General features: G+C 70.6%; 30 protein-coding genes (2 of these 30 running past the window's edge). 18 read left to right on the top strand and 12 right to left on the bottom strand.

What is annotated here, in order from left to right; all coding sequences use genetic code 11:
- The 3 genes from WMF36_RS36800 to WMF36_RS36810 all read right to left on the bottom strand — a co-directional run.
- Nucleotides 1–1304, bottom strand: partial view of an RHS repeat domain-containing protein gene (locus WMF36_RS36800; protein WP_437575486.1) — the start only. The gene continues 1681 nt to the left of window position 1, outside the view; only the first 1304 of its 2985 coding nucleotides appear in the window; its start codon is at nucleotides 1302–1304; its stop codon lies beyond the left edge, outside the window.
- 341 nt (nucleotides 1305–1645) lie between these two features.
- Complete coding sequence (locus WMF36_RS36805) at nucleotides 1646–2044, bottom strand: DUF4279 domain-containing protein (RefSeq protein ID WP_437575487.1); 399 nt, start codon at nucleotides 2042–2044, stop codon at nucleotides 1646–1648.
- A 15-nt stretch (nucleotides 2045–2059) separates the two neighbouring features.
- Nucleotides 2060–12262 (bottom strand): SpvB/TcaC N-terminal domain-containing protein, encoded by a 10203-nt coding sequence (locus WMF36_RS36810; protein ID WP_437582003.1) that lies wholly within the window; start codon nucleotides 12260–12262, stop codon nucleotides 2060–2062.
- 353 nt (nucleotides 12263–12615) lie between these two features.
- On the opposite strand from WMF36_RS36810, the gene WMF36_RS36815 reads away from it, so the two are divergent.
- From WMF36_RS36815 to drmC, 8 genes are all read left to right on the top strand, one after another.
- Complete coding sequence (locus WMF36_RS36815) at nucleotides 12616–13392, top strand: hypothetical protein (RefSeq protein WP_437575488.1); 777 nt, start codon at nucleotides 12616–12618, stop codon at nucleotides 13390–13392.
- Between the two features lie 381 nt (nucleotides 13393–13773).
- The gene (gene drmD / locus WMF36_RS36820) at nucleotides 13774–17055 is read left to right on the top strand and encodes a DISARM system SNF2-like helicase DrmD (RefSeq protein ID WP_437575489.1); all 3282 of its coding nucleotides are present in this window, start codon (nucleotides 13774–13776) and stop codon (nucleotides 17053–17055) included.
- Nucleotides 17055–21050 (top strand): Eco57I restriction-modification methylase domain-containing protein, encoded by a 3996-nt coding sequence (locus WMF36_RS36825; protein ID WP_437575490.1) that lies wholly within the window; start codon nucleotides 17055–17057, stop codon nucleotides 21048–21050. Before drmD ends, WMF36_RS36825 begins: the two co-directional genes overlap by 1 nt.
- Nucleotides 21051–21106: 56 nt before the next feature.
- Nucleotides 21107–22372: an AAA family ATPase gene (locus tag WMF36_RS36830; protein ID WP_437575491.1), complete on the top strand. Its 1266-nt coding sequence runs from the start codon at nucleotides 21107–21109 to the stop codon at nucleotides 22370–22372.
- Nucleotides 22369–23067 (top strand): hypothetical protein, encoded by a 699-nt coding sequence (locus WMF36_RS36835; protein WP_437575492.1) that lies wholly within the window; start codon nucleotides 22369–22371, stop codon nucleotides 23065–23067. Before WMF36_RS36830 ends, WMF36_RS36835 begins: the two co-directional genes overlap by 4 nt.
- Before the next feature lie 291 nt (nucleotides 23068–23358).
- Nucleotides 23359–26733: a DISARM system helicase DrmA gene (gene drmA, locus WMF36_RS36840; RefSeq protein WP_437575493.1), complete on the top strand. Its 3375-nt coding sequence runs from the start codon at nucleotides 23359–23361 to the stop codon at nucleotides 26731–26733.
- On the top strand, nucleotides 26733–28604 hold the full coding sequence (gene drmB / locus WMF36_RS36845; protein WP_437575494.1) for a DrmB family protein: 1872 nt from the start codon (nucleotides 26733–26735) through the stop codon (nucleotides 28602–28604). The genes drmA and drmB overlap by 1 nt, the downstream gene beginning before the upstream one ends.
- Nucleotides 28604–29392 (top strand): DISARM system phospholipase D-like protein DrmC, encoded by a 789-nt coding sequence (gene drmC / locus WMF36_RS36850; RefSeq protein WP_437575495.1) that lies wholly within the window; start codon nucleotides 28604–28606, stop codon nucleotides 29390–29392. Before drmB ends, drmC begins: the two co-directional genes overlap by 1 nt.
- A 123-nt stretch (nucleotides 29393–29515) precedes the next feature.
- Here the strand turns inward: drmC and WMF36_RS36855 are convergent, their stop codons facing one another.
- The 3 genes from WMF36_RS36855 to WMF36_RS36865 all read right to left on the bottom strand — a co-directional run bounded on the left by WMF36_RS36855 (nucleotide 29516) and on the right by WMF36_RS36865 (nucleotide 34151).
- Nucleotides 29516–31231 carry a GmrSD restriction endonuclease domain-containing protein gene (locus tag WMF36_RS36855; protein ID WP_437575496.1) on the bottom strand — a complete coding sequence of 572 codons (1716 nt, stop codon included), beginning with the start codon at nucleotides 31229–31231 and terminating at the stop codon, nucleotides 29516–29518.
- Between the two features lie 526 nt (nucleotides 31232–31757).
- The gene (locus WMF36_RS36860; RefSeq protein WP_437575497.1) at nucleotides 31758–32804 is read right to left on the bottom strand and encodes a phosphotransferase enzyme family protein; all 1047 of its coding nucleotides are present in this window, start codon (nucleotides 32802–32804) and stop codon (nucleotides 31758–31760) included.
- A gap of 12 nt (nucleotides 32805–32816) precedes the next feature.
- Complete coding sequence (locus tag WMF36_RS36865; protein WP_437575498.1) at nucleotides 32817–34151, bottom strand: MFS transporter; 1335 nt, start codon at nucleotides 34149–34151, stop codon at nucleotides 32817–32819.
- Nucleotides 34152–34326: 175 nt separating this feature from the next.
- On the opposite strand from WMF36_RS36865, the gene WMF36_RS36870 reads away from it, so the two are divergent.
- The 5 genes from WMF36_RS36870 (at nucleotide 34327) to WMF36_RS36890 (ending at nucleotide 41677) form a co-directional block, all read left to right on the top strand.
- Entirely contained in the window at nucleotides 34327–35151 is an 825-nt protein-coding gene (locus tag WMF36_RS36870) for a glycosyltransferase family 2 protein (protein WP_437575499.1), read from the top strand.
- A 24-nt stretch (nucleotides 35152–35175) separates the two neighbouring features.
- Entirely contained in the window at nucleotides 35176–36783 is a 1608-nt protein-coding gene (locus tag WMF36_RS36875) for a C45 family autoproteolytic acyltransferase/hydolase (protein WP_437575500.1), read from the top strand.
- Nucleotides 36784–37159: 376 nt separating this feature from the next.
- On the top strand, nucleotides 37160–39652 hold the full coding sequence (locus WMF36_RS36880) for a cytochrome c peroxidase (RefSeq protein ID WP_437575501.1): 2493 nt from the start codon (nucleotides 37160–37162) through the stop codon (nucleotides 39650–39652).
- Nucleotides 39653–39686: 34 nt separating this feature from the next.
- Entirely contained in the window at nucleotides 39687–40328 is a 642-nt protein-coding gene (locus WMF36_RS36885; protein WP_437575502.1) for a LolA family protein, read from the top strand.
- Nucleotides 40329–40492: 164 nt separating this feature from the next.
- Nucleotides 40493–41677, top strand: a complete 1185-nt coding sequence (locus WMF36_RS36890) for an SUMF1/EgtB/PvdO family nonheme iron enzyme (RefSeq protein WP_437575503.1) — start codon at nucleotides 40493–40495, stop codon at nucleotides 41675–41677.
- 192 nt (nucleotides 41678–41869) lie between these two features.
- On the opposite strand, the gene WMF36_RS36895 is transcribed toward WMF36_RS36890, so the two are convergent.
- Nucleotides 41870–42832, bottom strand: a complete 963-nt coding sequence (locus WMF36_RS36895; RefSeq protein ID WP_437575504.1) for a hypothetical protein — start codon at nucleotides 42830–42832, stop codon at nucleotides 41870–41872.
- Between the two features lie 592 nt (nucleotides 42833–43424).
- On the opposite strand from WMF36_RS36895, the gene WMF36_RS36900 reads away from it, so the two are divergent.
- Nucleotides 43425–44411 (top strand): Rpn family recombination-promoting nuclease/putative transposase, encoded by a 987-nt coding sequence (locus WMF36_RS36900; RefSeq protein ID WP_437575505.1) that lies wholly within the window; start codon nucleotides 43425–43427, stop codon nucleotides 44409–44411.
- A 111-nt stretch (nucleotides 44412–44522) separates the two neighbouring features.
- Here WMF36_RS36900 and WMF36_RS36905 read toward each other — a convergent pair whose 3' ends face one another.
- Nucleotides 44523–45197, bottom strand: a complete 675-nt coding sequence (locus tag WMF36_RS36905) for a peptide chain release factor-like protein (RefSeq protein WP_437575506.1) — start codon at nucleotides 45195–45197, stop codon at nucleotides 44523–44525.
- Nucleotides 45194–46429, bottom strand: coding sequence for an RtcB family protein (locus WMF36_RS36910; protein ID WP_437575507.1), 1236 nt, complete (start codon nucleotides 46427–46429; stop codon nucleotides 45194–45196). Before WMF36_RS36910 ends, WMF36_RS36905 begins: the two co-directional genes overlap by 4 nt.
- 178 nt (nucleotides 46430–46607) lie before the next feature.
- Here WMF36_RS36910 and WMF36_RS36915 point away from each other — a divergent pair, with 178 nt between their 5' ends.
- The 3 genes from WMF36_RS36915 to WMF36_RS36925 all read left to right on the top strand — a co-directional run bounded on the left by WMF36_RS36915 (nucleotide 46608) and on the right by WMF36_RS36925 (nucleotide 53096).
- Nucleotides 46608–48146 (top strand): sigma-54 interaction domain-containing protein, encoded by a 1539-nt coding sequence (locus tag WMF36_RS36915; RefSeq protein ID WP_437575508.1) that lies wholly within the window; start codon nucleotides 46608–46610, stop codon nucleotides 48144–48146.
- A 769-nt stretch (nucleotides 48147–48915) separates the two neighbouring features.
- Nucleotides 48916–51897: a penicillin acylase family protein gene (locus WMF36_RS36920; RefSeq protein WP_437575509.1), complete on the top strand. Its 2982-nt coding sequence runs from the start codon at nucleotides 48916–48918 to the stop codon at nucleotides 51895–51897.
- A 536-nt stretch (nucleotides 51898–52433) separates the two neighbouring features.
- A complete protein-coding gene (locus WMF36_RS36925; protein ID WP_437575510.1) occupies nucleotides 52434–53096 on the top strand; it encodes a glutathione S-transferase family protein in 663 nt (220 codons plus the stop codon).
- Nucleotides 53097–53696: 600 nt separating this feature from the next.
- Here WMF36_RS36925 and WMF36_RS36930 read toward each other — a convergent pair.
- Entirely contained in the window at nucleotides 53697–55334 is a 1638-nt protein-coding gene (locus WMF36_RS36930; protein WP_437575511.1) for a DNRLRE domain-containing protein, read from the bottom strand.
- A 423-nt stretch (nucleotides 55335–55757) separates the two neighbouring features.
- The gene (locus WMF36_RS36935) at nucleotides 55758–56237 is read right to left on the bottom strand and encodes a hypothetical protein (protein WP_437575512.1); all 480 of its coding nucleotides are present in this window, start codon (nucleotides 56235–56237) and stop codon (nucleotides 55758–55760) included.
- Nucleotides 56238–56320: 83 nt separating this feature from the next.
- Between WMF36_RS36935 and WMF36_RS36940 the strand changes: the two genes are divergently transcribed.
- On the top strand, nucleotides 56321–57214 hold the full coding sequence (locus WMF36_RS36940; RefSeq protein ID WP_437575513.1) for a LysR family transcriptional regulator: 894 nt from the start codon (nucleotides 56321–56323) through the stop codon (nucleotides 57212–57214).
- A gap of 86 nt (nucleotides 57215–57300) precedes the next feature.
- On the opposite strand, the gene WMF36_RS36945 is transcribed toward WMF36_RS36940, so the two are convergent.
- Nucleotides 57301–57671, bottom strand: the 3' end of a protein-coding gene (locus tag WMF36_RS36945; RefSeq protein ID WP_437575514.1) for an FAD-dependent oxidoreductase. Its footprint extends 1150 nt past the window's final position; the window shows 371 of its 1521 coding nt (coding positions 1151–1521); its start codon lies off the right edge, out of view — the gene reads right to left on this strand; the stop codon is at nucleotides 57301–57303.

Genomic DNA, 57671 nt, shown 5'->3' on the forward strand with positions numbered 1-57671 from the left:
TTCCCTTCCGGGTCGATCTCCGTCGCCACGAACCTCGCCACCCCATCGAGCGCCTCGATGGCGTAGCTCGTCGTCGTCACCGCCTCGCCGGCCTCCGCCTCGTCGTCCGGCTCCCGCTGCTCCACCACGCGCGAGAGCACGTCGTGCTCGAACACCGTCGGGTGCTTCAGCGGCACGTCCACGAACACCGTCGCCTCGCCCGTGTCGAACACCGGCTGCCCCTGCAGCGCGACCCGCCCCCGCTCGTCGAGCACCACACGACCGCTCACGGTCATCCCCACGATCGGATCCGCCCCCGGCCCCTGATCCTTCTCCAGGTCCTTCTTCGTCTGGATCACCCGGTCGAGCCCATCGATGAACGTCACCGTGTCGATCGGATCCCCCGGGTGCTGCACGTCCTTGTGCCGCGTGCGCGCCCACGCCGGCACAGCGGGGCTCGCCCCCGGCTGGAGCGCGTACTCGAACGCGATCGTCACCTCCGCCGCCATGGGCGCGTCGTTCGGCCCGAACACCTCGGTCAGCCGGCCGAACCCGTCAAAGCCATAGTGCACCTCGTGGCCATTGACATCCCGGACCGCGCTCACCGCGCCATAACGGTAATCCGTCGACGTCTCCGAGATGTGCCCGAACGCATCCTCCACCGCGGACAGGTGCGTCTCCATGACGTCGTCGTACCTGTAGATGAGCAGGACGCCCCGCGGGTCGATCGCATGCTCCAGGTTCCCGTACGCGTCGTGCAGAAAATGCCAGCTCGGGTTCGTCGATGCGTCGCCCGTGTACGGCGCCCCCGTCGCCGGCTCCTTGCCGCCGATCACCGTGCTCGTGATCCACGCCACCGCCCCGGTCACCTCATCGTACCCCGCGGTGCGCTTGCGCAGCAGCGTGCCCGCGCTGTCGCGCGCCTCGACGCTGTCCGCCCGCACGATGTGCGGCCCGTCATACGTCACGTGGTGGATCGTGGTCGTGACGTCATCGTCGAGCGTGCCCGGCTCGCCGTGCTCCGTCAGCCGGATCAAATTCCCGCGATCATCCCAGTCGCGCTCCTCGCTCGTCTGCTTGCCAGGCGCGCTCGGGTCCGTGGTCTTCCCCTCGTACCACGACGTCGTCCGCAGCTCTTCCTCGGGGAAGAACGAGCCCGTCAGCGCCGGCTCCCCCCCGGGCGCGCGATACGCCACCTGCTGCCGGCTGAACAGCCGCCCCTCGGCGTCCTGCTCGATCACCTCCGCCGCGAGCCCGCGACGGTAATAGTCCTGGTTGTGGTACCGCGTGACCAGCTGCGAGCCGTCCTCCCGCGTCGCCGTCACCTGTGCGACCCCGTAGTCCTCGCGCTCCGCCCGAAGGCGAATCCATCGTTCACATGCAGCGCCCCGAAGGAGGTAGCCAACTGGAGGACATCCGGGAAGGGACCTGCCGCGCGACGGCCATCGTGCCTCTAGCCACAATAGCGGACCCGACGGCCACCACTTGGCCGTTCAACACGACGAGGACCGGAACTCCCGCGCCTTCGGTCGCCGCGGTGCCGGCGATGTCGAGGGCGGCGGAGCCGCCCATGGTGGTTCCGTCAGCCGCGTTAGGCAGGTCCGTGCCCACTCCCCTTTGCAGCATTCGGTGCGACGAGACCGCATGTAAAACGACGCGTCTACTCTTACTCTGCCCAGTTCCCTTCTGCGATATAAAGATCGACGTCAATGGACGCTCCCATTCGGCCAAGCCTTTCAATCACCGAAGGCGGAAACCAAATCGAAGGCACCTCCGAAGCGTACACAGCGCACGTGAGCTGCACATGATCACATCGCAGCGCCCGAATCTTTTCGATGATAGGATCCAGGCGACGAAGAAGAATATCTATTTGCTCTTCGAGAGGCGCGTCCGTATCGAGGAGCGCTTGAAATTCATAACCATTCTCTTTTTCAATCAGACCCGTTTCCTTGCGACGAGCGCCCTTGTGCCAACTATTGTCCGCTGGCGCCCCCAACTCTTCACCGATCTGCTCGGGCGACATTTGGTCACTCATCAATCGCAAACTTACACACGTCTTTTTCATGTTGTTCGAGCCCGTCTAGAGGTCATTGATATTGATCCCCGTAGGATCGCCAGACCCGGAGCCACCCTTTGGCTTAACGACGATATCACCTTCGGGTGTTTTGTAGAGATCGAACTTCGATCCACTGATCTTAGGTTTCAGATCATGCGGGTCGAACCCCGCCTTCTGGAGTGTTTTTATCTCTCCTTTGCTGAGCATCTTGTCCTGCGCAGCGGCATTAGGTGCATTCTTACCTCCGCCCCTTGCGGCCCCCGAAGATGGCGCCGCCGAGGGCGCAGAGCTCGCCGGAGCGGGTACGGCGCCCGGACCACCCGACCCGGACCCAGATCCGGACATGGCCGCGCTCCACGCGTCCACGCCGGCCATGATGTTGCCGGCTCCCTGCGTCACCAGGACGCCGCCTGCGACGACGGCGGCTTCGGGCACGCCCGTGAGGAGAGCGGCACCGCCGGTGCCCACCGCCACCGCTCCTCCCCCACCGCCGAGGATGACCCCTTGGCCCATCTGAACGGCCCCAGTAACGATGTTCCCCGCAGCTTTCCCGGCCAGAAAATCCGGATCCTGGGACGGCTGTCCCGCGATATCCGCCACGAAGCCGCCGGGAGTTATTGCCTGAACGGTGCCATATGCGACGCCCAGGGCCTGCAATCCGGCACGTTTCCACCACGGATCGCCGGGCGCTCGACCGTCCGGATCCACGATGCCGGCCGGATTATTCCAGGCGTACGTGTAGAGGCCGAGGTTTGCCGGCCGAAACACGCCGCCGTTGATGCGCCCTGCCATGTACTGGGCGAGCACCGGATCCGGGCTCAGCCATACATTGATCCGCGCGTCGTAGTACCGCGCCCCGAAGTAGTACAGCCCCGTCGCCTGGTCGAGCTCCTTGCCGGTGAACACGTACGCCCGCCGCAGCTCGTACCGCGAGTCCGACGCGTCGATCCACAGCTCCCCGGTCGGGAAGTACTCGTCCCGCTGCGTCAGCGTCTGCTCGTTGTTCGACGCGAAGCTCGTGCTCCCCAGGTGATCCGGATGGTAGTAGAGCGTCGGCGGGTCCCGGAACCAGTCCGGATCCATCTTGCTCGCGATCCGCGTCTGCCCCGCATAGATGTGCTTGGTGATGAACCGCCCGTCCCGCAGCGTCAGGTGCTGATCGTGGTAGGCTGTCTCCTCCTCGCCGCTCACGTGGTGCAGGTGCACCCGCCGCGCCCCGTCCCCGTCGTAGAGCATGCGCGACTGCTCCTGCCCGTTCTGCCTCACCCGGCTGACGCGGTTCTCCTCGTTCCACTCCGTCGTGCGCGTCGCCCCGCTCCGGTATACCCACCCGGTCTGGTTGCCGCTCGCGTCGTAGCTGATCACCCGCGGCCATGGGGCCGACTCCGCCACGAGGTGCTCGTCGATGTGCCTGGGCGCGTGCGGCTGCGGGCCCGTGTACCGGTACTCTGACCGGTACGTCTGCTCCCGGATCGGGTTGTTCTCGCACCAGTCCCCTTCGCACAGGTCCGCGCTCGTACCCGCCACGCCATCCGGCACGTAGCGATAGCTGACCTGATCCTTGACCAGGATGTTCCCAATCTCGTCGTAGTCCAGCGACAGCCCGTACCGGTACTGCCAGCCTCTCGCGTCCTGGAACGTCCCTTTCGCCGACACAAGCTGGTACAGATCGTCGTACCCGTACTCCTGTGTCGTCGGCCCGACCCGCACCGACCCCGGCATCTCCTGCTCGTACGGCGCCTCGTTCCGCACCTGCTCCAGGTTGCCCGCCGCGTCGTACACATACCGCATCCGCTGGAACGGCCTCGCCGGTCGGCCGCGCTCCACGAGGTACCGGTCGCGGTGGTCGGCGTTGACCTGCTCCAGCCGCCTCGACTTCTCGTAATACCTGTACGACGTCGTGATCCCGTTGCCGTGCACCACGCGCACCCGCTGCTCGAGCTCGTCGTACCCGATGTGCAGCAGGTACTGCGTCGTCACCGGCTCATCCGGGTGCTGCGGATTGATCTGCGTGTTCGTCCCGACCGCCGACCGGACCAGGCCGCCTCGATCATAACCGTACGTCACCACCTCCGCGCCGGAGCCGGGGAACTTCATCGACAGCAGGCGCCCGAACGAGTCGAACCCGTACTCCATCGTCGCCTCGTACGGCCCCCGGTGCGGCTCGCGGAGCCGGGGGAACTCGGTCGTCAGCCGCGCCACGTTCCCGAGCCGGTCGTACGCAAACGTCCTCTTTCCCGCCTCGCTCCGCTCCTCCTTCAGCCGCCCGGCCCGGTTGCCGTGCTCGTCCCCCGCCTCGCCCGGCGCGCCGTACACATATGTCACGTCCGTCGAATCGGGGTAGTCCACCCCGCTGAGCCGGTTGTCCTCGTACTCGAACCGGATCAGCTTGCTCGCGCCTTCCGCCGCCAGCTTCGCCGTCTGCCGCGTCCGGACATTGCCCGACGCATCGTAACGCCACTCCGTACGACCCATGTCCGGGCTGGCCAGCGCCACCATCCGCCCCACCGTGTCGTACTCCGCCGTCGTCACGTTCCCCAGCGCGTCGGTCACCCGGACGAGCTCGCCGGCGGCGTTGTACCCGTACCGCGTCGCCAGCGTCGTCCACGTCTCCGACCCGTGCAGCCGATTGCGCTCCTCGACCGCCACGATCGCGTTGTCCACGTCCTGGTACGCCTTCCGCACCTTCCCTTCCGGGTCGATCTCCGTCGCCACGAACCTCGCCACCCCATCGAGCGCCTCGATGGCGTAGCTCGTCGTCGTCACCGCCTCGCCGGCCTCCGCCTCGTCGTCCGGCTCCCGCTGCTCCACCACGCGCGAGAGCACGTCGTGCTCGAACACCGTCGGGTGCTTCAGCGGCACGTCCACGAACACCGTCGCCTCGCCCGTGTCGAACACCGGCTGCCCCTGCAGCGCGACCCGCCCCCGCTCGTCGAGCACCACACGACCGCTCACGGTCATCCCCACGATCGGATCCGCCCCCGGCCCCTGATCCTTCTCCAGGTCCTTCTTCGTCTGGATCACCCGGTCGAGCCCATCGATGAACGTCACCGTGTCGATCGGATCCCCCGGGTGCTGCACGTCCTTGTGCCGCGTGCGCGCCCACGCCGGCACAGCGGGGCTCGCCCCCGGCTGGAGCGCGTACTCGAACGCGATCGTCACCTCCGCCGCCATGGGCGCGTCGTTCGGCCCGAACACCTCGGTCAGCCGGCCGAACCCGTCAAAGCCATAGTGCACCTCGTGGCCATTGACATCCCGGACCGCGCTCACCGCGCCATAACGGTAATCCGTCGACGTCTCCGAGATGTGCCCGAACGCATCCTCCACCGCGGACAGGTGCGTCTCCATGACGTCGTCGTACCTGTAGATGAGCAGGACGCCCCGCGGGTCGATCGCATGCTCCAGGTTCCCGTACGCGTCGTGCAGAAAATGCCAGCTCGGGTTCGTCGATGCGTCGCCCGTGTACGGCGCCCCCGTCGCCGGCTCCTTGCCGCCGATCACCGTGCTCGTGATCCACGCCACCGCCCCGGTCACCTCATCGTACCCCGCGGTGCGCTTGCGCAGCAGCGTGCCCGCGCTGTCGCGCGCCTCGACGCTGTCCGCCCGCACGATGTGCGGCCCGTCATACGTCACGTGGTGGATCGTGGTCGTGACGTCATCGTCGAGCGTGCCCGGCTCGCCGTGCTCCGTCAGCCGGATCAAATTCCCGCGATCATCCCAGTCGCGCTCCTCGCTCGTCTGCTTGCCAGGCGCGCTCGGGTCCGTGGTCTTCCCCTCGTACCACGACGTCGTCCGCAGCTCTTCCTCGGGGAAGAACGAGCCCGTCAGCGCCGGCTCCCCCCCGGGCGCGCGATACGCCACCTGCTGCCGGCTGAACAGCCGCCCCTCGGCGTCCTGCTCGATCACCTCCGCCGCGAGCCCGCGGCGGTAATAGTCCTGGTTGTGGTACCGCGTGACGAGCTGCGAGCCGTCCTCCCGCGTCGCCGTCACCTGCGCGAAGCCGTAATCCTCGCGCTCAGCGCGGTCATAGAACCCGCTCTGGTGGTAATCGAACGTGTGGACATACGCCGGCGTGCCCATGCCGTCGTCGACCTCGACCTGCGACAGCACCCACTTGCTGCCGGGCATGTCCACGCTCAGCTCGTCCGGGCTGCTCGCATACGCCACCCTGTTGCCCTCGCGGGCATAGTCCAGCTGGAAGCTGCCGCCAAGCGGCCGGACCACGCGCCGGAGCCGGTTCGTCTTGCCCGTCAGGTTCAGCCGCGCTCGCAGCGCGGTGTCGCTCTCGCGCAGCATCCCATCGCTCAGCTTCAGCACGTGATCGACCGTCCCGTCGCCGTCCAGGTCGTTCCACCCCAGCTCGCTCCGACCGTCGTTCAATCCGAGCTGCGCCGCGATCTCCAGAACGAGGCACACGTACGGCGTCGTGATCTTGATCGGCACGCCATAGCCCGCGTTGAACGCCGTCGTCTCCGAGAACGACAGCGCATCGTTGCTGCCGTTGATCTCCTTCGTGAAGTCCTTCTCCAGTTGAACGCCCCACGGCAGCCCGCCGCTCACCGCCGGTGCGCTCCACTTCTCCTCCGGTCCGAAGCCGTCCCCGAGGTTCAGCCTTACCCGGTAATAGTCCTGTCCGGGCTGCTTGCTCACCCGGTCGGGCAGCCCATCGCCGTTCAGATCCACGAAGTCGGCCAGCGTCCGGCTCACCGTGTGCGCGATGCCGCCGCCGATCCCCGCATACCCCACCTGAAGACTGTTCGTCGTGTTGTCCTGCACCCGCATCGACGAGAGCTGCTCCGCCGACCAGAGCCGGCTCATCGCCGTCAGCGGGTCCCCGTCGACCTCCGGCAGCGGCTCGAACGGATCGTCGCTCGGATCGAGCGCCGCCCAGGCGCGCTCGTCCCCGAAGCGATAGCCCAGGTTCAGCCGTACATGGAGCACGCCGCCCGCGCTCCTCACCTTGTCCGGGAGCCCGTCGCCGTTCACGTCGAGCAGATCGCGCGTCGTCTGCGACGTGCCCCAGCTCTTGCCGAGCGACGGCAGCACGCTGAGCACCGCCGCCGTCGTGCCGCTCGCCTCGAGCTTCTCCGCCACCGCCGACGCCGCCGACCCGAAGCCGAACCCGAAGCGCGCGCTCATGCTCTCGATGACCCGGAAATCCCCCGGCCCTTCGAGCGCCAGGTCGCCATACTCGCCCGGCTGCTGCCCGTCGCAACGGCCGCCATCGCACGTCTGGAGGCGCACGCCGCCCCGCGTGACCACATCCGGACGCCCGTCGCCGTTGACGTCGATCAGCTCCAGCTTCGACTCGGTCGTCCCGGTCGTCACCTGGAACGACCCGATCAGCGCGACATCCGCCGACGCCGAGCCGTTGTGGCTCTTCCGCAGCCCCGGGACGTTGGCCACATCCTCCGGCCTGACCCCGCCGACGCGCGACGGCTTCAGCTCCCCGGCCGTGATGTACATGTCCGCGCCCGAGCCGCGGAACACAGGGCCGCTGACGCTGCCCACCAGCGGGAAGCCGGCGTCCTCCGGCGACCAGCCCGCGTGGTAGCCCTCCCAGTGCGGCTCGACGCGCGTGAAGTAAGGCGGCTCGTTCTCCTCGGGCCGCTCGTCGAGCAGGTTCGCGTCGAACGGGTACTCCGTTGTCCACTCCCCGTAGCTGAAGCCGCGGAACCCGCCGACCATGTCCCGCGGCGCGCCGCCGAGCCCGCTGTCGCTGAGCTGTACGGGCATGACGATCGACGCCTCGGGCACCGAGATGGGCCCGCCATCTCCCGGCAACGCCTCGAGCCCGCAAACCCGCCTGCCAGAGGGCGCGCCGGGCCTCTCCGCGCACGCCTCGACCTCGCGGCACCTCCCCGGCTCCGCGTCATGGCCGCACACCTCGGTGTACCGGGCGAACCCCTGGTACTGCACACGCAGCGGGTCGACCCTGTTCTCGCTGAGCTCGGCGTACAGGAACAGGAGATCTCCCTGGAGCACCGCGACCGGCCAGGAGATCTCGGTGCTGAGCTGCGCTCCCGAGACCGTCGTCCGGTGCAGCTCGGCCCGCTCCCCCGAATCAACGTCCTGGCGCACGAGCCACACATCGAACGCATCGTCCGCGTCGGTCCGGACGAAGCTCGCCTGCACGGTGACCTGTCCGTCCACCCCTGCGGCCCAGCCCGGCACGCTCCGGTCGAGCACCGAGAAGTCGTCCGCGAAGTCGTAGATGTACAGCGGACGCCCGAGCGCGTCGACGCGCCTCATCTCGCGCGGGTGTATCGGCTCGCAGATCTTCGACGCGCAGGTCTCCGCGTAGCGGATGCGCGGGCTCCAGCGCGTGCTGTCCCCCTCGATGTCCTCCTTCGGGTCCACCCGGAAATAGAGCGCATCCAGCCGACGGACGCGGACGCGGATGCCGCTCCCGCATCCCCCCTCGCCCTCGGGAACACACGCAGCCTCGCTCGGCCCGATGTCCCGTTGCCAGAGCAGCCGTGAATAGCTGTTCCCCAGGTCGCCCGGCAGCAGACTGGCGACCGCCTTCGTGATCGACGCCGTCACCCCGTCTCCCGCGCCGCCCCCGGCCAGCGACACGCCGCCCTCGATGACGACGATGCCGTCGATCGGCGGCGACCATTTCACCAGCGCGCTGGTCCGGTAGAACGCCTTGCCGAGCTCCGCGACCTGCTCGCCGTCGCTGAAATCCTCGTCGACGGTGAAGCCGGCGCCCCTTGCGCCCGACCCGAGCCGCGCGTTGTTCGGGTTCAACGTCGCCCCGCTCCCGTCGAGCAGCTCCGGGAAGCCATCACCGTTGATGTCGAGCAGCATGCTCTGCGCGGTGGCCGTGCTCCAGGCACGGTTGATCCCGGCGCCCCCGAGCTCCTGGAAGAAGTGGATCGCCCCCTGAAGGCTGGCCGTGATCTGGTGCGTGCTGCCGACGCTCTCCGGCGAGAACGCGTTCGGGCTCGACCGATCCGGCAGCGCGTTCAGCCAGACTCCGTTGCTTCCCAAGAAATCCGGGAGCCCGTCGCCGTTGATGTCGGTGAAGGCGACCTGCTCCTCGTCCGCGCCGAACGAGACGCCGACGCCCAGCCCGCCATGCGGATCGCAGATCGGCGGCCCCGCGCCGACGAACGCGCTGAGCCCCCCTTCGATCGAGCTCGTCGCCCCGAGGCCGTCGCGCCCCTCCGCCGGACGGCTCCACTCGGTCGGCGACGCGAAGACCTGAAGCCTGCCGTCTTGCTGCTCCAGGCCGAAGTACTCGAACGTGTGCTCGTAGAGCTGCCCGGCGTCGCCGTTCCCGTGGAGAGCGATGCTCCTGAGGAGCGACTTGGAGTAGTGCCGCGCGTCGGGCTCGTCGTAGGCGAAGTTGTAGCTCCGGATGATCTCCTCGGCGCCGGGCGCCTCGCCCAGGGTCACGTCGATGCGCTCGAGCCTCCGCGTCGTTCGCACCTCGAAGCCCGCGCGCGCCGAGCTGAGGACGTCTCTCCGCTGCGCGCCGTCGTCCAGGAGGAAGTGCACGTGGTAGTGCGCTCCAGGGAAGCCGCTCTCGTGCTCCGTGTAGTCGATCCGCTGCGGATAGAGCTGCACCCAGCCCGCGCCCTCGGGCGCGTCCTCGAAGTACGAGACGAGCATCCGGTTGCCGAAGGTGTCTTCCACCCGCTCGAGGCTCCAGCGGAAGACGCCGGCGTCGCCCGACGGGTCCGAGAGGCGCGCGCCCGCGCTCTCACCATAGGTGTACCGGGTGCCGTTCTTGTCCGTGACCACCCAGTGATAGCTCCAGGCGTCGGCCCCGAGGCGCTCGATGCGATCGAACGCCCCCTCGACGCGCCGTTCATAGCGGCCCGGCTGATCGGGGATGGCCCGGAGCATCTGCCCGTCGAGCGCATAGAGCTCGTCGCCCGTGTAGCGCGGGACGCCGAAGCGCGTGTCGATCTCGATCGCGGAGACGCGCAGATCCCACCCCACGCCGAGCCAGCCGTTCCCCAGCTCGCTCTCGTACGTGACGGCGAGCCCCGGCTCCATGCCGTTCCGGCCCGGCGGCACCTCGATCGGGTACGCGATCTGCGCGGTGCCCCTGCTTGTCGCCTCCGGCGGCTCGATGAACGACACGCCGGCCGAGGGGCTCGCGAGCTCGATCCCCTTCATGGCGTTGGGATCGAACGACTGCGCCCCCGGCTGGTCCGGCATGGCGACCGTCGCATTGACGAAGTCGGTGAAGTGGTCCGTCAGGCTCGTGAGCTCGCGGGCGCCGCCCTCGCCGGCGCGCCCGAGCTTCGTCCATTGCGTCGCCGACTCGTCGAAATAGAAGCCGAAGACCTCCTTTGCGCCGGCACCGTCCGGGAGGCGCTCGCCGTCGATGGGGAGCGTCAGCTTCACCGGCTTCCTGAACCTGAGGCCGTGCGGACCGAAGCGGAACGCGCGCCCCTCCGGCGTCACGTTGCGCATCGCGCGCCCCATCGGCTGCACCTGGACGGGCGTCAGCGGCCGGATCGTGAGGCGCGTCGCCTGCTCCAGCGCTCCCGCCGGGATCTCGAGCGTGGCGCCCGCGAACGAGAGCACGGCGCCCTCGTCAGGGCTCACCACCGCGCCATACGGGGCGCCCTCGTCCACGACGAGCCCGCCCGGCGCCGCGCTCGCCGCGGCGCCTTCCACGCACGGGCCGAGCTCCACCTCTCGACCGAGCCGCGTGCCGTCCTCGAGCCGCGCCTCGAGGCGCGCCCTCCACGTCCGAAGACGAGCGCCTTCAGGCTCCGACAGGGTGAGCTCGAAGCTGCCGTCGTCTCCCAGCTCCACGGGCATTGCATCGGCGAAGAGCCGCGCTCGCGGCGCGCCCTCGCCGGGGAGATCGAGGAACCCGCGCACGTACGCTCTCCCATCGACGCACTCGCCGTGCAGCGGTGCGCTCAGCGCGATCCGCCGCGAGCGGGACGGGATGGGGCTCGCCGCCACGGCGACGTCCGACACCTCGGCGCGGCTCCCTTTCGCCGGTCGGACCTGCACCGAGGCGGTCTCGGGCCAGGTCGCTTGAGCCGGCAGGTCGAGCCGGTGCCAGCCCGGCGAGAGGTCCTTCAGGTCGAAGCGCAACCCCTTCGCCCCCGCGCCGGGCGCTATCTCGATCTCGCCGGCGCCCGCGCCGGCCAGCTGGAAAAGGAGCGCGTGCGGCGCCACCCGCGCGCCGAAATCGATGCTCAGCGGCCCATCGCGCCGCGCGCGCTCGCCGCCGGCCGATCGCGCGGCGGCGCGCGCCTCGAACACGCCGGCGTGCGGGATCCCGACCACCCGGAGCGCGCGCACGGTGTACCCGCGCTCGTGATCCGCCTGAGGGCGGAATCGCACGACGTTGTCGCCGCGCTTCAGCCACGCGGGCGCGATCTCCTCGACCTGCAATCCGCCGTCGGAGGGCGCTTCCGCCCGGAAGCCGCCGCGCGGCGCTGCGCCGTTCAGCTGCCGGCTCACGCTCGACCAGTGCCCGCGCCCCTCGAGCTCATAGACCAGGAACGCGCGCGCGAGCGCCCGTGGATCGGTGTCCACGTGAAACGACAGCGACCGCTCCCCTCCCGTGCGCGTCACCGCCGCCCGCTCGGACATCGCCGGGAACTGGTAGGCGCCGGCGAGCTTCCCCGCGAGCACGCGGTCGGCGAGCTCCACCTCCGCCAGGCCGCGCGTGGGGGCGGCGGCGGTCCAGAGCACGATCTCCTGCGGCCCGCGCTCGCCCGAAGGGTGCCACTCGAGCACGACGTGCTGCGCCGTGACGGCCAGGGGAAAGCGTGTCCAGCGCTCGCCCGTGTCGCGCAAAGGCACGTCGACGAGCCCGGGTACCCCATGGATCCCGGCGCCGTCTTCCACATGCACGGTGAGCGTGCCCTCGCTGCGCCCGTACAGCGCCATCGCCTCGAGCGCCGTGGGATGAGCCAACGTGACCCGGACCCGGACCACCTCGCCCGTGTCGCTGTGAAGCCCCGTGTCGGCGCGACCGTCGAACAGGCGCCATGCGTCCGCTCCCCGGCCGGCGCCGGTCACGCGGACGTCCGCCGGCAGGGCGGCGAGCGGCACCACGGCGAGCCCCTCCGGTGCGCCCGTAGCGCCACCTGCGCTCGCGAGCGCTGCTGCGTCTCCGGCGAGCGCCGCCGCGAGATCACCGCCGCCGCGAGCTGAGGTGAGCTGCGCGCGAAGGGGCTCGCCCATCCGGCGCAACGTCAACGCCTGAGCCCACGCCTGGAGCGGCGCGCTCACCACCATGAGCAAGAGAACGCAGCTCGCACACCACCGCCCCACCCATTTCACCCACCCGGATGTCATTGCTTGCCTCCGCCGCGGCGAGGGGAGCAATCGCGGAAAGAAATAGCAATTACAAACAAGGATGGCCGGGGACCTCCCCGTGAAAAGGCCCATGAAAAGCGCCGCAATCCCTCCATCCGAAGCACGATTCCTGCGCCTCCGTCCATGGTCCCTCCCGCGGGCCATCGAATTCGGCCTACTCAGCCGCCGGAAGCTCGGCTAGCGTTCCACGCTCCGGCAACACCCTGAGCTCGCCTCTCTGGCCTGCCGGTGCATCGCGGGGGCGGGCCAACCACGCCATGACGGAGGTAACCTTGCGTAATCTCACGATAGGAGACCTGAAGCTCGCCTTGCGCGACCTGCTCGACGAGAGGTCCGACGAGCTGCGCCTGTCGGCGACAGGCAAGCTGTACGAGCGACGACTCAGAGCAAAGCAGAAGGAGATAGACGCCATCCCCGACGCCGCGGGCACGCAGGCGCCGCTCGCCAGGGAGCTCTCCGAGGCCGACGTCCGGCACGACGGGCTCGGGGCGGCCATCTTCTTCCTCTGCAAGGCCATCGAGGCGCACCCCGCCTTGCCGGCGGCGCTCAAGGACGCGGCGGCGACCGCGCAGCAGACGTTCGTCCCGAAGCTCGAGGTGCTCCGCGCCCCCTACGCCGACGAAGCGTCGGCGGCGCTCGACAACCGGCCCGAGCTGGCGCGGCTCAAGGCAGAGCTGAAGTCCGCCGCCACCCCCGGCGGGGGCAGCCTGCACGACTGGGTGAAGGCGTTCGTCGCCGCCGGCGACGACATCGACAAGCTCCTGCGCAGGCGCGCCACGCTCCTCGCCACCGGCGAGAACGCCGCGGCCACCGGGCCGCTCCGCAACGCCACGGTCGGGCTGCTGGGTCGCTTCCGGGAGGCGCTCCGGGACGAGATCCAGGAGGAGGGCAGCGCGCTGCCGGCGGACCACGAGGCGCGGCTCTTCGCCTACATCGACAAGCTGAACGCCGATCGCGAGCGGGGTGCGCGCGGGCGCGCCGCCCCGGAGCCGGCCGCCCCCGCAGAGCCGCCGGCCGCCCCCGACGTCCTCACCGCCCCCGATCTGTAATCGACGTTCATTCCCGCGACCTGGCTGGGGAGCCCACGCAACGGCCTCCGCCCAGATCCCGATCTATCCGCCGCCTGCCCGACCACGTCCCCGCGCAGATCCCGACCTACCCGCCGCCTGCCCGGCCACGCCCCGCGCAGATCCCGACCTACCCGCCGCCTGCTCGGCCACGCCCCTGCCCATGTCCCGACCTACCCGCCGCCTGCCCGGCCACGCCCCTGCCCAGATCCCGACCTACCCGCCGCCTGCCCGGCCACGCCCCCGCGCAGATCCCGACATGCCCGCCGCCCGCTCGATCAGGTGGTGCCCAGCGGAGGACAGTCGGCTTCGATCCTCATGCCCGCCTTCCTCCTGGGTGCCCCCGCATCCTAGGATGCGCCCGTGTCAGTCACCCCCGAGCAGGGCAATTTCGTGCGCGTGCGCTCGCGCCTCTACCTCGTCGACGAGGTCGCGCACGACGCGCCCGAGGAGGACGCCGTCGTTCACCTCTCGTGCCTCGACGAGGACGCCCAGGGCGCGCGGCTCTCCGTGCTCTGGCAGAGCGAGGTCGACGCGCAGATCGTCGACGCGGCGAGCTTTCGCGAGGTCGCCGCCCGCGGGCTCGACGCGCCGCGCACGTTCGCCGCGTACCTGCACGCGCAGCGGTGGCACTGCGTCACCTCCACCCGACCGCGGCTGTTCCAGGCGCCGCACCGCGCCGGGATCGAGCTCCACGCCTACCAGCTCGAGCCCCTCCGCAAGGCGCTGCTCCTCCCGCGGGTCAACCTCTTCATCGCCGACGACGTCGGGCTCGGCAAGACCATCGAGGCCGGCCTCATCCTCCGCGAGCTCCTCATGCGACAGCGCGTGCGCCGCGTCGTCGTCGTGGCGCCGCCCTCGGTGGTCGTCCAGTGGCGCGAGGAGCTCGAGTCCCGCTTCGGCCTCTCCTTCGTGGTCCACGACCGCGAGTTCGTCGCGAGGAAGCGCCGGGAGCGCGGCTACTCGGTCAATCCGTGGATGACCCACAACCTGTTCATCATCTCCCACGCCCTCGTGCGCGACGAGGCCTACGTCGCGCCCCTCCGCGCCTGCCTCCAGAAGGACGGCGGCGGCTCGATGATGATCCTCGACGAGGCGCACAACGCGGCGCCCGCGAGCGGCGCGAAGTACGCCATCGACTCGAAGCTCACGGGCGCGGTGCGCGAGCTGGCCGAGCTCTTCGAGCACCGGCTCTTCCTCTCGGCGACGCCTCACAACGGGCACTCGAACAGCTTCACGGCCCTGCTCGAGATCCTCGACCCGCAGCGCTTCACGCGCGGGATCCCGCTCGAGGAGCCGCAGCGGCAGCTCGACCCGGTGATGGTGCGCCGCCTCAAGTCCGACCTCCGCGAGGTGAAGGTCGCGTTTCCCCGGCGCGAGGTGAAGCAGATCACCCTCGATGGCCTGCCTGACAACGCGCCCGAGCTCGTGCTGTCGCGCCTGCTCGAGCAGTACCGCGAGCTGCGCGCCCGGCGGCTCGCCCAAGCGTCGCGGAGCGCGCAGGCGGCGGCCGGGCTCCTGGACATCTCGCTGCAGAAGCGGCTCCTCTCCTCCATCGAGGCGCTCCGCTGCACGCTGCTCACCCACCGCGACTCGCTCCGCAAGGCGCGCGAGAAGAAGCAGAAGGAGATGGGCGCCCGGCCCCCCTCGCCGGTCGCGCCGGTCAGCGAGGAGCAGCTCGACCTCCTGCGCGAGGCGCCGGGCGCCGACGACGAGCGGGCCTGCGTCAGCGAGGACGAGCTGCGGCGCGAGGAGAGCGCGCAGATCGAGGCCGCGACGCGCGCGTCCAGCGAGGCGACCGAGGCCGAGGAGCTCGCGCTGCTCGACCGCATGATCGAGGTCGCCGAGGCGCACGCGAGCGCGCCCGACGCGCGGGTCGAGCGGCTCGTGGCCTGGATCCGGGAGCACCTCTGCCCGGACCTCCCCGCGCGCGGGGCAAGGCCCGCGAAACCCGCCCGCTGGCTCGACCGCTGCAAGGGGCGGGAGCACGCCGCGCGCGTCCTCATCTTCACCGAGTACACCGACACGAAGCGCTACCTGGAGCAGCAGCTCGAGGCCGCGCTCGCCTTCACCGACCGCAGCGAGGAGCGCGTCGAGGTCTTCCACGGCGAGATCGCCAGCGAGGCCAAGCGCGAGGAGATCAAGAAGGCCTTCAACGGCGATCCGGCCGAGCACCCGGTGCGCGTCCTGATCGCCACCGACGCCGCGCGGGAAGGCGTCAACCTCCAAAGCCACTGCGCGGACCTCTTCCACTTCGACGTCCCGTGGAACCCGAGCCGGATGGAGCAGCGCAACGGGCGCATCGACCGCAAGCTGCAGCGCGAGGAGGTGGTGACCTGCCACTACTTCCTGTTCGCGCAGCGCGCCGAGGACCGCGTGCTCGAGGTGCTCGTCGACAAGACGCGCACCATCCAGAAGGAGCTCGGCAGCCTGGGCGCGGTCGTCGAGGGGGAGCTCCTGCGCCTGCTCTCGAACGGCATCCCGCTGCGGCAGGCGGCGGCGCTCTGCGGGGCGATCGGCGCGGTGAACGGGGCGCCCGGCCCCGACGAGCTCGAGGCCTCGCGCGAGCGGCGCGCGCCGCTCGAGAAGCAGCTCGCCACGCTCCGCGCGCTCCTCGAGGAGTCGCGCGTGCACCTCGGGCTCCGCGGCGGCGACCTGGAGCGCGCCCTCTCCGAGGCGCTCCGGCTGCTCGGCGCCGAGCCGCTGCAGGCCCTCGACCCCGCGCGGGACCGGCTCCCCTCGGGCAAGCCGGCCCCGCCCGGCGCGTTCGCGTTCCCGGCGCTGGATCGGCTGCCCGGCGCCGACCCGGGCTGGGCAGAGCTCCTCGACGCGCTGCGCGCGCCGGAGAGGCCGCGGGACGTCGACCTCCGGGCATGGCGGCGCGAGGCGACGCTCCGGCCCGTGGTCTTCGCGGACACCGGCACGCTCGACGCCGAGGTCGTCCACCTCCACCTCGAGCACCGGATCGTGCAGCGCCTCCTCGGGCGGTTCCGGTCCCAGGGGTTCCTCCACAACGATCTGTCGCGCGCGACCGCCGTCGTCGTCGAGGAGGCAGAGCCGAAGGTCGTGCTGCTCGGGCGCCTCGGCCTGTACGGGGACCACGCGTCGCGCCTGCACGAGGAGGTCATCCTGGCGGCCGCGCCCTGGGTCGCCCCCGTTGTGCGCAAGACAAGGCTCCGCGGGCTGGGGCTCGACCACCACGACGCGGTCCTGCGGCAGATGGACGACGGGCTCGCGCGGGGCGAGCGCCCGCACGACAAGGTAAGGGAGGACCTGGCGGCCGCCGCCGAGCGCGACATCGAGGAGCTCTTGCCGCTCCTCGTCCAGCGCGGCGAGTCCGCGGGCAAGCGCGCCGAGGAGGAGCTCGGCAAGCGCGCGGCAAAGGAGGCGGCCGACATCCGCAAGGTCCTCGAGGCCCAGCGCGCGCGCATCCGGAAGCACCACGACGCGCCCCAGCAGGAGCTCTTGTTCAACGATATCGCCCGGCGCCAGGTCGCGTCGGAGCGCGCCTTCTGGGAGACGCGCCTGCGCACGATCGACGCCGAGATCGCGTCGGAGCCGCAGCGCATCGATCGGGCCTACGAGGTGCGGGCGCGCCGGCTCGACCCGCTCGGGCTCGTCTACCTCTGGCCGAGGACAGGTTGATGGCAAGCAGCACGACGACCGCGCAGAGCCGCGATCTTCAGGCGCACAAGACGTGGCTCGGCCTCCTCGAGGGCCAGCGCGTGGGCATCGTCGTCACGCCCCCGGCGCTCGTCGCGGCGCAGGCGTACGCGAACACCGACGTCATCCCGGCGCAGAACGCGCTCCTCGGGCTCCTGACCGACAGGCCGCGCGACCTCCGCGACGCCATCGCCGAGCGCTGGGGAGAGAGCGGGGACGTGGTCCTGAAGCGGCTCGGGCCCTTCTGCGAGGCGGTGCTCGGCTGGCGGCCGGACGACCTCTGCCCTGTCGCGCCGGACGACGCGCGCTGGTCGGTGCACCTCCCCGAGCAGCGCGAGACGCTCTCGCCGACGCACGTCCTGATGGACCCCGACGCCCGCGGCGGGCCGCCCGCGCCGCTGCTCCTCGTGCGCGAGGAGCCGGCGAACACGGATCTCGACGCGCTGCCGCCCGAGCGGGCCGACGGCGGCGGCTGGCGCGCGAGCCCCGAGACGCGCTTCGAGCGGCTCCTGCGCGACACGGGGGTCTCCCTCGGCCTCCTCTTCAACGGGGCGAGCCTGCGGCTCGTGTACGCGCCGCGCGCCGAGACGCCCGGGCACCTCACGTTCCCGGTGCGGGCCATGTGCGAGGTCGGCGGGCGCCCGATCCTCGCCGGCCTTGTGATGCTGCTGCACGAGAGCCGGCTCTTCACCGGCCCGAAGGCGCAGCGGCTCCCGGCGCTCCTCGTCGAGAGCCGCAAGTACCAGAGCACCGTCTCGACCCAGCTCGCCGGGCAGGTGCTCGACGCGCTCCACGCGCTTGTGCGCGGGTTCCAGGCGGCCAACGAGGTCGACCCGCGCGGGCGCGGCGAGCTCCTGCGCGAGGTGCTCGTCGAGGACCGCGCCCAGGTGTACGGCGGGCTGCTCACCACGCTGATGCGCCTTGTCTTCGTGCTCTACGCCGAGGACCGCGCGCTCCTGCCCGCGGGCGGGATCTACCCCGGGAGCTACTCGGTCACGGGGCTGTTCGAGCGGCTGCGCGAGGACGCGGGCCGGCACCCCGACACGATGCACGCGCGGTACGGGGCGTGGGCGCAGCTGCTCACGCTGTTCCGGGTGCTCCACGACGGCGCGCACGCCCGGGAGATGCAGATCCCGCCGCGCGCGGGGCACCTCTTCAATCCCGACGCGTACCCGTTCCTCGAGGGGCGCGCCCACGGGACGCGCCGGGGGAAGGGCGAACGGATCACGCCGCCGCTCGTGTCGGACGGGGTGATCTACGAGGTCCTCGGGCTGCTGCTGTACCTCGACGGCGACCGGCTCTCGTACCGGGCGCTCGAGGTCGAGCAGATCGGCTCTGTGTACGAGGCGATGATGGGGTTCACGCTGGAGCAGGCCCGGGGGCGCTCGATCGCGGTCCTGCCGCACCACGTGGTGATCGGCCTGGAGGAGGCGCTCGCGCTGTCCGAGACGGCGCGCGACAAGCTCCTCGTCGAGGCCGGCTGCAAGCTCGCCGACGCCGCGCAGAAGGCGTGGAAGTCGGCGAAGAACGAGGCGGCGCTCGTGGCCGCGCTCGGGCGCAAGGTCTCGCCGCAGACCCCGGACGTGCTCCCGCAGGGCGCGCTCTACCTGCAGCCCACCGAGGAGCGGCGGCGGTCGGGGAGCCACTACACGCCGCGCGAGCTCACCGAGCCGATCGTGCGGACCACCCTCCAGCCGCAGCTCGACGCGCTGGCCGCGGGGAAGACGCCGCGGGCCGAGCAGATCCTCGCCCTCAAGGTGTGCGACCCGGCGATGGGCTCCGGCGCGTTCCTTGTCGAGTCGTGCCGCTTCCTCGCCGCGGCGCTCGACGCCGCGTGGGGCGTGCACGGCGACGCCCCCGTGATTCCACCCGACGAGGACCGCGAGCTCCACGCGCGGCGGCTTGTCGCGCAGCGCTGCCTCTACGGCGTCGACAAGAACCCGTTCGCGGTCGACCTGGCCAAGCTCTCGCTGTGGCTGTTCACGTTGGCCAAGGACCACCCGTTCACGTTCCTCGACCACGCCCTCCTGCAGGGGGACTCGCTTGTCGGGCTGTCGACGGAGCGGATCGCGTGCTTCGACTGGAAGGACACGGGCAAGCCATCGCTGCTGCTCCGGCCGCGCCTCGCGACGGTGCTGAAGGCGGTGGAGCAGAAGCGCGGCGAGATCCACGCGCTCAGCGATTCATCGGATGTGGCAGAGAAGTCGCGGCGGCTCGACGATGCGGAGGACCTGGTCGCCGATGTGCGGGCGATCGCCGATCTGGCGGTGCTGGCGTTCTTCTCCGAGAAGAAGGACGCGGCGCGCGAGAAACACAGGAAGCGCCTTGGCGATACCGTGGTCGAGCCGTTCCTGTCCGGGCGACTGAGCACGCATTCGTTGCGCGAGCGGGCAGACGAGCTGCGGACTCTCACGCCGCCGGTGACGCCGTTCCACTGGGAGCTGGAGTTCCCGGAGGTGTTTGCGCGGGAGAACCCGGGGTTCGATGCGTTCGTGGGGAACCCGCCCTTCGCGGGGAAGAACACGCTCCTGGCCAGCGGCGGCCCGCTCGCGGTCGACTGGCTCAAGGCTTTGCACGAGGGCTCCCATGGCAACGCCGATCTGGTCGCCCACTTCTTCCGGCGAGCGTTCTCGTTGCTCAGACGCACAGGTGCGTTCGGCCTCATCGCCACGAACACCGTGGCGCAAGGCGATACGCGAGGGACAGGGCTTCGCTGGATCGTGCAACATGGCGGGGTCATCTATGCTGCCAAGCGCCGGTACAAGTGGCCGGGAGCCGCCGCGGTGATCGTGAGTGTTGTGCATGTGCAGCGCGAGGGGTCCACGTTAACGCCGGAGCTCGATGGGAAGCCCGTGCCTCGGATCTCGGCATTCCTCGTTGCTAACGAGGTTGACGAAGACCCTGCTACGCTCACCACGAACCAGGAGCGCAGCTTTATAGGAAGCTACGTGCTCGGCATGGGCTTCACATTCGACGACACCGACAAAAAGAAGCGCGCCAGCACGCTCGCCGAAATGAAACGCCTAATTGATAAGGATCCACGGAACGCGGAGCGGATCTTCCCCTACCTCGGCGGCGAGGAACTCAACACGAGCCCCTCCCACGCGTATCATCGTTACGCGATCAACTTCGAGCAGATGACCGAAGAAGAAGCACATCGGTGGCCGGACTTGATGGAGGTCGTTGAGCGCAAGGTGAAGCCTGAGCGAACGGGGAACAAACGTGATGTCCGGCGGCGTTACTGGTGGCGCTTCGGAGAGCCCGCGCCCGCTCTATATAAAGCGCTCAACGGAAAAGCACGAACAATCGCAAACTCACAAGTAAGCGCACACCACGCATTTGCATTTCAACCAACCGACAGAGTTTTTGCTCATACGCTCAACGTATTCGCACTCGACTCGAACAGTGCATTCGCCGTGCTCCAAGCGCGCCCTCACGAATCTTGGGCTCGCTTCTTCGCCTCGTCCATGAAGGACGACGTCCGCTACACCCCCTCCGACTGCTTCGAGACCTTCCCCTTCCCTCCGGACTGGCAATCCAATCCCGTCCTCGAGGCCACGGGCAAGACCTACTACGAGTTCCGCGCCGCCCTCATGGTGAAGAACGACGAGGGCCTCACCAAGACCTACAACCGTTTCCACGACCCCGACGAGCGCTCCCCCGAGGTCCTGAAGCTCCGCGCGCTCCACGCCGAGATGGACCGCGCGGTGCTCGACGCCTACGGCTGGCAGGACGTGCCGACCGCCTGCGAGTTCCTCCTCGATCACGACGACGGGGCCGAGGACGACGACGAGGGCGGCAAGAAGCGGAAGCGAAAGCCCTACCGCTACCGCTGGCCCGACGAGGTGCGCGACGAGGTCCTGGCCCGGCTGATCGAGCTCAACCGCGTCCGCGCGGAGGACGAGCGCAAGCGCGGGGTGGCGGTGGCGCGCGACGCGCGCAAACTGGACGACGAGGACGACGATGGCGACGACTGAAGCAGGCGCGCTCCGCGCGTGCGGGAGCGCGTACCCTCCGCTCACCAGAGAACGTCATGCTTAGGCGGCTGGAGCTCGACGGCATCGGTCCGGCCGACAAGCTCACGTTCGGGCCGCTCGCCGGACGGCTGAACCTTATCACCGGCGACAACGGCCTCGGCAAGTCGTTCCTCCTCGATGTCGGCTGGTGGGCGCTCACGCGGACCTGGCCGCACTACCCGGCCGTCCCCAGGCGGCCCGACGCGTCCATCGGGTTCGCCTTCGACGGCGCCAAGGGGCTCACCGAGGACGTGTGCCCCTGGATCGCGAGGGCCCAGGACTGGAAGCGAAAGCGAGGGCGTCCATCGAACCCCGGCCTCGTCCTCTACGCGCGCGCGGACGGCGCGTTCTCGGTCTGGGATCCGGCCAAGAACTACCGTCTCTACCGCGGCGCGGACGGCAGCGAGCGGGAGATGCTGCCCGCCTATCACTTCACGCCGGGTCAGGTCCTCGATGAGCTCCGCGCCGGCGACAACCAGGTGGTCTGCCGGGGATTGCTCGACGACTGGACGCGCTGGCAGCAGTCCCATGACCCTCGCTTCGAGATGCTCTCCCGGATGCTCGAGGCGCTGTCCGAGGATCCGGAGGAGCCCATGAAAGCCGGCAAGCCCACACGGCCCTTCCTGGAGGACGTCCGCGACGTCCCCACGATCAAGATGCCTTACGGGGACGAGGTCCCGGTGATCTTCGCCGCGGCCGGGATGCAGCGCATGCTCAAGCTGGCGTATCTGCTCACCTGGGCGTTCTCGGAGCATGAGGAGGCGGCGCGGCGGCAGGCTCTTCCGCTCTCGGAGCAGGTCATCCTGCTCATCGATGAGCCCGAGACGCACCTTCACCCCAGGTGGCAGCGCGCGGTGCTCCCGGGGCTGCTCAAAACCGTCGGCGCGTGGGGAGCGCACGCGCCGCGTGTCCAGGTGATCGCCGCCACGCACTCTCCGCTGGTGCTCGCGTCGGTGGAACCGATGTTCGATCCCGAAGCTGACGCGCTCTGGAAGCTCGATCTCGTGGACAAAGCCGTGCGCATTGAGCGGGACGCGTGGCACAAGCGGGGGGACGTCAATCGCTGGCTGATGTCCGACGTGTTCGATCTCGACGCCGCGACGTCCGCGGAGGCAGAAGCCGTGCTCCGCGAGGCGCGGCGGTTGCTCAGGGACTCGAGCCCCGACGCGGCCGACCTCGGGCGGGTCAACGAGGCTCTCCTCCGCACGCTCCCCGAGATGGACCCCTTCCTGGTGCGCTGGCGGTACTACGTCCAGCAGCACGCCGGCGGGGAGTCTGCGTGATCCGCGTCCAACGAGCCGCCGAGCCCCCCGACTTCGACGCGAAAGTCCGCCAGAAGGGGAAGGCGGCGCTAGCGGAGCTGATCGGCTCCGCCGAAGCCCCCACGCGACGCGGACCCAAGCGGGCGAAGCTCGCCGACCGGGTCGAGGATATCCCCTCCGAAGCCCTCCCCGCGTTCTGGACGGAGGCACTTCCGGCGCTGCGGGCGGTCTATCGGAACATCTGCGCCTATCTCGGCATGTACATCGAGCCGGCGACGGGGCTCGCGACGGTCGATCACTTCAAGCCGAAGTCGAATCACAAGGCGCTCGCCTATGAATGGAGCAATTTCCGGCTCGCTTCGCATCAGATCAACACGAGCAAGGGCAATCACGAGGACGTCCTCGATCCCTTCGAGATCGAGGACGGCTGGTTCGTCATCGATCTGGGCACGTTCAAGGTCGAGCCTGCGGAAGGACTCGACGCCGACCTGCGCGCAGCGGTGATCGCGACGCGGGATCGGCTGGGACTGAACTCTCCGACGTTCTGCGCGAGCCGGGCCCGTTACCACGACCTCTATCATGGGCTGAAGACAGATCCGGACGATCCGGACGAGCCGCTCCCGCTGGCGTGGGTCCGTCGTGAGTGCCCGTTCGTGGCCCACGAGCTTCATCGCCAGGGTCGCCTCCGCCCTGTAGACCGGGAGCTCACCCGTTGACCTCGGGGCAGCGCCCCCGGGCCCATCGGAAGGCATGTGGCAGCGACGGTGCTCCGATGGGGTCCGAGCCCCGCCCGGCTTCCTGAGCGGCGGCGACCGGGCGCAGGCTTTCCGGTGGACATAACTCGGGAGAATCGCCTAGTACTTCGTACTCTGCGGGTCTGAGCTCCGTTTCTGGGGTGCTCACACGGCTGTTCGAGCTCGACCGCATGCGCGCGGGGGGACGAGCGGAAGCGCGGGCCGCGCGATGGCGCGCCGCGCAACCGCTCCCGGGAAGACGAGGAGACGCGAATGGCGACGACGGAAGCGACGAAGCGCACCGAGCCGGTGCAGGTCCGCGATCACCTCGTGGAGGTCCTCGGGCGCGACCTCGTGGGGGCGGAGCCGCACGAGGTGCTCTCCGTGGCGCCGTCCCGCTGGTACCTGACGGGGTTCCTTGTCCCGCGGGAGGCGCCCATCGAGGTGCGCGAAGATCCGGAGCCGGACGAGGAGCTCGCGAGCGTGGAAGGCGAGGACGGCGACGACGCGGCGCCCCCGGAGGTCGCGTCGGCGCGCAAGGCGTTCTTCCCGTCGTCGATCGGGCTGAGCGTGCTCGTCCCGGCGGCGACCCGCGTGCTGGCGGTGCGGGCCACGTGGGGCGAGTACGTGCGCGAGGAGGGGTCGGTCCGCCCCGCGCCGCAGGGCGAAGGCACGGAGTCGCCGGTGGCCGCTCGCCCATCCGAGCGCTGGCGGAGGTCGCCCCGGGAGGTCGCGCAGACGTTCGCGCTCCCGGCGATCGGAAAGGTGGCATATCCGCTCGCCGACGGCGTCAACCTCGTCGTCTCGGTGCGACGCGTGCCGGAGGGCGCCGGCGTCGAGCCGGGGGCGCGCGCCGTGGCCGCGTTCCTCGTGAACGACAAGGAGCTCACCGAGCGCGCGGCCAAGGACCGGGCGTTCCTCTTCCAGGCGAGGCTCGAGCTCCACACGGAGGAGCGGTTCCTCCCGCGCCCGAACGTCCGCGGGCAGGGCGGGGACGACCACGACGAGCAGATCGCGGAGCTGCAGTACCGCAACGTCTACGAGCACGCGGTCGGGCACGGCGTCGCGGCCGAGGCCGACGTCGTCGAGGGGCGCGCCTGCACGCGCGTGTGGACCACCTGGCTGCCGACCGCGGAGGTCGAGAAGGTCGTGCCCGGCGAGGTCAAAGGGGTCGAGCTCGGGATGGAGGCGCTCGCCGACGCCGGGTCGGCGGCGGAGGTGCGGGCGCTGCTCGAGGAGCTCCCGGCCAGGTACGCGCTGTGGATCGAGGACCAGGCGAGGACGCCGGTCGGCGAGCATCAACGCGAGGTGCTGGCCGGGCTTGTCGACGCGGCCGGCACGGTGCGGCGCCGGATGCTCGATGGCCTGGCCGCGCTCGACGATGCCGACGTCTTCCTGGCCTTCCGCCTCGCGAACCGGGCGATGGCGCGCGCGGCGCGGGCGCGCGACATCGAGAAGAAGAACGGTCCCCCCGCCTGGCGGCCCTTTCAGCTCGCGTTCTTGCTGATCAACCTCCGCGCGATGCACGAGCCGGCGCACCACGACCGCACCGTCATCGACCTGCTCTTCTTCCCGACCGGCGGCGGCAAGACCGAGGCCTATCTGGGGCTCGCGGCGTTCACCCTGGTCCTGCGCCGGCTGCGGAGCGGCGGGCACGCCGGCGCGGGCGTCAGCGTGGTCATGCGCTACACGCTGCGGCTCTTGACGCTCGACCAGCTCGGCCGCGCCGCCGCGCTCGTGTGCGCCCTCGAGCTCGAGCGGCAGGAGCGCGCCAGGCAGGGAGACACGCGGCTCGGAGCGTGGCCGTTCGAGATCGGCCTCTGGGTCGGCAAGGGCGCGACCCCGAACCGGATGGGCTCCGAGAAAGATTACGACCCGTCGACGGCGCGGATGAAGGTCAATGCGTACCAGCAAGCCTCCGACAGGAACCCTGCCCCGGTCCCGATCGAGAAGTGCCCGTGGTGCGACAGGAAGTTCGTCCCGAGCTCGTTCCGGCTGACGCCGACCCCGGCCCACCCGCAGAACCTCGAGGTCTACTGCGCGAACCGCGACTGCGCGTTCTCCGGCGAGCGCGCGCTCCCGATGCTGACCGTCGATGAGCCCATTTATCGCCGACTGCCGTGCTTCCTCATCGCGACCGTCGACAAGTTCGCGCAGCTGCCGTGGGTCGGGCGGACGGGCGCGCTCTTCGGCAGGGTCGACCGGCACGACAAGGCCGGGTTCTACGGCCCCTGCGACCCAGGGATCGGGCGCCCGATCGAGGGCGGTCCGCTGGCGCCGCCGGACCTCGTGATCCAGGACGAGCTCCACCTCATCTCGGGTCCGCTCGGGACCATGGTCGGGCTCTACGAGACGGCGATCGACGTGCTCTGCGAGCGCCCGGCGCCGGGCAAGGTGTTCGGCCCGAAGATCGTCGCCTCGACCGCGACCGTGCGGCGCGCGGAGGCGCAGATCAAGGCCCTCTTCGGCCGCTCCGCGGTCACGATCTTCCCGCCCCCCGGCCCCGACCGCCGCGACTCGTTCTTCGCGCGCACGGTGCCCGTGACCGAGCGGCACGCGCGGAAGTACCTGGGCGTCGCCGCCCCCGGCCGGAGCGTGAAGGTCGCCCTGCTGCGCGTCTACCTCGCGCTCCTCGCGGCCGGGAAGAAGGCGGTCGACGAGTCCGGGGTCGCCGCCGACCCGTACACGACGCTCGTGGGCTACTTCAACAGCCTGCGCGAGCTCGGCGGGAGCCGCCGGATCGTGGAGGACGAGGTCACCTCGCGCGTCCGCGGCTACGACGCGCGCCGGCGGGTCGGGCAGGAGGCCGGCGATTTCGCGACGCGCTCGCTGGGGGAGCCTGTCGAGCTCACGAGCCGCGAGCCGACGCACCGCGTGGCGAACGCGAAGGACCGCCTCGCATGCACGATGGACAGGCCCGAGCACGTCGACGTCGCGCTCGCGACGAACATGATCTCGGTCGGCCTCGACATCCAGCGCCTGGGCCTGATGGTCGTGTTCGGACAGCCCAAGACGACGGCCGAGTACATCCAGGCGACGAGCCGTGTCGGCCGCGACGACAAGAGGCCGGGCCTCGTGGTCACGCTGCTCAACTGCCATAAACCGCGGGACCGCTCGCACTTCGAGCGCTTCAACGCCTACCACGCCTCGTTTTACCGGGCGGTCGAGGCGACGAGCGTCACGCCGTTCTCGCCGCGCGCCATCGACCGCGGGATCGCGGCGGTCACGGTCGCGCTGGCGCGCCTGAGCATCCCCGAGCTGACGCCGCCGCGGGGCGCCGAGGAGATCGGCGAGAGCGCGCTGCGCGATCGCGTGAGCCGCATCCCGCTGCGCCTCGGCGCGCGCGCCGCGCAGGCGCACGTCGACAAGGACGAGGCGCCCGAGATCGCGCGCAGGGTGGAGAGGCGGGCGAGCGATCTCCTCGACTCGTGGCAGCGCACGGTCGAGAAGAACCGCGCCGTGAGCGCTGGCCTCCAGTACCAGCGCGAGGAGCCCACGCACCCGAATCTGCTGCGTGATCCGCTCGAGCCCGCGCCGGAGGACCGCGACCTGCGGAAGTTCAAGGCGCAGCGCTCGCTCCGAGACATCGAGCCCAGCGTGGATGTGTACCTGAGAAAGCCCGGCGGACGCCGGCAGGAGGACGGCTGATGTCAGCGCGCAGGCCGCGTTCGAGCGGCTCCCCCAAGGCGAGACCTCGCCCCGAGGGGCAGGTCCGCCGGAGCCAGGTGCTGACGACCTTCGGTCCCGGCGCGCTCGTCGATTTCCCGAAGCATGCCGCCATCATGGGTGGCCTCGAGTCGTGGGGAGATCCGGACAAGGAGGGGTTCCAGCAGGTCTTCGAGGAGCGGCTCGAGGCCGCGCTGCGCCATCGCGAGCAGAACCCCCGATTGCGCCTCTTCTCGCCGCCGTCGAGCCCGGACGCGCCCGATGCGCCGGCGCGCGGCATCACGGCCTTCGAGTTTCCTGGATGGTTCATCGAGCAGCCGGCGGACGCCCGGGTCGGCGAGGGCGGCTTCCGATCGCGCCGTCTGCTTCACTGGAGGGCGATCGAGCGCGGCAGCCACGGCAAGGTCGTCCCGATCCGGTTCGTCCGGGCCTGCCCGAACGGTCATATCGGCGACATCGACTGGAAGGGCTTCGCCCACGGGGGCCGCACCGAGTGCTCGCGCGAGCTCTTCCTGGACGAGCGCGGGACGAGCGGCGATCTCGCCGACATCCTGGTGCGCTGCGCCTGCAAGGCGAGCCGATCGCTCGTCGACGCGACGATGAAGGGCGAGCAATCACCCCTCGGCCCCTGCTGGGGGGACACGCCGTGGCTCCCTGGGGCGGCGCCGGGGGACGAGGGGGCGCCCGCTTGCGTCGATGAGCAGGGGAAGCCTGTCCGGAACAAGCTCCTCGTCCGCTCGGCGACGAACGCCTATTTCCCGCAGAACGTGAGCGCGATCTCGATCCCCGCGGACGCGGTCAAGCAGGCGCTCCGCGAGGCGACCGAGGCGGCGTGGGGAGATCTCGAGTCGGCCGAGGGCGAGGACGACATCGCGCACGAGCTGAAGAAGGCCAGATACAAGCACCTGCGCGATCGCTTCAGCGCGCGGGATCTGTGGGCCGAGGTGCAGCGCAAGCGGTCGGGGGTGAGCGAGGAGGGGCGCGGGATCAAGGCGGCCGAGCTGGACACGTTCCTTGCGATCCCGGAGTCGGCCGGGGAGGACACCCCAGACAAGGAGGATTTCTTCGCCAATGCGCTGTCGCTCGCCCCCGCGCGGCCCGGCGCCATGCAACGGATCTCGCGGGTGGTCCTCGTGCACCGGATGCGCGAGGTGGCCGTCCAGCTCGGGTTCACGCGCTTCGAGGCGCCGGCGCGCGACGTCGACTACGAGCTGTCGCTCGGCGTGCGCACGGCGCCGCTGGCGCGCGAGGTGACCTGGCTGCCCGCCGTCGAGAACCGAGGAGAAGGCATCTTCCTGGCGCTCGACCCCGGCGCGGTTGCCAGGTGGCGCGACAGGCGTCCGGTCGAGACGCGGGAGACGCGGCTCATCGCGGGGTTCGAGGCCTGGAAGAAGCACCGCCAGGTGAAGAAGGCGCGGTTTCCGGGCGTGACCTACGTGATGCTGCACTCGCTGTCGCACCTCTTGCTCACGGCCGTGTCCCTGGAGTGCGGTTACGCGGCGAGCTCGATCCGCGAGCGTATCTATCTGGACGGGGATCGCTGCGGCATCCTGCTGTTCACGGGCACCCCCGACGCCGAGGGGACGCTGGGCGGCCTCGTGCAGGTGGGCAAGAAGCTCGGCCACCACCTCGCCGCGGCGCTCGAGCTTGGCCGGCTCTGCTCGAACGACCCCGTGTGCGCGCAGCACCACCCGGACGACGCGCACGAGGAGCGGTTTCTCCACGGCGCGGCGTGCCACGGCTGCCTGCTCGTCTCGGAGCCTTCGTGCGAGTGGTCGAACGAGCTGCTCGATCGATCGCTTGTCGTGGACACGGTGGAGGATTCCGGCGCTGCCTTCTTCGCGGAGACGTGATGGAGCCGCTCGATGTCCCCAGCGAGACGCTGCTGCAGCTCGCCGACGCGCTCGAGGCGGGTCATGTGCGCGGCCCGCTCACGAAATTCGGCCTGCGCGCCTTCACGACGTCGGCGGGCGCTGTCCGCGCGCTGGAGGCGCTACGGAAGACGACGGGGAGCGAGGCCGCGCTCGCCGCCATGTGCCGGCTCGTTGTCGCGGAGCGAGCCGTCGCGACGGCGCGAGCGCCGAGGGTGGAGCTTGTGTGGACGGGGCCGGAGCGTGTCGGCGCGTCGTCGCGCGACACGAAGGTGGTCGTCGCCGAGCTCTTTGCCCGGGCACGGCGGTCGGTGCTCGTCTCGAGCTACAGCCTCGGGAGCGGAGCGACGCTGTTCGCGCCCCTCGCCGCGAGGATGGCGGAGATCCCGGCGCTGCGCGTCCGGATGTTCTTCGACCTCACGGTCGGCGACGATCGCGTCGCGGGGCTGCGCACGCGAGAGGCGTACGAGGCGCGCTTCGTCCAGCGCTTCCGCGGCTCACAGTGGCGCGGCGCGCGTGTCCCCGAGGTCTTCCACGACCCGCGCACCATCGATAACCGGATGATCAGCTTCCACGCCAAGTGCATTGTCGTCGACGAGGAGGTTGCCTTCGTCACCTCGGCCAACACCTCGGTGGCCGCGCAGCAGGAGAACATCGAGGCGGGTGTGCTCATCGAGGACCGGCTCTTCGCGCTCGCGCTCGGGAAGCAGTTCGACGATCTCGTGACGGCAGGGCTGCTCGTGCCGGTGCAAGGGTTGGCGTTGCGGTGAAAGATGACCAGCGCAGGCGCTCCCGATCGAGCTGTGAAGAGCCCGGCATGCAGCGGGACGCCGCCGTGGGCGGGGTCGGAGTGACCCCACACATAGGTCCTTGAGCGGTATCGTCGCCCCTCCTCACGTCGAGGAGAAGAACAGCTCCCGTGCCTTCGTGGCGAGGAGCTGGCACCGCGCACGGCGGAAGTCCTCGAAAGCCGTGTGTTTCCACAGCTTCGGGTTCATGGGGATCAGCTGCGCCTCGAGTGCCGCCCTCCCCTCAGGTGTCGACGCGATCTCCTTCAGATACTCCGACGGCTGCCGGTTCGAGATGCTCTGATTCGTCATGGGGGAGAGGAACGCCAGGTTGGCGAACGACGCGACCCGTGCCTCAAAGTCGGCCAGCTCACTTCGGAGCCGCTCAGCTTCGTCCTCATCGCCTTCGATCCTCGCTTCCTCGAAAGCGTTACGCAGCTTCCCCCGGTCCGCGTCGAAGCTCTCGTCGGGGAAGATGTGATGGAACTGCCACGTGCCCCCACCAGGGAGCGATGCGCCAATCCTGAGCGTCTGATCGAACCAGTCCACAGCACCCAGCCTCCGCGCCACCATGTAGAGCAGTGTCACGTAAGGGGATCTGAACCCCCCTTCGAGGAAGCTCTCGACGTCGAGCAGGTTGCTGGTTGCATGCTCCGGATCGAGCGGCTCTCGCGCGTGGTGGAAAAGTTGCCTCAGAGCCGCTTCCTCCGCCGTATTCTTGATGTCCGCGCCATACTTGGTCTGCCCGCGCACTGCATAGCGGCCGGACACGAGCGCGAGGATCAGCCAGCGCACCAGCGCGGTCCTGTCCGTTTCGTTTACCACAGGGTGCACTGCGAGATAGTGCGCGGCTACGGCCAAAGGATAGTACGCCTTCACGAACTTGAAGTTCGTCAGGTCGAGATCGTTGCGCATGACCTCGGTGAGCTGCTTGAGACCCCCGACCGTCCTCTGCCATGACGCCTCGTAGTTCTCGGCGGTCGCCTGCCGCAGGTACCTCGACCTGCTCTCGGGCTCGGGCGCTAGGTGCTTGACCAGGTGCTGGCCAGTGTGAACCGCCGTCCATACCAGGAACACGAACGAGGGGTCTTCTGCCTGATCGAAGCCCATCTCGGTGTTAAGCTGCCGGAGCACGTCGTACGTCTTGCGGAACACGCCGGGCCAGCGGAGCGAAATGCCGGACATGGTGAGCTGCGCTTCATTGAGCGGCTCGCCCTGCCGGTTAAGTCGCTTGAACACGTCAAGGACGACCGAGTAGGCCGAACCCACGATCTTCTGGGAGGGCATCTCGCGCTGCACGAGGATGTTGTTCAGCCAGTTGATCCTCTCGCCGAATGTCTCCTTCTGCGCGGGTGTGGCGTGTTGGAAGAAGTGCTGGCGCCCGGCTGCCTTGACGTACTCGACTGGGGCTCCGGCTGCATCACGCAGGATGTCCAGGCGGAGGTCGTTCGGTCCGGTGCTGAAGGTGAACTCCTGTCGTTCGAGGTTGAAGCGGAGCTCTACCTGCCCTGCAAGCACGAGGTAAAGCGCCGTGAGCCGCTGCTGGCCGTCGATGACCGCAACGCGGTTGCCTCCCGTCACCTCTTTCTGCTCCCGCCCGAACGATCGCATCGGGAAGTCGATCTGGTCCGGCGTCCAGAGCATGATCTGGCCCACAGGGAAGCCTTGGTAGAGGCTATCCCACAGGCCGCGAACGCGTTCGTCGTCCCAGACGAAGGTGCGCTGGAACTCGGGGAGGCCATAGCGTCCTTCCGCGACGTTGCGCACGTGTTGATCAACCTTGGGATTCTGGTTTTCGACGTTAAGGACGCTGTAGTCCATGCTGCCCCCATTCCTTGGCGTCGTAGTCTACACGTCCCGGTGATTAATGCGACATCTACTGGAGAACGATGCCGCGGCACCTCTCGATAAGACACAGGTACCCCGAGCTACTACTACCCCGCCAATTGTAAGCGTGATGCGCGAGCTCTCGCGCATATTGAGAAGAAGAAGGCCGGAGATCGCTCGAGGCAGAGCGGTCCGCGCCCGAGCCTCAGGACGGGCGTCGCCAAATCGGTCGGCCCTCGCCTCGGTCGGCTCCTGGCATGTCGCGACATGCCCGCCGCCTGCTCGGCCAGGCCCCCGCCCATGTCGCGACATACCCGTCGCCTGCTCGGCCAGGCCCCCGCCTATATCCCGATATCCCCGCCGCCTGCTCGGCGAGGCCCCCGCCCATGTCCTGACATGCCGGGATGCGTGGTCGAGCAGGCCCCCGCCATATCCCGACATGCCCGCCGCCTGCTCGGCCAGGCATCCGCCCATGTCGCGACATGCCCGCCCAGCCCAGCGGCGGCCCGCGCCGATCCGCTCACCCCCCCGCGAGCAGCCGCGCGATCTCCCCGCGCTGCCGCCGCGCCGAGCGCGCCAGCGACAGCTGCCCCGCCGCCCGCTGCAGGTTGTGCGCAACCCGCGTCGGGAACCGCGCCGGATCCCAGCCGAAATACCGGTCCTCGAACGCGTCCCGGCAGAACCGCGCCGCGAGCTCCAGCGCGATCCGCTCCACGGCGTCCGCGAGCGCCTCCCGCTCCTCCGCGCCGAACGGCCGCACCTCGCGGTAGCCGGCCACCGCGGCGGCGAAGACCTCCAGATCGAAGCGCGCCTCGGTCGCGTCCTCCCCGGCCGGGTTGCACCACGACCGCCATGCGTCGCCGAGCTCCACGTCGATCGACTGCAGCGCCAGCGTGTCGAGATCGAGCAGGCAGATCCCCTCTCCCGCGTCGGAGAAGCGCAGGTTCGAGATCTTGAGATCGCCGTGGCAGTGCCGCAGCGGCAGGTCGAGCCGCCCCTGCCACGTGCGCCACGCGTCGAGGATCGCATCTGCCAGCCGCTTCCCCTCCCCTCCCGTGGCCGCGCCGTCCAGCCGCTCCATGTGGAGCGCCGTGTCGTGCGCGCCGGCGCGGACGTGGCGGTACGCATGCTCGAGGTCGTCCACCGCCCGGTGGAACCGCGCGACAAGCGCCCCCGCCGCGCGCGCGAGCGCGGGCGAGCCGACCCGGTGGTGCGTGCGGCCAGGGACGAAGTCCATCACCCGCCACACCGCGCCCGCGCCATCCCGCGCCCAGAGGGCGCCATCGCCCGTGCGCAGCAGCCGCGGCGTCGCGAGCCCGCGGCAGGCCAGGTGGGCGGTCACCGCCTCGATGTCGTCGTGGACCTCCGGCGCGAAGATCGGGCTCACCCGCTGCACCACGAACCGCGGTGGCTCACCAGCCCCGCCGACCTCACCAGCCCCGCCAGCCCCGCCGACCTCACCAGCCCCGCCAGCCCCGCCGGCCACCCACGTTCCATTGATGAGGCCCTCGTCGTCGCAGCGGCGCACGGCGAGGCCGCGCAGAGGCGCCCATACGTCCGGGATCATCGGGGCCGGAGGCTACCCGCGCCCGGTCTCCGGCGGCAAGGAAGCCGCCTCCGGCACGGCCGCGGCCCCCCGGCGCAACGCCGCGGCCCGCCGGCGCAGCATCCACTGCGACCCGAGCCAGGCGAGCACGCCGGCGCCCAGGCCCAGCCAGGCGGCCGCCCCGGGGACGCCGACCCGCTCGACCAGCACGGCCCCGCCGAGCGACGTGGCGCACAGGCCGACCGTGAGGACCAGGTTGTCGATGGCCGAGAGCCGCCCGACGAAGCGGTCCGGCGACAGCCGCTGGATCTCCGCGCTCGACAGCACCCAGTTCGCCCCGCTGCCGAGCCCCCACACGAGCGCGACCGCGATCAGCGCCGCCGCGTGCCGGGTCACCGCGAACGCCGCGATCGCCGCGAACGTCACCCAGGCGGCCCCGGTCGCCGCGAGCTCGCCCCGCAGGCCGCGGCGGACCAGCGCGACGCCGACCAGCGGGCCGATCCCCGTCCCCGCGCCGCGCACGCACTGGAGCACCCCCAGCGTGAGCGCGCCCGTGCCCGCGAAGGCGAGCTGCGTCGCGAGCACGTTGAGCAGCAGCAGCGCCCCGCCGTTCGCCAGGTGGACCGGCGTCTTCGCGAGCACCGCGTCGAGCAGCGGCGGCCGCTCCCACGCGTGCGTCCAGGCGAGCGCGATGTCCCGCCGCACCGACGCGAGCGCCCCGAGCACGCCGCCCTCCGCCGGACGCCCCTCGGCCACCATCGACGGGAGCCCCCAGAGGAACAGCGCCGACAGGCCGAACGACGCCGCGTCCAGGGCGAGCGCCGTCGCAGGACCGAGCGCCGCGATCAGGCCGCCCACCGCCATCCCGACCGCGAACATGACGCTCCACGTCGCCGACACGATCGCGTTCGCCTCGAGGAGCTCGTCCGCCTCGACGACGTGGCGCAGCACCGCGCTCTGCGCCGGCAGGCGCAGCGCCCCCACCGACCCGCGGGCAAAGACGAGCACCTGCACCGCCGCCACGCTGCCCAGGACCGCGGCGCCGAGCATCGCGACCGTGAGCGCGCCCTGCACCACGCTCGTCGCGATGAGCAGCCGCCGCCGATCGAGCCGATCCGCGAGCACCCCCGCCACCGGCGCGAACAGCGCGTTCGGGAGGTGATGCCCGACGATGACCAGCGCGAGCGCCACGACCCCGCCCCCCTCGCCGCCCAGCGCGAGCAGGCTCACGGCGACGAAGCTCATCCAGTCGCCGAGCAACGAGACGATCTCGCTCAGCCAGACGCGACGGAAATGGGGGCGGCGGCGGAGCAGGCTCGGTCGGGGTTCCGGGCGAAGAGCGCCGGCCGGCGTCGAAGGGACACGCACGTGGAGGCTCCTTGTCGCGCGAGCGCTACCCGACCCGGTACGGCCGCGATCGCCCGCCATGCGCCGCGTACCCGCCCGCGCCGAGCCCGGCCGGACGTCGCTCCGCAGATCGCTCCGCAGGCGGCGTGGACGTACCGGACAGATCGTGCCTGCCGCTGTTCATCCAGGGCACACCGTGGTAATCGCGCTCTGCTTCATGCGGATCTGCGCCATCATTCCTGCCTACCAGGCCGAGCGCAACGTGGAGGACGTCACACGAGAGGCGCTCCGGGTCAACGGCCTGGACGGCGCCGTCTTCGTTGTGGACGACGGGTCGAGCGACCGGACGGCCGAGCGCGCGCGCGCGGCGGGCGCCACGGTGCTGATCCACCCGGAGAACCGGGGCAAGGGCGCCGCCCTGCGCACCGGGATGGAGCTCGCCCTCGCCGCGGGCTTCGACGTCGCGGTCACGATCGACGCGGACGGCCAGCACCCGCCGGAGGAGGCGCGGCGCCTCATCGAGGCCGACGCCGACCCCGAGGCGCTCGTGCTCGGCATCCGGGATCTCGTGTCGGCGGGCGCGCCGCGCGCGAACCAGATCTCGAACCGGATCTCGAACTTCTTCCTGTCGCTCTTCGCGGGCCGGCCCTTCGCCGACACGCAGTGCGGCCTGCGCCGCTACCCGCTCCGGACGACGCTCTCGCTCGGCGCGCGCGACGACGGCTACGCCTTCGAGGCGGAGATCCTCCTGCGCGCGGTGGCCGCCGAGATCCGCATCGTCGAGGTGCCGACCCGGGTCATCTATCCGACCGAGGAAGAGCGGCTCACGCACTTCGACAGCGTGCGCGATCCGGCGCGGATCGTGGGCCGGGTGCTGGCGACGCTCGCGCTCACGCGCGGGCTCCGCCACGTGCCCGCCGCGCCGGTGCCGTCCCCCGACGCGCGCCGCTCCGCCGTGGCGAGCGCCCTCGCCGCCGAGATCGACCCCCACCCGTCGCAGCCGACAGCGGCGCCCCCCTGATCCGGGGCGCAGGCTCTGGAACACGTGAAGGCCAGGGCCGGATCCAGCGCGGGCGCGGCGTCGGGCAGCGCCGCGTCCGGCCCCCCCGCGTCCGGCCCCCCCGCGCCCGGCCCCCCCGCAGGCGCGCTCCGGCGGCCCTCGCGCCTCGCCCGCCACCGGCGCAAGCTCGTCGCGGCCGCAGCGCTGCTCGCCGCGCCGGTCCTCGCGCACCTCGGCATCGGCGCCGCGACGCGGATCGAGCCGCCGCCGATCCGCGCCGTCGCCGGTGAGCCCGCGGCCGGGCCGGCGGGGCTGCGCGTGCTCGGGCCCGCCTACGCGCGCCGCCGCGGCCGGATCCTCGAGGCGCGCCTCGCCGGATCGCCGGAGGAGATCGGCCACCAGCACGGCCGGCTCTTCTACCCGGAGATGGTCCAGAACGAAGACACCCTCCACGAGCAGCTCCGCCGTTACGTGCCCGTCGCCCCGCTCCGGTGGCTCCTCATGGACCTCTCGCGCCTCCAGTTCCGCGGCGTCGACGAGGGCATGAGCGACGGCGTGCGGCGCGAGATCGCCGCGCAGGCCCGCGCCTTCTCGCCCGACCCGTTCGACGGGGTCCTCCCCACGTACCACCGCTTCATCTTCCTCCAGTCGCTCTACGACATCGCGCTCTCGTTCGAGCACTCCCCGCTCATCGGCTGCACGAGCTTCGCCCTCACCGGGGCCGCGTCGGCGGGCGGGCACGCGGTGCTGGCCCGCAACTTCGACTTCGAGGCCGGGCCCGTCTTCGACGAGGGCAAGGCGGTGTTCCTCGTGCACGAGCAGGGGAAGATCCCGTACGCCTCGGTGTCCTGGCCCGGTCTCGTCGGCGCGGTGACCGGGATGAACGCCGCCGGCCTCGCGCTCGTCGTCCACGGCGGGCGCGCCGGCGAGCCGCGCGCGGCGGGCGAGCCGGTCGTGCACACGATGCGCGACGTGCTCGGCCGCGCGCGGGGCGTCGACGAGGCGCTCGCGATCCTCGAGGCGCGCGCGCCCATGGTCTCCCACCTCGTGATGCTCGTCGACGCGGCCGGCGAGGCGGCGATCGCCGAGCGGGCGCCCGGCGTGCCGCTCCACGCGCGCCGCGGCCGCGGCAAGGTCCCGCTCACGAACCACTTCGAGGGGCCGCTCGCCGGCGACCCGCGCAACCGGCGCGTCGAGGCCGAGACCTCGACCCACGCGCGGCGCCGCCGCCTCGACGAGCGGCTCGCGGCCCTGCCCGACGGCGCGACCGTCGAGGCGGCGGTCGACGTCCTGCGCGACAGGCGCGGGCCCGGCGGCGCGCCGCTGCCGCTCGGCGACCGGCGCGCGATCGACGCGCTCATCGCGACGCACGCGGTCGTCATGGATGCGACGGCGCGCGTCCTCTGGGTCAGCGAGGGCCCCCACCTCGCCGGCCGCTTCCTGCGCTTCGACCTGGCGCGGCTGCTCGCCCCGACCTTCGACCCCGCGCTCGACCCCGCCGAGCCGGAGGCGCTGCCCGAGGATCCGCTGCTCACGAGCGGCGACTACGCCGCCTGGAAGCGCGCCGGCTCACCCCACGCGGGCGGCGAGCTCGGCAGCAGCGCGCCCGGCCCCTCCGCCGGGGACGGCGAGCGCGGCCGCGACGCTCCCTGAGAGCACGACCGCGTCGCTCGTCGAGGTGGTGGCCGCGAGGGTCCTTCAATAATCTCCGCGGCGCGGCGGCGACGCTCCTTCAATAATCTCCGCGGCGCAGCGACGACGCGCTTAAATAATCTCCGCGGCGCGGCCGTGACGCGCTTCAATAATCTCCGCGACGCGGCCGTGACGCGCTTCACAGCCGAGGCCGGTGCGCAACTGTTTCGCCCTCGTTTCACAAAGGGCCGCGTCGTCCACGCCCGTACACCGGGGCTGGGACACCTCTCGTCCGGCGCTCCCGTACCGCGAGATTGCCTAGCGCGAGCTTCCGTCCGACAATGCGATTCGGGGCGCAACGTCGCCGCAGCGGAGCGGCGACCGGGTCGACCGGACCATGACGGACATCAACCTGATCAACACCACCCTCGATCAACGCTACCTCATCCTCGGGCTGCTCGGTGAGGGCGGGATGGGGGCAGTCTACGAGGCACGGCACCTGGGCACCGGCCGCCGCGTCGCCGTCAAGGTGATCACGAGCAAGCTCGCGCAGGACGACGCGGTGATGGCCCGCTTCGAGCGCGAGGCCAGGGCGGCCGGCGCGATCGAGAGCGAGCACATCGCGAGCGTGCTCGATAGCGGGAGGGACCGGGCGACGGGCCTGCCCTTCCTCGTGATGGAGCTGCTCGCGGGCGAGGACGTCGACCAGCTGCTCCGGCGGCTCGGCCCGCTGCCGCCCGAGCTCGCGCTCTGCATCGTGGCCCAGGCGTGCATGGGCCTCATCAAGGCGCACGACGCGCGCGTCCTCCACCGCGACATCAAGCCCGCCAACCTGTTCCTGGCCCGGCGCGACGGGGGGGAGTTCTCGGTCAAGCTCCTCGACTTCGGCGTCGCCAAGATGCAGGCCGACGACAGCTTCGAGCACCACCAGGAGCTCACCGCCACGAGCAACCTGATCGGCTCGCCCATCTACATGTCGCCCGAGCAGGCGCGCAACATGAAGGACGTCGACGGCCGGACCGACCTCTGGTCGCTCGGCATCGTCCTCTTCAAGATGCTCGCCGGGCGCACCCCCTACCGGAACTCGCGGGGGCTCGGCGAGCTCATCGTCGCGATCTGCTCGGTGCCGGCGCCGCCCATCCAGAGCCTGGCGCACTGGGTGACCTACGAGGTCGCCGAGATGGTCCACCGCGCGCTCCAGATCGACAGGAACCTGCGCTTCCAGTCCGCGGAGGAGCTGCTGAACGAGTGCCGGATCCTCCTGCCGCACGGCTTCTCGATCCGCGAGGACATGCTGCAGCCGCTCCCCGAGTCGCTGGGGGCCGACATGCCGCCGCCCTCGCGCGCGAACCCCGAGGCGCCGACGCGCCGCCCGCCGACGCCGGCGCACACGCCCCGCAGCTGGCAGGACGGCGGCGATCCGTCGCGCCGCCCGCCGACGCCCGTGCACACGCCCCGCAGCTGGCAGGACAACGGCGATCACCCGACGCGCCGCCCGCCGACGCCCGTGGGCACGCCCCGCAGCTGGCCCGAGCACGTCACGGCGCTCTCGCAGAGCGGCCCTGGCCACCTGGGCCAGAGCGGCCAGCACAGCCAGAGCGGCCAGCGCCTGGGCCAGAGCGGCCACCTGATCCGCGGGCGTCCGGACGGGCCGCCTTCGTCGAGGACCGCCGACGGCACCTCGGTGCCCTTCCAGAAGACGATCATCGTGGCGGGCGAGCCGCAGCCTACCGCCGAGCGCCCCCGCAGCAGGACGGCCCCGCTCATGGCGGCGGCGGCGCTGGTCGCCGCGACGGGCGCGGGCGTGGGCGCCTGGCTCGTGCAGAAGACGACGGCGGCCGCGCCCTCCCCGGCGCCCGGCGCGGCGCCGGCTGCCCCCGCGGCTGCGGCCGCTGCCGCGCCCGCCGCGGCCCCGGCCGAGCCGGCCGTGGAGATCGATCCGGAGCGGCTCGGGAGCTTCAACCCGCTGCCGGCGCTCGTCACGTCCTCGAACAACCCGCTCACGGACGAGAAGATCCAGCTCGGCCGGATGCTCTTCTACGACAACCGGCTCTCGAAGAACCACGACCTCTCGTGCAACTCGTGCCACCCGCTCGACCGCCACGGCGCCGACGGCACGAAGGTGTCGGTCGGTCACGCCCACCAGAGCGGCCGCCGCAACACGCCGAGCGTCTACAACTCGGCGGGGTTCTTCTCGCTCATGTGGGACGGGCGCTTCGACAGCGTGGAGGACCAGGCCAACGGGCCGATGATGAACCCGAGCGAGATGGCGATGACGCCGGTGCGGCTCGAGGCGACGCTGCGCTCCATCCCGGACTACGTGAAGGCGTTCGGCAGGGCGTTCCCGAACGACCCGTGGCCCGTGACCGTCAACAACGCCGCGAAGGCGATCGGCGCGTTCGAGCGCAAGCTGTTCACGCGCGGGCGGTGGGATCAGTTCCTGGACGGGGAGCCCGACGCGCTGACCAACGCCGAGAAGGAGGGGTTCAACACGTTCGTCGAGGTCGGCTGCGTGACGTGCCACTTCGGCCCGCACGTCGGGGCGACGATGTTCCAGAAGCTCGGCCTGGTGCGATCGTGGCCCGACACGATGGACCGCGGGGTCTTCGAGATCACGAAGAAGCAGGCTGATTTCATGGTCTTCCGGGTGCCGACGCTCCGCAACGTGGCCGCGACGGCGCCGTACTTCCATGACGGGTCGGTCTCCTCGCTGCAGGAGGCCGTGCGGCTCATGGGGAAGCACCAGCTCGGCAAGGACCTGAGCCATGCCCAGGTCGATCAGATCGTGGTCTGGCTCAAGTCCCTGACGGGCGAGCTCCCGAAGGAGTACATCGAGAAGCCGGAGCTGCCGGAGAGCGGGCCCAACACGCCGAAGCCCATTGCAGATTGAGCGCGGCCCGCCCGTCTGAGGGAAGAGGACGAGGATGCAGCGACGATCTTTCCTGATGGGCCTCGCGGCGAGCGGCGGCGCGCTCTCGCTCGCCGGCCGCGCGCGCGCGGACGAGGTGGGCGACGCGCTCGCCGAGATCACGAGGGCGCGCGCGTCGGTGAAGACGCTCGTCGCGCCGTTCACGCAGGAGCGGAGCATCGGCCTGCTCGCGACGGCGGTGAAGAGCGACGGGGAGATGACGCTGGTCCTGCCGGACCGGCTCCGCTGGGAGCTCAAGCCGCCGGACGCGATCACCTACTGGATCACGCCCGAGGGGTTCGGCTTCGCGACCCCGAAGGGCGCGTCGGGCGCGGGGCGGGGCGCGGCGGGGCGCTTCGGCTCGGTGCTCTCGGATCTGCTCGTGCTCCTCGGCGGCGATCTGGCGAGGCTGCGGGCGCGCTACGATCTGTCGATCCCGAGCCGCGCGGACGGGATCACGCTGGTCGCGCGGCCGCGGGCCGAGGAGGTCGCGAAGCACGTGCGGAGCCTGGAGATGGCGTCGGGGCCGGAGCTGTGGTCGGTGCGGCGGGTGGTCATCGAGGAGAAGAACGGTGACCGGAGCGTCATCGCGTTCGGCAAGGTGGCGCGGGACGGGACGGTGGATCCGGCGCGGATGAGGGCGCCGAAGCAGGGCTGAGCGGGCGCGCCGGCGAGCGGGCGCGGGACGCGGCGGGACGGGCGCGCGGGACGCGGCGGGACGGGCGCGCGGGACGCGGCGGGACGGGCGCGCGGGACGCGGGCGCGGGCCGGGGTCGTAACGCCCGGGTTCCCCTCGCCGCGATCTCGATTATGACGCCCCGCATGCGACCGACGCCCCGCATGCGACACCTCCTGCTCCCCTTCCCCGCCCTGACGCTGGCCGCCGCCTGCTCCGGCGCTCCTCCGGAGCCCGCTCAGACGGCGGCTCCCCCGCGCGCGCACGAGGACCGCCCGCCCGCGGCCGCGCCATCCCCTGCCGGGACCGCGGGCGCGGCGCCCCCGGCCGCCGAGGCCGGCGCGCCGGCCGCCGAGGCCGGGACAGCCGGCGGGGTGAGCGCCGCCGCCGAGGAGGAGCAGGCGTGCCCGGCGGACATGAAGCTCGTCGAAGGCGAGTACTGCACCGAGGTCGAGCACAGCTGTCTCCGCAGCTGGTACGACAAGTCGAACAAGAAGACCGTCTGCGAGGAGTTCGCGCCGACCCCCGCCCGCTGCACCGGCGAGAAGGTGAAGAAGCGCTATTGCATCGACACGTACGAGTGGCCGAACAAGAAGGGGGAGCGGCCCGAGGTGATGAATCGGTTCCACCAGGCGCAGGTCAAGTGCGCCGCGGCCGGCAAGCGCCTCTGCACCGAGTCGGAGTGGACGCTCGCCTGCGAGGGGCCCGCGATCAAGCCGTTCCCTTATGGGTACTCGCGCGACGCGACGAAGTGCAACGGCGACCATCTCTGGGACGATCCCGACATGAAGAAGGTGGCGAAGCGCGACCCGGGCGAGCTGGCCCGCCTCTGGAAAGGGGTTCGGAGCGGGTCGCAGGAGCAGTGCATCAGCGACTATGGAGTCGCCGACCTGCCCGCGAACACGGATGAGGTCGTGGCGAGCGAGACGAGCGGCGGCTGGCGCGGCAAGTTCGACAGCGTCCACACGGGCGGCCCCTGGTACAAGGGCGTGCGCAACCAGTGCCGGCCGAAGATCTACACGCACGACGAGGGGTTCTATTATTACTTCCTGAGCTTCCGCTGCTGCGCCGAGCCCGACGGCAAGGCCACCGAGCCGCGGACGCCGCGCCAGGTCCAGGAGGGGTGGGCCATGGATCGGGTCGAGCGGATGGCGCAGTTCACGGTCGAGCAGATGCGCGGGAAGCTCGAGCTCAAGCAGCAGGGCAAGTGCGAATGCAGGCCGACCGACATCCTGTGCAAGACGATGTGCGGCACGCTGCTCGGGCCGGGCGCGGTGGACGCGACGCCGGGCGGGGCGCCGGCGGCGACGACGGGCGGCGCGAAGCGGTGAGCGGCGAGAGGCGGTGAGCGACGCGAGGCGGACGCCCTGCGGCAGCGCGCGCCGGAGGCCCCGGCGGGGACAGTCCGTTCCTCCGCGCCTTGGGTGACGTCGCGCTGGCGGGGGGGGGGCCGGACCGGTCGCAACGCCGGAACACCAGAGCGGGCAGCGTCTCCGGAGGGACGCTTGCCTGGCCGGCATCGCTCAGCTCGGGTCGCCGAGCACCTCGGCGAGCGATGCGGCGACGACGGCCCGCTCATGCCACCGTTCCAGAATTTCCGTGTTCTTCTCGGCCAGGATGCGCTCCCGCGCCACGTCCGGCACGGCGATGCCACGAACCCGGAGCGCCGTCAGCACAGCACGCGCCGCCTCCTCGGCACGGCCTTCGTTGCGGCCTTCGTTGCGGCCTTCGTTGCGGCCTTCGTTGCGGCCTTCCTTCTGCGCCTCGGCCCGCAGCTGCTGCTTGTACTCTTCAAACCACGCACGGATTTCTGCGCTCACATCGTCCTCCTCGTCAATCGTCGGCTCCTGGGTTCCGAGCCGGAAGTGTACCAGCAGCGGCGCGGCGACGCTCTTCTCCCAGGCATCGTCGGGCAGCGCCGCGAGATCTGCCACCGCCTCGCGCAGGAGGCGGCCTGAGCCGAGCAGCCGCAGGAGCAGCGTCGCCCGCGTCCGCGGCAGCTCGGCGAGCACCACCACCCGCATCGCCAGACCCGGCACAGCCTGGTAGACGCCTGGTTGCACCGGCTCGCAGCGGTAGGCGTCGAGCACCGTCTCAGGGCGCCCCGGCCCGATGACGACCAGCGCAGGGAAGTGCACCGCCGGCTGCGGCGGCGCGGCGGCGTCCTCGTCCGGCACGACGGAGCCGGCCGCAGAGCGGGCGCGGCGCTCGAGCTCGTGGTGCCACGTGAGCTGCTTGCGCAGGCAGTGGCGGATCTGACGAAGGCTCGGCGTGCGATGAAACGGCTCGAACAGGCCCGGCTCCGCCGAGAGCTCGCCGAGCAGGCCCATGGCGGCGCGCTCGGCCTGCCGTGCTGGATCAGGCACGCTGTAGACATCGATCTTCTGTGTCGCCGCCAGGACCTCCACCTCGGTCTCCGCCGCCGAGACGAGGCTCAGCCCGTCTCGCAGCAAGTTCTTGGAGAACTGGTCGGAGCGATTGTGCATCGGAGTGCGACCCTAATCCATAACGGCAGCATGGGCCACCATCGATCGACGCGGGGATGCGAATTGAATGGCCCGCAAAAAGCGCCGCGAATAGCGAGCCGTTCCCGTAACGCCTCATTGAGCAACACGCACTTACCGGCATGGGGAGTACATCATCTTGGAATCGTTCTCGGCTGCGTGAGATTGCCGGTCACCTGGGGGATGAGCGCATCCATGGCTCGCACGACACGCTGCGGCAATCTGAAGGGTCCGGCCTGAGGAATCCCCTTATTTTACAGCCATTTTCAGCAGGGAAATTGAACAGGGAGGCGGGGAGACAGGGAGTATTTTGAAGATTTCCCTCCCCGTCTCCCCGCCTCCCTGTGAATTTTCCGAAGAATTTGAGGGGATGCCTCAGGTGGAACATGGATCGGGTCGCCCCTCCCGCAATCCTGGCCCACTACGTGTTTTCCTCCACCGACATCGACGATCTGCGGCGCCACGAGCTCGTCGTCGACGCCCGTCAACGCAATCCCAAATCACGGCGCAAACATCCCCGTAATTCATGAGTGGAGCCCCGCCGCCGGTGCACAGCGCCCGCGGGGTGCCATCCATGACGTCCACCCCGCATGACGCCCTGTTCAAGTCCACCTTCAGCCACCCGGAGCACGCGGCCGCGGCGCTGCGCGAGGGACTGCCCGCCGCACTGGCCGCCCGTATCGACTTCGCGTCGCTGGCGCTGTACGCCGGCAGCTTCATCGACGAAGAGCTCACCGCGAGCCACAGCGACCTGCTCTTCTCGGCCAGGCTGGAGCAAGCGCCGCTGTTCATCTATGTGCTCTTCGAGCACCAGAGCGCGACGCACCCGCTGATGGCCTTTCGGCTGCTCAAGTACATGGTGCGCATCTGGCAGGGCTACCTGGAGCGCCACCCGAAGGCGACGCGCCTTCCGGCGATCCTGCCGGTGGTGCTGCACCACAGCGAGACAGGCTGGACCGGGGCAGTCGCGTTCCAGGATCTGCTGGACCTGCCGCCGGGCTCGATGGCGCTGATGGCGGAGTATCTGCGGCACTTCCGGTTCGTGCTGGACGACATCAGCGCGGAGACGGACGAGGCGCTGCGAGCTCGGGCCATGACGGCGCTCGGGCGGGTTGTGCTCTGGTGCCTGCGGCATGCGCGCCGTCCCGAGGAACTGGTGGCGCGCCTGTCCAGCTGGGCCGACGTGGTCCGGGAGGTGCGTGGCGCGCCTGGCGGAAGGGCTGCACTTGCGCGCGTGTGGCGTTATATCCTGAATATCGCCGACCCGGCGCAGCCCAGGGAGCTGCTGCAGCGGCTGCTCGCGGCGGCGGGACCGGAGGCCAAGGAGGAGATCGTGACCATCGCAGACTACCTTCGCGAGCAGGGCCGGCTGGCGGGCGAGCGGGAGGGCCGCCTCGAAGGGCAGCGAAGCACGTTGCTCAAGCAGCTCCGGCTGCGCTTCGGCGAGCTGCCGGAGCCGATCGTGGTGCGCGTCCGCGCAGCCGATGCCAGGCAGATCGAAAGCTGGACCGAGCGCGTCCTCACCGCGCCCACGGTCGACGACGTCCTGACCGAGCGCTGATAGCGGACGGCGGTCGCACCCCGGCACAGGCCCGACCCGTGCCGACCGCTCGTCGATGCGACCGAACGAGCAGACCCGGGAGAGCCGATGCGGCAGACAGGCGGCCCCCTCTCACCGCGCCTCCCGCGCCTCCGCCAGCTCGAGCTCGCTCTTCCGCCCCACCCGGTACGTCCTCACCGGCTCCCCCCGGACGATCCGGTCGTGCTCGCTCCAGCGCGCGGCCTCCCCCTCTGCGATGCGCCGGGCGGCGCGCTCGGCGAGCCGCTCGGCGATGCGCTCCACCGCGCGGCGGACGTTCGCGCGCTGCGAGCGCTCGTCGGCGACGCGCACGGTGATCCCGCTCGGCCGGTGGTGCACCCGGACCGCCGACAGGGTCTTGTTCACGTGCTGCCCTCCCGGCCCGCTCGCCCGGCAGGCGGAGATCTCGAGCTCGCGGAGGTCCACGCCCGCGCCTCCCCCCGCCCCTGCCCCAACGCCGGCGTCCGCCCCCGCGGGGTGGACCGCCACCCCCGCGAACCACCGCTTGCGCGCCGCCCGCCCCCGCTCCGCGCTCTTCTCGACCAGCGCGTGCGTCCCGACCTCCCCCTCGAGGCTGCCCCGCGCGTCGCCCTCCACAAGGATCTCGACCGAGGCCGGCGCGTCCTCGTCGCCGTGCACCGTGACGTCGACCACCGCGAGCCCGCGCTCCTCGCAGAGCGCCTCCATCCGCTCGGCGAGCCGCGCCACGAACCGCCGCACCTCGACCGGCCCCCGCCCCGCGCTGATCTGCACCCAGGCCCGGCTCATCGCTTCACCGTGAGCACCGGCACGAGCGGCGCGACCGCGGTCGCCAGGCCGGCGTCCACGAGGCTCTCGATCACCGGCGCGATCGGCTTGTACGCGTCCGGGTGCTCCTCGAGCAGCAGCGCCGGGTCGTCGCACACAACGCGTCCGCCGAGCTCCGTGCGGGTGAGCTCGCGACGCCGGTACCTGGCCGCGATCTTCTCGCGCGCCTCGCTGCGCCCCATCTTGCGGCCCGCGCCGTGCGCGACCGAGCGCAGCCCGGCCTCCGCGTCGCTCGAGCGCATCACCCACGACGGCGCGCCGCGCGACCCGAGCACCACGGTGAAGTCGCTGCCCCGGGCGGGCGCGGCCCCCTTCCGGTGCACCCACGCCGGCTCGCCGCCCACGGTCTCGCGCGCGACGTCGTTGTGGATGAGGTCGAGCCCGCCCGCGATCTTCGACCCCCGCGAGGCGCCGAGCGCGCGCAGCATCCGGTAGGCGAGCAGGAACCGGTTCGCCTGCGCGAAGCGGCACGCGCCGGCGAGCTCGCCGAGGTACGGCTCGGCGGCATCGCCCTCGAGCACCGCGGCCCCCCAGCGCTGCCCGAGCGCGCCGCCGAGCCCGCGCGAGCCGGAGTGGGCCAGGACGACGAGATCCCCGGCGGAGAGGCCGAGGGCCTCCGCCGCCGCCGGATCCCGGGGCGCGCCGACGCGGGCGACCTCGAGGAAGTGGTTCCCCCCGCCGACCGAGCCGAGCGCGGTCTCGTACCCCGCGCGGTACGGCGAGGCGTCGCCGCTCGGGCGCAGGCCGTCCTCCGGCTCCGCCGCCGCGAGCCGCGCGAGGGCCTCGGGCACGCCGTCGATCTCGGCGAGGCCGCGCGCGCCGTACCGCCAGACCTGCTCGAACACCGCCGCCGGGTCGCAGCCGTCGAGCGGGTCGTCCTCCATCGCCTGCCGGGCGCGCCGCTCGAGGAGATCCGGCGCCATGCGGCCGATCGACGTCGCGACGAGCCGCACGCCGCACCCGGCGTCGCCGCCGATGAGCTGCGGGACGACGCGGTCCGCGAACGCGAACGCCGCGCCGATCGGGATGCCCCGCCCCGCGTGCAGGTCCGGCATGCCCACGGCGCGGACGCAGCCGGGCAGCGCGGCGACGCGCGCGAGCTGCTGGACGGCGTTGCCCTCGAGCCAGACGTCGTCGCGGGCGACGAGGCGGGCGTGGGCAGGAAGAACGACGCTATCGGCGGGCGCTTTCATGAGATCTCCGTGGCGGGCGGCCAGCCCATGACGGGCGGCGAGGGGGAACGCGGCGGAGACTTGCGGATCCCGTGCCAGCGCGCGACCCGCTGCGACGCCGGCAAAACGCTTCAACCTGGTGCATGGCGCACCAGCTTTAGTGGTGCACGGTGCATCGTGTCTGGTGTACGGTGCACCAGTGAATCGCCTCCTCCTCACCTGGTCGGACGCCGGCACGCTCGGGCCGGCGCCGGCGCACCAGGGCCGCCGGCCGGAGGGCGATCGCGGGCCGGTGCTGCGGCTCCTGGACCAGGAGGAGAGCCGCTACGACGCCATCGTGGTCCTCACCATCCCGGCGGGCGAGGCGCCGTCGCAAGCGCTCGTCGAGCGGGCGCGGGCGCGGGCGCCGCGGGTCGAGCTCCGCGTTGTCGACGTCGACGATCCGTCGGACCACGCGAAGCTCTTCCGCGCGCTCGGCAAGCTCTCGGCGCAGCTCAAGCGCGCCTTTCCAGAGGCGGCGTGGGCCACCGACGTCCTGCTCTCGGCGGGCACGCCGCAGGCGCAGACGCTCTGGGTCATCCTTGTGCAGGCGGGGATCCTGCCGGCGCGCATGCTCCAGGTCATCCCGGCGGCGTTCGTGCCGCACCCGCACCCGCGGCCGGTGCGCGAGGTGCGGCTGGACATCGAGGGCTTCCCCGAGATCCGCGCGCTGCGCGAGGAGGTCGTGCGCCTGCGGGCCGAGGCGCGCACCCGCGACGTGGTCCTCGTCGGCGAGAGCGAGCCGATGCGCTTCCTCCGCGCCCGGATCGCCCGGGTCGCCGCGACCGACGTGCCGGTGCTGATCGTCGGCGAGACGGGGACCGGCAAGGAGCTCGCGGCCAGGGCGATCCACGAGCACAGCCCGCGCGGGCGGGGCCCGTTCATCGCGGAGAACTGCGGCGTCTTCGCCGAGGGCGTGCTCGCGAGCGAGCTGTTCGGCCACGAGGCGGGCGCCTTCACCGGGGCCGCGGGGCGGCGGCGCGGCGTCTTCGAGCAAGCGCACGGCGGCACGCTGTTCCTCGACGAGATCGGCGAGCTGTCGCCGCGGGTGCAGGCCTCGCTCCTGCGCGTGCTCCAGGACGGGACGCTGCGCCGGGTGGGCGGCGAGGCGAAGATCGAGCTCGACGTGCGCGTCCTCGCGGCCACGCACCGCGACCTCGGGGCCATGGTCGAGCAAGGGACGTTCCGCGAGGATCTCTTTTACCGGCTCCGCGGCGCGACCATCGAGGTTCCGCCGCTCCGGGCGCGAGGAGGGGATATCGAGATCCTCATCGACGCGTTCCTCGACGAGGTGCGGGCACGGCGCAAGGAGCGCGGGCTCGAGGTGACCCGCGAGGCCCTGCGGCGGCTCCACCAGCACCCCTGGCCGGGCAACGTGCGCGAGCTGCGCGCCGAGGTGCTGAGGTGGGGCGTGTTCTGCGATCACGCGGTCGACGTGGGCGACCTCGCGCCGGAGATCGCGGAGCCGGCGGCGCGGCGACCGGCCGGCGGCGCGGGCGCGCGGGGGGCGGAGGCCGGCGGCGAGGACGTCGCGCCGCTCGCGGAGGCGGTGGCGGCGGCCGAGCGCGCGGCGATCGGGCGCGCGCTCCGGGTGCATCGGGGCAACATCTCCCGCGCGGCGCGCGCGCTCGCCATCGACAGGAACACGCTCAAGCGCAAGATGGCGGCGTACGGCCTCCGCGGAGACGAGGCGGCCTGATCCCTCGGCGTGGGACGCCCCCTGGCACGGCGCGCCGGTCGCCGTGTCGGCGCCTGACTCGACGGCGCGGCGCCGAAGGAGCCCCCTTCGCTCGCCGCCCCGGCATCCGGTCCCACCAACACGAGAGCTCCTCCGACCGACCCGCCCATACCTCGGAGCTCGAGGATGGCCTGATCAAGGGGGGCGAAGTCGCCCAGGCCGAGTTCAGCGGCCTTGCGCGCGGCGCGCTTGTAGTGGTGGATCTGACGGCTCGACTTGTGCCCGCTCCGATCGGAGATCCACGTCTCGGTGCGCCCGTTCGCTAGCTTGATGGTGATGAAGGTCGCGCGGGTGTCGTGCAAGCGGATATTCAACCTCGAGTCCGTGATCTCGAACAGCTCAGGGCGACGGATGCCGGCGCGGCGCAGGTGGTTCGAAAGTTCTGCGCCCCATTGCGCCCCGGCAGGGGCCCGCTCGGCCCCATGAAGACACGCTCCTTCGGCGGGCACATAGCGAAATAGGCCCGAAGCGCGCACGACATCGGGTGAGAAGGTAAGATTCAGACAGCTTGGCGCGGCGGCGGTCCGGCACGGGCCGCGGCGGCGTCTGCGTGTCATGCTGGCCCAGACACCGCGCCAAGGCACGCTCCCTCTTGCCGATCGTGCCCTGGCCCATGCTGCCGCGAAAGGAGCTCCGAACCCTACCGCGCTTGACGACGTGCTGTTCCAGCCACCGCGTCGCGCGACGACACCGCCGCGGTGGCTCGCTTCCATCCTACCAAGGAGCGTTCATGCGACTGTCATTATCTTCGGCACATTGCGTCCTCGCCTTGGTCACCGGGCTCACGGGCATGCTCGGGTGCTCGGACGACCCTGGTCCCGGCAGCAGCGCGCCCGACGCGGGCGCGCCCAGCGATCCCGACGCGGGCGCGCCCGACGGCAGCCCGCCCTCCTCCGCGACGTTCGGTCCACTCGGCGATCGGCCGGATCTGCCCGTCGACGGGCGGCTCACCATCGACGGCCTGCTCTCTGCCGTCGATGTCGTCCAGGACAGGGACGGTAGGCCCCATATCTATGCCGAAAACCTCGTGGACGCGATGCGCGTCGAAGGGTATCTGACGGCGCGCGACCGCGCGCTTCAGCTCGAGATCTTGCGGCGCACCGCCGAGGGGAGGCTCGCAGAGCTCTTCGGCGACCTCGATCCCACCACCATCGATCAGGACATCGCTCTCCGCCATGTCGGGCTCGGTCGGATCGCCAGGGCCCAGTACGACGCGCTCCCCGAGGGGGAGCTCCGCCAGATGCTCGACGCGTACGCGGACGGGGTGACCCAGGTGTTCAGGAAGATCCGCTCCGGGGACATCCTCCCCCCCGAAGGCGCGATGGGGATACCCGCCGAGGCGTTCACCGACTGGGGCGGCGTCGACTCGCTCGTGATCAGCCGCTTCCAGAGCTACCTCCTGTCGTTCGACGCCGAGCTGGACATCACCATGCAGCAGTTCTTCGACGCCGCCCGGACGACGTTCGCGTCGAGCAGCGCCGATCCGCTCGCGCAGAAGCGCGCCGGCTTCGAGCGGGACTTCCTGAGGTTCGCCCCCTCCGAGCCCGCGGTGACCAGCAGCGGCTACCCCGCCTCCCCGGCGCGGGAGAAGGCGCAGAAGGCGGAGGACAAGGCGGCGAAGAGAGCGTCTCGCGCGCGACGACCGGGCCGCGCCGCGCCGGGCCGCGCGAAGCTCATTTCGTCGCTGACCGGCTATCTGAGCGCGGTCCAGCGCGCCAGGAGCAAGGTCGCCCCGGAGGGCTTCGGCTCGAACAACTGGGCCATCCACGCGAGCCGGAGCGCGACGGGGCACGCGCTCGTGGCCAGCGATCCCCACCTGTCGCTGAGCGCGCCGGCCGTCTGGTATGCCGTCTCGATCCATGTCACCGCGCCCGAGGGCAAGGACGCGAGCCGCGATGTTCACGTCGGAGGCGTCACCTTCCCCGGGATTCCGGGGATCATCCTGGGCCACAACGAGCACGTCGGGTGGGGAGCGACGGTCGCGATGTACGATGTCACCGATGTCTATGCCGAGAAGCTCACGCCCGACGGCAAGGCCGTGCTCTTCAAGGGCAATCCAGTGCCCCTCCAGACGGTCGAGGAGGTCATCGCGATCGCTGGCAGGGAGCCCTATACCTACCGTGTCCCGATCGTGCCCCATCACGGCCCGCTCCTGCCGACCATCGTCGACCACGCGGTGGTGGATCCGGACCCGGCCGTGGGGGCGCTCAGCGTCCGCTGGACGGGGCTGGAGCCGACGAAGGAGCTGGAGGCCATCTTCGGCCTGCTGCGCGCTCGCTCGGTCGATGATGCGCAGGAGTCGCTCTCGAAATTCAGCGTCGGCGCGCAGAACTGGGTGATGGGCGACGCCGCGGGCGACATCCTCTGGACGACGCACGCGGCGATCCCGACGCGGTCTCGTGAGGCGTTCGCCTGGGACGCGGCCACCTATACGGGCGTCCTCCCCTGCATGGTGCTCCCCGGCGACGGGACCGCGGAGTGGACCGGGACGCTCCCCGAGCACCTCATCCCCCGGGCGAAGAACCCGCCGGCGGGATACATCGCCACGGCGAACAACGACCCCATCGGGGACTCCCTGGACAACGATCCATCGAACGGCGCGCTCCCCGACGGCACCCCCATGTACCTGGGTTGCAGCTTCGACATCGGGTTTCGCGAGGGCCGCATCCAGGAGCGGATCGATGCCCACGAGGGACCTCTGTCGCCGGAGGATTGCGCGGCGATCCAGGGCGACATCAAGTCGGCGCTCGGCGCGAGGCTCGTGCCTCACCTCCTCCGCGCCATGGACCGCGCCGACGAGGAGCGCGCGACGCCCGGTACTCACCCCGATCTGAGCGCGATCGTCGCGGACGCCGCATACGACCCGCAGCGCCTCGCCGCCCTGCGGGCGCTCCTCGACGGCTGGGGCAAGGAGGCGGACTACAAGGCGGCCGCCGGCATCGATCTCGATACCGCCATGCCGCTCGCGGACGAGGGCGATGGCCCCGGCGCGATCGACGCCCGCGCCTCGGAGGCGACCTTGGTCTTCAACCTCTGGCTCGTCCGGGTGGTGCGCCGGGTGCTGGGCGACGAGCTCGGCCAGATGGGCTTCTCGTCGTTCTCCCGGGAGCTGTCGGCGAAGGCGCTCCTCCACCTGTTCTCCGCCGATCGGGAGCAGCTCGCCACCTTCGATCCGGCCGTGCAGGACAGCACGCTGTGGGACGACATGGGCACGCCAGCGGTCGAGTCCAGGGACGAGCGCGTGCTGCGCGCCCTGCTGGACGCCCTCGCCTGGCTCGATCAACAGGGCGGCTCCGGGGCTGCGGCGCCCCGCTGGGGCGCCTTTCACACGGTCACCTTCGACGCGCTCGTCCCCCTCTTCAGCAGCCTCAGCATCCCTCCGCCAAGCGATCCCCTCTGGAGCGGCGGCTTTCCGCGCGGCGGCGACGAGTTCGCGGTGGACTCCTCGGATTACCGCCTCTCGTGGGCGCTCGACGAGTCACCGGATTTCCGGTACGTCCACGGCCCGTCGCAACGGCTCGTCGTGGAGCTCGACCCGGCGGGGCCGAAGGCGTGGAACGCCATTCCCGGAGGCAATGTCTGGGACGCCGAGAGCCCACATTTCCGCGATCAGGCGGAGCTCTGGCGAAAGAACCAGACGCACCTGGTGCCGTTCCTGCTCCCCGACGTGATCCAGGCGAAAGAGTCGCGCACGGTGGTCGAGGCGCCGTAGCCGGCGGCATGCACATCCAGACCGATGTATCTCTGCATTGGCGCCCCCTTGCATAGCTGCTTTGCTCTGCAATCCAAGGCTTGCCTCGACGAGAGCAGGGCGCCAGCCCTTCCGCAGGCTCGCTGTCATGAGCTCGCTCGGCTCGACGTCGCCCTCACCGCCAGCCTGGTCCACCTGCCCCGAGCTCGAGCCCCCAGCGAGCGCCCCTCCGCCGTCGCCCACGTTTCACGTGAGGCACCGCGCGCAGCTCGTGTCCGGGCCGCCGCAGGCGCCCGCGCAGCGGGGCGAAGCGCCTGGACACGAGCGAGCACGGTGCCACCGCCCGCAGGCGACGGCGGAGATGCGCCGACGTCACCGGTGGGACCGGTGCGGTCGGCTCCTGCGAGGATCTGCGGGGACGAGGTTGCGGACGCCACGTTCCCAACATGCCTATCCTCCGGCCCTCGGCGGCAGGCCATGAAGATATTTAACGTCATCTCACCCCATGCTATTTCTGAACCAGTGCGTTCACTCGATCATGGGATGAGGTCAGCCTCATGAAAGTATACGTTTTCAAATCATTGCCGCCGTTTCTTTGGGGTTACACGCGCGACCTCCGTGCGATGTGGGCGCTGGAAGAGTGTGGAATCGCCTACGAGGCCGTCGGGCTCGATTGCGGTCCGAACGGTCTTCAGGACGAAGTCGAGTTCGGAATGGTATCGCCATTCAAGCAAGTTCCGGCGATCGATGATGACGGGTATATTTTGACGGAGTCGGGTGCGATTCTGCTTTATCTTGCGGAGAAATCCGGAAAATTGATTCCTTCTGATCTGAAGGGGCGCGCGCAGGTCTATCGCTGGACGATCACGTCATTGAACAACATCGAGCCTTTTTCGCTGCCGATTCTATTTGCCGATCTTCAAGGCGACTCAAATCCCCATTTACAGGCCTTGCGCCCTTGGCATGTCGAGATACTCGATCGCTTCTTGCCGACGATCGACCAAATGCTGCAGGCTCAACCGTTCATCACGAGGGCTGACTTCACGGTTGCCGACATTATTCTCACGTGCGTGCTGCGCGAACTTCGTAAGACGGAGATCCTCGCCAAGTATCCGAACGTCGAAAACCACCGCCGTCGCTGCGAAGAGCGGCCCGCGTTCGTGAAAGTCCTGAACGCCTACGAGGACCGCCTCGGCATTCCCCGCGGAAGCGCGCGATAAGCGACCCGCCGACGCCAAAGCTCTCCGCGCGCTGCTCGGCGCTCCGAGGACGCCACGAGCGGCCAGCCCGGCACGGGCACACCGAATGACTGTCCGGTAAAGAGCCCCGCGGGCGTGTTTCTCTCGTACGCCCAGGAGGATGCCGAGCTGCGCGCAGAGCGCGAGGACCACCTCGCCGGCCTCCAGGAGGAAAGAAGAAGGAGGAGCCGAGCCGCAACGCGCCCGACCCTTCGCCTGTCGACACCGCCCCGCCGACTGCCCCGGCGCCGCTGCCCAGCGCCGATCGCCCAGCGAAGACCTCCGTCGACGTGCGCCACGGTGTTGCGCTCCCCCTCCACCTGGTACTCCGTTCGCGTGATCTCGGCGCCGCCGAGATCGATGACATCGAATTTCGCCCACCCGCCGTGAATGACGCCGAACGCGCGCTCGCCGGGCACGACGCCCCTGTCGAGGCCGTAGGCGTACTCAGCCACGGGGACGTTCCCTCCGCCGATCCGGTAGACCTCGACCGGGAAGTCCGGGTAGATGTTCTGCCAGGTCCACAAGGCGACCATGGGAGTCGAGATACCGACGGCGGAAGCGGCCGGGGTCAGGAGACGATCAGTAGAAGCACACCTCAAGCGAGGGGCGGTCGCCGAGGATGCCGTGCTCGCTCGAACGGTAGCTGGTGAGCGCCGTCAGGTCCTCCTCCAGGAGGAAACCGTGGTTCGGGTGCACGCCGTCGACCCACGCCTGGACGAGCGCGGTCAGGTCGACGGTCGCGACGCCGGACGACGCCCCGAGGAACGTCGCCTCGACGGCCGGTTCGAAGCTGTCGGCGAAGCTGCTCCAGGTCACCGTGGACTCCGCCCAGGAGGCGCTGATGCGGTGCACCCGGATCTCGCCCGTGCCGGAGCTGTAGAGCGTGGTGCTGAACGTGGCCGACTCGACGGTGGCGCCGTACGGGATGGAGTCGAGCTCGAAACGGTACAGCGCGTTCGTCTCCGCGCCGTTGCTCAGGCCCGTGTGGAGATAGGGAGAGCTGCCCTCGTTGTAGCTCGGGTACAGCGCCCAGATCGCCGTGTCCGCCACCTGGCCGAAGACGCCCCGCTGGATCGTCACGCAGATGACGTCGCAGGCGTCGCCCACGCCGTCGCCGTCGGCGTCGCTCTGGTCCGGGTTGGCGGTCGCGGTGCAGTTGTCCTCTCCGTCGCAGAGCCCATCGCCGTCGCCGTCTGCCCTGCCCGAGCCTGCGCAGGCGTCGCAGGCGTTGCCCACGCCGTCACCGTCGCTGTCGGCCTGGCCAGGGTTCGGCGTGGCCGCGCAGTTGTCGCAGGCGTCGCCCACGCCGTCGCCGTCGGCGTCGCTCTGGTCCGGGTTGACGGCCGCGGTGCAGTTGTCCTCTCCGTCGCAGAGCCCATCGCCGTCGATGTCGTACGGCCCCGGGCCTGCGCACTCGTCGCAGGCGTCGCCGAGCCCGTCGCCATCGGCGTCGCTCTGATCCGGGTTGTGCTGGTAGCAGTTGTCCACCCCGTCGTCGCAGAACCCATCGCCGTCGCCGTCGTACGACCCTGATCCTGCGCAGTAGTCGCAGGCGTCGCCGAACCCGTCGCCGTCGGCGTCGCTCTGATCCGGGTTGGCGGTCGCGGCGCAGTTGTCCGCCCCATCGCAGACGCCATCGCCGTCGCTGTCGTCCGACCCCGGGCCCACGCAGCGATCGCAGGCGTCGCCGAACCCGTCGCCGTCGGCGTCGCTCTGGTCCGGGTTGTAGGCGTCCAAGCAGTTGTCGCACCCCGAGCCCGCGCCCGCCGTGGCGCCGTCGCCATCCCCGTCCGCGCCCCCGACGGAGCCGAGGTTGAGCGTGACGCCGCCGTAACAGACATACCGGTCGGCGCAGCGCACGCTGAAGCTGGTCACGTTGCGGTCGAACAGGCACGCTGACGCCGCCCCCTCGTCCGACGCGACGTCGACGCGCACGTAGCCCCACGCAACGGAATCATCACCGACCGTCGCGACCTGGAAGTCGTTACAGCTCGCGGGGTTGTAGAGCTCGAGCAACGTCGGATCGGTGATGCTCACCCGGAGCGGCCTGGCGTTGCACTCGCAGTCGTTCGAGCTTCGCACGGTGTCGAGCAGCGTGCCGTTCATGTACAGCGCGAAGCTGCTGTCCGCGCCGCAATCGATGTGGCCGATGGTGTACGTGATCGCGGTGGTGGCCGCGTGCGCCGCATCGGGCAGCAGCGCGATGCCGAACAACAAGCCAAACGTACGGAATAGCAAAGAGCCAATCTTGCCGTGATGACGCATCGTTTTTCCTCGCTTTCGGGGCGCTCGCACCGGAGCGCACGGGGCAAAGAGCACATCCGATGCCGCGGGTCGTCGTCGTGTCGAAATGAGAGGCATTGACATGCCGCACAGAGCATGTTGCAAAGGCCCATACCCGCCGGGCCGCGCTGCGCCCGTCGAGCTGCACGGTCCAGTGCTCGTAGCTTCCCGCCATAGATGCGACGGCGCTTGCCAAAATTCACCGTTCGGCACCAAAATTCACCGTCCGGTGAGGATCGCCACGATGGGGTAGCTGGAGGCGCTCGGAGACGTCCTCGAGAGCGAGTCGCTCGGGACCACCGACGAGCCCCCAAGTGTACGACGTCAGGCCCGCTCGTCGAGAGAGGATGCGGAGTGTCATCCGGCCGTACTGACGGGCTGTCCGCTGCTCCCTGGCGAGGAGGTGAGGGTCCTCCAGCCATACCAGCCGCGGCACAGCGCGTAGGCGAGCGCGGTCGTCGACACGAGCCAGAGGTCGATCCGCGCGGCCAACGGCGCCTCGGGCACGTCGCCGATCGCGAAGTAGTACACGGTGACGGCGAGCTTGTGGAAGAGCACGAGCTCCCACACACCCGGTAGCCGTCGCGGCCAGGCGGCGATCAGGGCCCACATGCCGGCGAAGACGACGTAGGCGAACGTCCGCCAAACCTCGACCACCAAGCGGTCGTCGGCCGCGCTGACGATGATCCGTACACCGCCCGCGAATGCGCCGAGGGTGAGGACCGCGTTCAAGGCCATCAGCCCGCGCCCGGTCCGGTCCGCTCGGGGGCTGGGGCCGCCGGGGGTAACCACTGACACGCTCGGTAGTTGCTCGGACTGTAGGTTCGCAGACTTCATAGAGGATCTCCTTGCTCACGAACATAGCGCACCGCTCGCGGAATGAGGTTCTACACAAACGTACATATGCTATACATTTGCGTATGGCCACGGAACCGAGCTGGGAGCTCTATCGATCCTTTCTCGCGGTGGTCCGCGAGCGCAGCCTGTCGGGCGCCGGGCGCGCTCTCGGGCTCTCCCAGCCGACGATCGGGCGCCACCTTCAAGCGCTCGAAGAAGCGCTCGGCATCTCGCTCTTCACACGCTCACAGCGGGGCCTGGATGTCACTCCGGCCGCTGTCGCACTCGTGCCCTACGCCGAAGCGATGGCGAGCGCCGAGAGCGCGCTGAGGCGAGCGGTCTCCGGCGAAGAACACGAGCTGCGGGGCTCGGTGCGCATCACGGCGAGCGAGATGCTCGGTACCGAGGTGCTGCCCGCAGCGCTTGCGGCCTTCCGCGAAGCGCACCCTCGCATCGCCGTAGAGCTCGTGCTCTCGAACCGCAACCAGGACCTGCTGCGTCGCGAAGCCGACATCGCCGTCCGCAATGTGCGCCCGACGCAGAGCGCCCTTGTGACGCGCAAGCTGGGCGTCCTCCACGTGGGGCTTCACGCCCACCCGCGCTACCTGAAGGTGCATGGCACGCCGTACACCCTGGAGCAGCTGCGCGATCATCCACTTATCGGCTTCGACAAACAACCAGCGCAGCTAGAGCTACCCGAGCTCCCGATCCCTGTCACGCGCGACATCTTCAGCTTCCGATGTGACAACGAAGTCGGTCAGTACGCCGCCCTGCGCGCGGGTTTCGGCATCGGAGTCTGCCAGGTCGCCCTTGCCAAGCGCGACCGGCTGGTGCGCGTTCTGCCCGACGCTCTGGAGTTCGAGTTCGGCGTCTGGGTCGTCATGCACCGCGACCTCAAGACCCACCGCCGCGTGCGGCTGATGTTCGATCACCTCGTCCGCCACTTGCAGGCCTACATCGCTTCCGAGCTCGACTGACGGCCCAGAACAGCGACCGCGGTTCCGGCGCTATCGAGCGAGCGCCCTCACCTACGCGGCGTGGCGAGAGCGCGCTCTCGTCCTTGTCATCCCCGTGATGGGAGGCCGACGCTGGCAAGGTAGGCTTCCAGAGCCGGTGCATGATCGGACGACACGATGGCGCCGATGTATCCGTCCGGCCGGACGAGCACCCAGTCGCCGAGCGACACGCCATAGGCAGCGCGGAGATGGCCGCCATCATCGACAATGTCGCCGTGCGGCCCGACGGCGTGGATGTGAAGTCCGGGGCGCGGCTTGACGGCCGAGAGCCGGTCCAGCCCGTAACCCAGCAAGGTCCAATGCGGACCCTGGAAGAGCTTGAAGAGCCGTGTCGGCATCCCCGCCACGCCGCGGACGGGCGCGTCCGGCGCTCGATCGCCCGCGAGGATGCCGCCGCTGCGTTTCGGCTTTTCCATGG

Source organism: Sorangium sp. So ce887, from assembly GCF_051521455.1.
In the GTDB taxonomy this organism is placed as follows: domain Bacteria; phylum Myxococcota_A; class Polyangia; order Polyangiales; family Polyangiaceae; genus Sorangium.

Excerpts from the sequence above, each read along its gene's own strand:
- WMF36_RS36805 (WP_437575487.1), bottom strand. The coding sequence starts at position 2,044 with ATGAAAAAGACGTGTGTAAGTTTGCGATTGATGAGTGACCAAATGTCG.
- WMF36_RS36810 (WP_437582003.1), bottom strand. The coding sequence starts at position 12,262 with ATGGTGGTGAGCGCGCCGCTCCAGGCGTGGGCTCAGGCGTTGACGTTG.
- WMF36_RS36825 (WP_437575490.1), top strand. The coding sequence starts at position 17,055 with ATGGCAAGCAGCACGACGACCGCGCAGAGCCGCGATCTTCAGGCGCAC.
- WMF36_RS36830 (WP_437575491.1), top strand. The coding sequence starts at position 21,107 with ATGCTTAGGCGGCTGGAGCTCGACGGCATCGGTCCGGCCGACAAGCTC.
- drmA (WP_437575493.1), top strand. The coding sequence starts at position 23,359 with ATGGCGACGACGGAAGCGACGAAGCGCACCGAGCCGGTGCAGGTCCGC.
- drmB (WP_437575494.1), top strand. The coding sequence starts at position 26,733 with ATGTCAGCGCGCAGGCCGCGTTCGAGCGGCTCCCCCAAGGCGAGACCT.
- drmC (WP_437575495.1), top strand. The coding sequence starts at position 28,604 with ATGGAGCCGCTCGATGTCCCCAGCGAGACGCTGCTGCAGCTCGCCGAC.
- WMF36_RS36855 (WP_437575496.1), bottom strand. The coding sequence starts at position 31,231 with ATGGACTACAGCGTCCTTAACGTCGAAAACCAGAATCCCAAGGTTGAT.
- WMF36_RS36860 (WP_437575497.1), bottom strand. The coding sequence starts at position 32,804 with ATGATCCCGGACGTATGGGCGCCTCTGCGCGGCCTCGCCGTGCGCCGC.
- WMF36_RS36880 (WP_437575501.1), top strand. The coding sequence starts at position 37,160 with ATGACGGACATCAACCTGATCAACACCACCCTCGATCAACGCTACCTC.
- WMF36_RS36885 (WP_437575502.1), top strand. The coding sequence starts at position 39,687 with ATGCAGCGACGATCTTTCCTGATGGGCCTCGCGGCGAGCGGCGGCGCG.
- WMF36_RS36890 (WP_437575503.1), top strand. The coding sequence starts at position 40,493 with ATGCGACCGACGCCCCGCATGCGACACCTCCTGCTCCCCTTCCCCGCC.
- WMF36_RS36895 (WP_437575504.1), bottom strand. The coding sequence starts at position 42,832 with ATGCACAATCGCTCCGACCAGTTCTCCAAGAACTTGCTGCGAGACGGG.
- WMF36_RS36900 (WP_437575505.1), top strand. The coding sequence starts at position 43,425 with ATGACGTCCACCCCGCATGACGCCCTGTTCAAGTCCACCTTCAGCCAC.
- WMF36_RS36905 (WP_437575506.1), bottom strand. The coding sequence starts at position 45,197 with ATGAGCCGGGCCTGGGTGCAGATCAGCGCGGGGCGGGGGCCGGTCGAG.
- WMF36_RS36910 (WP_437575507.1), bottom strand. The coding sequence starts at position 46,429 with ATGAAAGCGCCCGCCGATAGCGTCGTTCTTCCTGCCCACGCCCGCCTC.
- WMF36_RS36920 (WP_437575509.1), top strand. The coding sequence starts at position 48,916 with ATGCGACTGTCATTATCTTCGGCACATTGCGTCCTCGCCTTGGTCACC.
- WMF36_RS36925 (WP_437575510.1), top strand. The coding sequence starts at position 52,434 with ATGAAAGTATACGTTTTCAAATCATTGCCGCCGTTTCTTTGGGGTTAC.
- WMF36_RS36935 (WP_437575512.1), bottom strand. The coding sequence starts at position 56,237 with ATGAAGTCTGCGAACCTACAGTCCGAGCAACTACCGAGCGTGTCAGTG.
- WMF36_RS36940 (WP_437575513.1), top strand. The coding sequence starts at position 56,321 with ATGGCCACGGAACCGAGCTGGGAGCTCTATCGATCCTTTCTCGCGGTG.